Origin of the sequence: Enterococcus sp. UD-01 (assembly GCF_044909655.1) — a bacterium.
Taxonomy (GTDB): Bacteria; Bacillota; Bacilli; order Lactobacillales; family Enterococcaceae; genus Enterococcus_L.
In genome coordinates this window covers 1-49,309 of record NZ_JBIYEU010000021.1, presented here as the reverse complement: position 1 = coordinate 49,309, position 49,309 = coordinate 1, and the positions used below count along the sequence as shown (strand labels likewise).

The following is a 49,309-nucleotide window of genomic DNA, read 5'->3' as shown; positions in this document are numbered from 1 at the left end:
TGTAAATTGATCTTGACTGTATTTCGACCCGCGATTTGAGTGGCAAAAACCTTTTTTATCGCTAAATCTGACTTCGGCATATCGTCTGATTCCCGCAGCTGAATTGCCACTGAATAGGCGAAATTATTGACAATATTAAAGCCTTTCCCCGCATTCTCCGTCTGCTCGTCAGCGCTGTTAGCACTGGTCACTCGAATCGCCCCAAGAATGACGCCTTCAAACGGTTCACTAGGGATTGCCAACTTGATTTTGGTGATCGTGCTACCTTTTGCCGGAATACTGACCGTTTGTTCAGAAGATGCAATACTTGAAAGTGGATATTTCATAGACGGATCTTTGTTGCTTTCATTGTCCGTGTAGATGAAGGAACCGCCGTCTCCTGTATAGGCAGGATTGATTGCCACATTCACCGTTGTATCCTTATCCCCTTGATTATTTAGTTGAAATGATAATTCTTGCTTCTCATTCGGGCTCACTTTTAAATCATAGTAGCCGACATTTTTGTCTATTTGGTTCTCCGGTAAAATTGCTTTGACCGAAATGGGAATCTCCTCGCCATGAACTTCTGAAATCGGCATAAATGCAATAACGCAAATGAGAACGAACAGCGTCTGCCAGATAATGGATCGTTTTAATACACTCATAGATTATTCCTTCCTAACTAAGTGGCAAAAAGCTCCCCTTGCAGGAACTTTCTACCAACAAACCACTAAGTTTTACGGTTCTACCGTTAATGTCCAATTTAATTTAGTGCTATAGTTTTTCGCTTGCACACCATCGCTTTGAGGAACACTTAATTTCACATCTTCATTTTTAGAATTAACGTCTGGACCGTCAGCACCAAAATTCGCTGCATTGTAGTTTCCAGCAAAAACTACTGAACTAATTGTTCCATTGGTGGTTGTTTCGTCTGTTTTGCCAGCTTTAGAGGTTAAAACAGTAATAGCTCCTGTCGTATCTGCTCCTTTTACAGGAATCTGTACTGAAGAACTGCTTGGAATCGCCAGCCCAGACACAACATCTGCTACGTTAGCAGTATGAACATTGTTTGTCAGTGTTTGATTGTAAATATTAATACGTGTTGCTTTCAATGTATGCTCGCCAGATTTAAATAAAGAATCTTGTTCCACAGTTACATTCCATTTCGTTCCTTGAACACCGGAAACATCGCCGACTTGGACAAAGTGAGGAATGGCATATTTTTCAGCGCCGCCTTTATTTTTATATTTTTCATTGAGTGCAGCATAACTTTGCGTATTGACACTTGTTTCATTATTACCAAAATCAAAATCAGGAATACGAATTAATTGAACATTTCCTGCTATGACTGGGTCTGTGTTCCCGCCATCCACTTCAATCTTGTCGTTTGTTCCGGGCTTGATTGTATCAATAGCTCCTGTTTGTGGTACAAAAGATGCTTTACCTTCTGTTTGTTTATTCCCTTCCACTGCTGCTGCTGGCGAAGCAAAGCTGACCAATGCAATAGCTGCAAGACTTAAACCATACATACCTTTTATTGTTTTTTTCATTTTTTCTCTCCCTTTCTATCTGACACATCGTTCCTATGTTTAAGGTTCAACAGTTAGTGTCCACGTCAAGCTTGCTTTGTAAGCTTCTGCTTGTACTTGATCGCTTGCAGGTACATTTAATTTGACGCCGTCATAACGTGCTGCTGAAGCTGTTTTGGTCGCATCGTAATCTGCAGTATCATAGTTATTTTCAAAAACGGCTGATGTATAGGAGTTTAATGTAAAGCCAGCTGTTTTGTTTTCCAAAACGACTAAATCATTTTGATTTTCAGCTGCTACTGGAATTTCAGAGTATGCACCAAATGTATCCGATTGATCCAACGCAGCACCAACAACTTTGCTTGCTAAATCAGTTGAAGTATTTGATGTACTAGTCAATGTATTGCCATAAATACGAATCCGCGTATTCGCCAACTCATGTGGTGTAGTAGCCGCCGTTTTGAAAACTTTATCCTGCTTCACACTTAGTTTCCACTTGGTCGCGCTATTTCCTGATAAATCGGCAACCTGTACAGAATGAGGCATGTAAAAGGTTTCAGCGCCTTGATTTTTCGTTCTTCTTTCTGTTAAAGCTTTGTATTCCGTCGTTTTTAAACTTGTTTTATTACTGCCAAAGCTAATATTCGGCAAATGTGTTACATAAACATTGTTGGCATCCGGTAATGGAGCAGGATTGCCATTTTCATCAGTATCCGGGTCAAGTGAATTAGGCTCACCAGGTCCGTCTTCTGGTTTCGCCGGATCTGGACGATCTCCGGCTGTAAAGGTCGCATCTGCTTGAGTTGTACCAACAGCCGTTGTTGCTGTATCTTCATCAGAGGGGTCATCTGCAAAAGCGACGGGCACTGCGACATTACTCAAAGTTAATCCACTTAACAATAAAGTTGCTAATATTTTCTTTTTCATTTATTCGTTCCCACTTTCTATTTTTTCCTTTTTTAATCGAAAGACTAAGCACACGATGACTACAAGACAGATACCAATAATTATTAAATAAAGCCTTTGCTGTTCTCCTGTATTAGGTAGATTTTTATCAATGAAATCATTAATCTTATCCTTTATATCACTGAGATCACTACCGCTGTTGTTGCCTTCGCCCGGATAATCAATCTTGTCGTCGTCCTTTTCGGCATTGTTATTACCATCATCACCTCCGCCACTGTCTACCGGTCCTTGAGTAAATGTGACTTCTACCGTTGTTGTTCCAGAAGCACTTTCTGCAAAGGAAGTTAACGGAGCAAATTGCAACAAGAACAGGAAAAACACACAAACACCATACAAATAATTCTTTTTCATAGCTGCCTCCCCTCTTTTTTACTTTAGTAATCGCTTATAACTATCCTTTTTAGATTCTATAAACAATAACTTTACCGACAAATTGCCATTTTATTCGAAAGGTGATGTTTCATTTTTCAGGGGATACCCAGCTCGACTATCCACCTCCTCTCCACCCAGTAGCTTTCCATCAAACATTTAACATATACCCTCTTGAACGAATGGTTTTAATCAGCTCTTGCTTGCCTTGATTCGCTTTCGTTAATTTCGCGCGAATTTTACAAACAATATTCGTTACCCGATATTGTCCAGCATCATCACCCGGATCAAATGACTGGCCAAAAAGTGTCGAAGCAAGCTCTTCATAGGTACAAACCTCATTTTTTCGTTCATAAAGTACCTCTATTAAAAAATATTCCAACCTAGTTAATGAGATACTTTCGTCTTCAACAGTCAAACTTAATTTTGAAGGATCGAGTTGAAATGGCTGTTTTGGACGCTGTTTTTTCTGAATAGGCGACTTCATTATATTTAAACTGTTGCTAATTGAAAGACTTATTTCTTCGTTGGTATAACTACCATTAAAAACTCCGCAAACTCCCAGTTGCAGATAAACATTCTTCTCTTCAAGCAGTTCTTCAGAAGTAAACACCCAGATTGGAACCAGTTTATTCAGCTTAATCACCCATTCGCAAATCTCTTTAATTCCGAATGCCTGGCTCTTACAAATCAGTAATGCGTCTAAATCGTTCACATCTTTTTCCTCAAATACTTCTTTGCTTTCTATATAAGCAGCAGTTTGACAGGCAGAAAAATCTTCAATGAAGCTTTTTTCCTGATCGAGTATTCCCAACCTCACACTATCCTCTCCTATCACTTTCTTTTGTGAATTCATCTCAATGATAAAATAACTATCTATATTGCTGCTTCACATTCTTAATATTCATTCAAAATCGCTTGAAAAACAATTATATTTAGGCAAAATATTTATTTATTTTTTCAGAAATTCCGCAATTTTTAAGGAAATTTGAAAAAATAAAGAAAAAAGTGGCAATTTGCTATGGATGTTATTAGCCAAAAAGTGTAAGATATTAAATATCATATCCTATAGATTCATTCTTCCTGTATAACAAAATGATAATTATTTTAATATCGGTTTTTTATCTAAATATATTTCTTTATCGGGAATACAAACGAATCAAAATAGTGTAAATCCAATAATTTTTTGAAATTTAAAAATTAAAATAACTATACATTTATTTACATAGAGGTGCAGTTCAATGAACATAGTAAACAAATTACTCCTTTCTTCTGTATTAGTTTTAAGCGTTTATACGCCTGCTTATGCAATAACAACTGAGAATTCCACAAGTAACATGCAGGCCTCACCCTTAGCTGCTGGTCAAGCAACAATTATTCAAGACAAAAATTTAGAAAAAGCTATTGCAGAGTATTTACATAAACCAACCGGCAGCAATATAACAAAAGCAGACCTAAGCATTCTAAACAGCTTGATTTTAGATTCTGACCAAAGCAAGGATGTTACCAGCTTAAGCGGACTAGAATATGCGACAAATCTAACTTATTTTGCTATGTTTGATTCCAAAGTAACCGATTATAGCCCGCTGGAAACATTGACTAATTTAAGAGGTGTTGACCTTAGAGGTGATAATATTACGGTGCAGAATTTTCCGGATTTCACCAAACTGCCAAAACTGACCTCTCTGGCAGTTAGCTATGCACAGTTAGACAACACTATTCTGCCTAAAATTGCTCAGCTAACACAGCTTGAGCAAATAAACCTTGACGGTCATCCAAAAATTACGACTATTGAGCCATTAAAGGTTCTGCCAAATTTACAGGCTCTTTCTATTCAATTTTGTGGCGTTAGAAATTTTAGAGTTATTAAAGAGTTTCCTATGCTTAATGATTTATCAGCATATGGGCAAACAATTTCAAGTCCTACCACTACGGTTGAAACTACTCACTTTCCTTATGATGAAGCACAGCAAAGTTTATTCATTTACTTTACATTAATGCCTGACATATTAATAAACTTTACTGGAGCAGTAGTGCCGTTTAATACATCTGTTACTGCTACAAATTTGTCATTGAACTCTATATCCATTCCTGCAAATCGGTTGCAGATCACAGATCGGGGAATTACCGTTTCAGGCGTTTCTAAACAAGACTATGAAAATTTGACTACACTTTCTTACACGGGAGTTTTTGATAGTTCTCAAGTATTTCCTGACAAGCCTAATAATTATGTTAATTATGCTATTAACGCCAGTACTTATTATCATGAATTTACTATTGTAAAACCACCAGCATACAACTCAACTATAACGGTCAAGCACGTGAATGAAGTGGGACAGGAAATTGCGCCTGCTGAAATGTTAAAAGGAAAAACCGGCGAACCTTACAAGGCAGAACCTAAAAACTTAGCAGACTGGACTTTAAAAGAAACACCGGCAGATGCTGAAGGGTATTTCTCGGAAATTGATTGGGAAGTGATTTTCGTTTACGAAAAAGCACAGAGCGCTCCTGTCACGGTTCGTTACCTAGACGAAAATGGTACTGCACTGACGGAAGACATTGTTTTATCGGGGGAAATCGGCGATTCGTTTACCGCTGAACCAAAGCAGTTTCCTTCTTGGCGCTTAAAAGAAGTTCCTGTTAATTCGCAAGGGAACTTCACCAGCAGCCCACAGACCGTTACCTTTATTTATGAAAGAGCACAAGGCGCTCCTGTCACGGTTCATTATCTAGACGAAAATGGTACTGCGCTGACGGAAGACACTGTTTTATCAGGGAAAATCGGCGATTCGTTTACCGCTGAACCAAAGCAGTTTCCTTCTTGGCGCTTAAAAGAAGTTCCTGTTAATTCACAGGGGAACTTCACCAGCAGCCCACAGACTGTTACCTTTATTTACGAAAAAGCGCAAGGCGCTCCTGTTACTGTGCATTATTTAGATGAATTTGGTAACCAGCTGGCAGAACCGTTGATTTTAGAGGGAAAAATCGGTGAACCTTATCAAGCAGAAGCTAAATTATTAAACTCATGGCTTCTTAAAAAGATACCTAGCAATGCACAAGGAGTCTTTACAGAGGAACCACAGCAGATTGCCTTTACTTACGAGCTAAAAGAAGCTGCTAATGACTTACCGATAACACCGGAAAATATGCTAACGACAAAAAAAGAAGCTGACAGATTAACTGACTTAGCAGAACCTGCTTTACAAAGAGCCACAACCCATTCAACTACGGCACAAGAGGCAAACAGCCTACTGCCACAAACTAGTTTACAACGACATCTGATTCCTGAAGTCACTTCAACTCATGAACAAAAACAATCAAAAAAAGACGATACTGGTACGGTCACTGTTAAATTTTTAGACGAAAAAGGCCGTGAAATTGCAGCACCGGCTACCTTTAAAGGCAAAATCGGCGAACGTTACAAGCTCGCTATAAAAAACAATCAGGCAAAATTAGAACGCCAATAATCAACAGCAATCAAAAAGACTGAAAATGAAACCTGTCTAGTCGACAGTATCCTAGAGGTGAGAACAATGGAGTACTTAAATTTTTTAGAGGATGAGGACCGCGAAAAATTGCAGTTACTTATGACACTACAGCAATATAATGAACAATTTTTGACCCAAAAGAAATTAATCGAAGAAACGGGTTTGTCTAAGTTCTTACTGGACAAATACATTACTGAATTGAATCATTCGTGTCCCACCTTAAACATTTCTGAAGAGCTATATGATGAAATGAGCTATCAGCCGGTTTCTAACGACCTGGTACAAAAGATGCAGTATGTTTATGCACAGCGCTCTTTAAAGTTTCGCTTTTTAGTGGAAGTGTTAATAGAAGAAAAATCAGTTAAAAAATTTCAGGAAGATCACCATATTGCCAAAACAACCCTGTACCAAATTCGCAGCAGGGTACTGTCTTCTTTAAAAAACGAACAAATAACTGTAAAAAAAAATAAGCTGATTGGCTACGAAATGAAAATCAGATCCGTCATCTTTGATATCATTGCTTATTTTTATTTTGGAGAGGATTCCCCTTTTGGCAGTGAAAACAATAAGAATGCTTCACATCTTTTAAAGCAGCTGACAACTTATTTCCATTTAGATTTAACCTTTTTACAACAAAAAAAGCTGCTTTTATTTATTCAAGTGTTACAGATCCGTGTGAAAAACCGACATATGCTGAGTGAAAATTTTTGTACAGTCAGCGAAAACATGCAAAACACATACAAAACACAGCTACTTTCGATTGAGCAAGTCCTTCATGGTACGATAGAATATGATTTTGAAGAGCTTAGAGAATGTAATTATTTGATGCTTTTCCTTTATGTATCTGAAATGTTCGATGCACAGTTAACCTTCAATCAGGACCTGTTTATTCAAAATGAGAAAACAGCTCAGCAACTGGTTGCTTTATTACAGACAAATTTCCAACTATCTGAGCTTCAAAGAAAGCAGCTGCATGAAGCGTTCCTAAAAAAGTTACTGGCATTTTCAATTTTCAGACAAAGCTATACTACATTTATCGATACTGCAGCGTATCAGTATTTTGCGGAAGTTCATTTTCTTTTACATAAGATTATTTTAAGATTTGTACGTACGGATTCATTTATTCTATCTTTAGATTTATCTAAGAGTGATCAAGCGAAGCTTTATTATGATATGGTTTTTTCAGTTCTAGCTATTTTAGATCCTTGTCAATTAGGAAAACCAATTAATATTTATATCGACTTCTCCCACGGAACTGCCTATACAGAATTTATTGGTCAAAGTTTACGGCGTTTTCGTGACTTGAATATTTCGATACAAAAAAAATTCAATAACGAAACGAATATTTTTCTATCTGATTATCGGCTACAGGAGGCGAACTGTACGCAAATCATTTGGAAGCAGCCGCCTACACCTTCCGACTGGTCAAAATTTGCTGATTTAGTCATTCAATTAAGGGAGATTGAAAATGAAAAAAGTCAAAGCTTTTAATATTTACCTGATCATTATCTCTTTGAGCTTGCTGTTATTTACCCAACCTATCAGTATCGTGTACTGCGCTCAAGGGGACGGCCGACAATCCTGGGAACTTGTTAGCGATGTTGCTTTCCAAGAAGGTGAATTTACTAAAGAGCCTCAGGAACTAGTCCTTGTTTACCGGAAAAAGATTAGTATTTTACCTTCACAACGGGCATTACTTAAAGTTTTACCGCTGTATATTCCCCCCGGCACTAAACAAGTCACTCAATACGGAGAGCTGCTGCATCATCTTTCAGGTATCTTTTTATTTGGTTCACGTCATTTCTATTAAAAAAGAAGCATGGCCAAAAAGCCATACTTCTTTTTTGTTTTCTGATTAGTCTTCAATATAAGTCCATTTGAAGTCATATTTTGCACCAGTAGAATGATAAACAACATCTTTTACTTTATCAGAGCGTAAGTGTGCTTCTGCTTTTTGATACAACGGAATAACACCCATATCATCCATGATGACTTTTTCTGCATCCAGCATATCCTGCCAGCGTGCTTCTGCATTATTGGCATTGGTCGTCGCTGCGCTTTCAACTAATTTATCATATTCAGGATTTGAGTAACGTCCGCGATTGTAAGAATTATCGGTTGTGAACAGGTCTAAGAAGCTACTTGGATCTGCGTAATCTGCTCCCCATGCGCTAACAGCAATATCAAAATCGCCTTTATTGGAACGATCTAAACGAACAGAGAATGGTACCGGACTAACCGTTACTTTTAAGCCATCCAAAGTATCAGATAAGGAGCCTTGCAGGTATTCAGCCATTTTCTTCGCATTGTCTGTATCATCAATTAATAGATCTGCTGTTAAAGTAGTGATGCCTAGTTCTTGTTTCGCTTTTTTCCAAGCTTCTTTTGCCTTAGCTACATCGTAAACAACTTCATTGCCGGATTCTTTCGCAAAGTCTTCATCATTTTTAGGATCAGCTGCTAAGCCTTCTGGAACTAAGCCAGTCGGTACAGTAGAACCATTCGCAAGGATTTGTTCCACTAATGCTTTACGGTCAATCGCGTAAGACAAAGCTTTACGTAAATTAGCATTCCGATAAGGAGAATTTTCTTCTCTTTGATTTGGTTCAAAATAGAAGGTTGATGCTCCTTTTAAGATGATGTAATCAGGATCATTTTTCATTTGTTGTGCCAATTCACCAGATAATGGAACTTCATCCGCTTGACCATCCTGGAATAAATTCAAGGAAGTAGGTGCTTCTTTCACTACATCTATTGCAACCTTGTCTAATTTCACTGTATCTTTGTCCCAATATTTATCATTTTTTGTATATGACCAGCTTGTATCTGTTCCCGGTCCATCAAAATCAGTTAAAGTAAACGGACCATTATACACCGCTTTATCACTGGTTGTTGTGTAATCTTTTCCGTATTTCTCAACAATGTCCTGTCTTTGTGGTAAAAATGTTGGAAAGGCTAATAAGTAATCAAAGTAAGGTGTTGCTTTTTCTAAGGTAATTTCTAATTCGTAATCATTAATTGCTTTAATTCCCAGCTCTTCTTTTTTCATTTCGCCTTTAGAGATTTTTTCAGCATTCTTTACAGAATTAAACATATAAGCATATTCTGATCCAGTTGCCGGATCAACAGTTCTTTGCCAGCCATAAACATAGTCAGCAGCTGTTACAGGTTTGTCATCCGTCCATTTCGCGTCTTTTCTTAATTTAATTTTATAGGTTAGGCCATCTTCGCTAACTTCTGCTTTTTCAGCAGCTCCGGCTGGTTGAGGTTTACTGTCTTTATCTAGACGATAAATTCCTTCATAGACATTATTCAGTGCAACAAAACTTACTTCATCAGTTGCCACTGAAGGATCTGCACTTGGCATTTCTTGTCTTTCCACATATCTAAAAACCTTTTGATCATTGCTGCTTGAGCCATTGTCTGCAGTATTGGAACCGCCGCCACAAGCAACCAACGCGATACTGGTCAGAGAAATGAAACCAAGCAAGACATTTTTCTTCAAATTCATTTAAAAAACCCCCCAATTATATAAAAACTATATCGAATATAGCAGAATTAGGCGTATATCGCAATTAAAAGACTACATGTACTTTAGTAAAAATATTCTGAATTTTTTCTAATTTAAACGGATACATTTAGAGTAAAATGAATAAAAGGAACAAAACCATCACTAGTTTTGTTCCTTTTAGCTATTTTTTTAATTATTTTGCATAATCAACCGCACGTGTTTCTCGAATGACGGTGACTTTGATATGCCCAGGATAGTCCAAATCATTTTCGATTTTTTTACGGATATCTCGAACTAAACGAACCGCTTCCAAGTCTGTGATTTCATCTGGTTTAACCATCACTCGAACTTCACGTCCTGCTTGAACGGCGAAACTAGATTCAACGCCTTCAAAGCCATTGGAAATATTTTCCAAGTTTTCTAAACGACGAATGTAGTTCTCAAGTGATTCGCTACGCGCTCCCGGTCTTGCCGCTGATAAAGCATCAGCTGCTGCAACCAAGACGGAAATAACAGAAGTTGCTTCTACGTCTCCATGATGGGAAGCAATTGCATTGATTACTGTTGAATTTTCTTTGTATTTCGCAGCAAGCTCTGCTCCGATCTCTACGTGAGAACCTTCAATCTCGTGATCCAATGCTTTACCGATATCATGCAGTAGTCCGGCACGTTTGGCTAATTGGATGTCTTCACCAAGTTCTGCTGCTAAAACACCTGTTAACTTAGCAACTTCAATCGAATGATTCAACACATTTTGACCATAACTGGTTCTGAAGCGCAAACGTCCTAAGATCTTAATTAAATCAGGATGTAATGTATGAGCTCCAACCTCAAAGGCTGCTTGCTCTCCGTACTCGCGAATACGTTCGTCCATTTCTTTCCGTGATTTTTCGACCATTTCTTCAATACGTGCCGGATGAATCCGACCATCTTGAATTAATTTTTCCAGCGTCATACGCGCGATTTCTCTCCGAATTGGATCGAAACCTGAAAGAACAACTGCTTCCGGTGTATCATCAATGATTAAGTCAATTCCGGTTAAGGTTTCCAAAGTACGAATATTTCGTCCTTCACGACCGATGATTCTACCTTTCATCTCATCATTTGGTAAGCTGACAACTGAGACGGTTGTCTCCGAAACTGAATCGGCTGCACAACGCTGTAGCGCTAGAGAAAGTAAGTTTTTCGCTTTACGATCTGATTCTTCCTTCGCACGTTGTTCAGATTCTTTTACCATGATTGTTAACTCATGGTTCAGCTCCTCTTCAGTTGATTTCATGATGATGTCTTTTGCTTCATCTCTTGACAGTGAAGCAATGCGCTCTATCTCTTGGTGTTGCTTTTGAATTAGTTCTTCTACATCGTTTTCCCGCGCATCAATTAATTGCTGTCTAGCACCAAGTTTCTCTTCTTTTTCTTCCAGTGAGTTTTCACGTTTTTCTAGAGAGTCGCTTTTACGATCTAGCGTTTGCTCTCTTTGCAATAAACGATTTTCTTGTGCTTTAAGTTCTATTTTGCTCTCTTTCAACTCACTTTCAATTTCTGACCGATACTTCTGGTTTTCTTCCATTGCTTCCAACAAAGCTGCTTTTTTTAATGTTTCAGCTTCTTTATTAGCACTTTCTAGAATGCCTTGAGCAGATGATTTCGCACCATTTATTTCTTTTTCATGGCGTGATTTTGCTACGATTAACCCTAAGCCAAGACCGACAATTAAACCGATGATAGCGAGGAGAATTTCTAAACCCATTGTTTCCACCTCCATACTATCTTCAAATTTTCAATATTCATGTAGTTTTATGATAAACTTTAATCAATTATCAATATGCCTACTTGCATATGTGTATTTGCACACAACTTTATTCTAATGTTTGTATCCCGGTGTGTCAACTTAAAAAAGCCCTTTCCAATTGAAAGAGCTGTGTTTAACAGGAACGTTTTATTGAAAAAAAGCCGCCTGTAAAAAGCTGATTTTTGAGTATCCTACCTAGCAAACAAGATACTCTGTTTAAAAATCAGCAGTTTTTAATGATACAGACTGGCTTTTTTTATATTATTCTTCGTCTAACGGTAATTCCTCTTGACCTTCTTCAACTTCAATCATCGTTGTACCGTCACCGATACCATAAGCGTCACGCACGCGTTTTGATACTTCCTCGACCATTTCTGGGTGTTCCATCATATAGACTTTAACGTTTTCGCGTCCTTGGCCGATCCGTTCTTCTTTATAGCTGTACCAAGCACCGCTCTTATCCACGATGTCTTTTTCTACAGCCATATCAAGTAGCTCTCCTTCTTGAGAGATTCCTTGCCCGTACATAATGTCAACTTCAGCAACTTTAAACGGCGGCGCTACTTTATTTTTAACGACTTTGATTTTGGTCCGGTTACCAATGATATCCGTTCCTTGCTTTAACTGTTCAGCACGTCTTACTTCCAAACGAACGGTTGCGTAGAATTTCAAGGCACGTCCGCCCGGTGTGGTTTCAGGATTACCAAACATGATGCCAACTTTTTCACGAATTTGGTTGATGAAAATGGCAATTGTTTTTGTCTTGTTAATAGAGCCGGAAAGCTTGCGTAATGCCTGAGACATCAAACGAGCCTGCAGCCCAACGTGACTGGCACCCATCTCACCGTCAATTTCCGCACGAGGAACCAGCGCAGCAACTGAGTCAATAACAACAATATCAATCGCACCACTCGATACTAAAGCATCAGCGATTTCCAGTCCTTGTTCACCAGTATCCGGTTGTGAAAGAAGGAGCTCGTCGATGTTTACACCTAATTTTTGCGCATATTGAGGATCCAAGGCATGTTCCGCATCTATAAATGCGGCAGTTCCGCCTTGTTGCTGAACAGAAGCAATCGCATGCAAGGCTACGGTTGTTTTACCTGAGCTTTCAGGTCCATATACTTCAACGATTCGTCCACGTGGATAACCACCTACACCCAAAGCAACATCTAATGCTAATGAACCACTAGGAATAGTTGAGATTTGTTGGTCAACTTTTTCCCCTAATTTCATTACTGAGCCTTTACCAAAGTTCTTTTCAATTTTTTTCAATGCGGCATCTAAAGCCACTTTACGATCATCTGCCAATCGATAATCCTCCTTATATATAAACGATTTGAGTTCCTTTTCAATACATCTATCATAACTGTTCTGTTCGAAAAAAGCAAGCAAAAAACGAACAAACATTCGCCTTTTTAACTTTTCTTAGTAACTGCCTTTAAAACTAAGCTAAGCCCCGTCATAGCAGCACTATGACGAATATACGTGCGGTCACGGTTAAAGTGATAAAGCTGAGCGTAAGTAGGTTCGCCTCTTTCAGCCAAGCCGATCCAGACAGTGCCCGGAGCCTGTCCTTCCAATTCAGCTGGACCAGCAACACCAGTAAATGAAACAGCAAAATCCACATCGGCTAATTTCCGTGTTTGTTCCGCCATGGCAATCGCACACTCTTCGCTTACTACACCATGTTCTTCAATTAATTGTGGATCTATTTTCAAAAATTGTTCTTTGGTTTCTGAAGAATACGTGACAAAGCCGCCTTTGAAAACTTCGGCAACGCCAGAAACATCTGCCAGCATTCCTTGAAATAAGCCGCCGGTTAGACTCTCTGCAGCTGAAATAGTTTTATTATTTCTTTTTAAAGCAGCAACCGTGACTTCTGCCAAGCTGTTTTCATCCCCATAGCCATAAAAATAAGCACCAACCTTTGCCATAATCTGCTCTTCTACTTTGTCGAGCAGCTGTTCTCCTGTTTTTTCATCCGGCGCATTTGCAGTTAAGCGCAAGGTAACTTCGTTTGGTTTAGCATAAGGAGCAATCGTTGGATTCGTTTGACCGTCGATCAATTCTTTCAACTCAGTAACTAAAAGGGATTCACCGATGCCGAAAAAGCGCAGCACTCTGGATACCAGTTGCTCACTTTGCGGAAATAGCGAAATCAGCAAAGGACGAGCATTTTGTAGGAACATCGGTTTTAATTCGTTTGGTGGACCGGGTAGCAGCAAGTATGTCGTATTTTCTTGGGTGATGAGTGAACCTACAGCTAAGCCGGTCGGATTTTGAATACCATAGCCTCCTTCAATAATTAGTGTTTGTTTTAAATTGTTTTCTGTCATCTTACGCTTCGAAAATTCAAAGAATTCATGCAAGTGCTTTAGTCCCTGTTCGTCTTGTATCAATGATTTATTCAAATGCGCTGCAACAACGTCTTTTGTTAAATCATCGCCGGTTGGTCCCAAGCCTCCGCACATAACGATCAGCTCACTCCGTTGCTGCGCCGTCCTCAACAAAGCCTCTAAACGCTGTGGATTATCGCCAACTACTGTATGATAATAAACTTCAATCCCTAAAGAGGCCAACTCTTCGGAAAGAAAAGTCGCATTTGTATTTACAACTTGTCCTAATAATAGCTCTGTACCAACTGCTATAATCTCTGCTCTCATTTTTCTCCCCTTCTCTATTTAAGATACGTAGAATTTTTCTCATTTCATTTTATCACAGGAAATTTTTTATACCGAAAAAAAAGATTTATTAATTAAAACAATAATTAAATTAACACGTAATAAATATTATGGTACAATTTGATTAATAAAGATGAAAAGGAGTTATAAAATAATGTCGACAGTTCTTTTTTTATTGGGGTTTATTGGGTTTATTGCAGGAATTATTTTTGTTGTAAAAAACAGGAAAAAGCCGCTAGCTAAGAGAAAAGCCTGGCTGCTTACAGGTGCTGGCTTCCTGCTGTTCGTTCTTTCTGTTGCACTTAATGAGCCAACGCCTAAGCTGGTATTTACTGATGATTCTTTTGAAACAAATGAAAAAGGTCTAGCCATTATTAAGGGGAAGACGAATGAACAAAGCACAATCACTGTAAATGGGGAAAAAGTCAAAAATAACGGTGAAAGTTTTACCTACAAGGTCACATTAAAAGACGACCAGCCACAGAAACTAACCTTTGTCGCTTCTATGGGTTCAACGGATAAAGCAGAAACAATTGAAGTCAAACCGTCTAAAGAGTTTATCGCTGCGTTAAATAACAAAGTTGACAAAGAAAAAATAGTGGCTAAAGCCAAATCTGCTTTAGCAATAGCGGAAAATAATCCTACACAAAAAAATTACGATGAAGCAGCGACATTGATTGCTTCATTAGATAGAGAAGAATCGGATCTTACTGACCGTTTGGCCATTGTAAAAGAGAATATTCCCATCTATGCTGCAGTCGCACTTGCAGAAGAAAAACAGACCAAGGAACAAGTTGAAGCAGCTACTGCTTTAGTCAAGAAAGAGGTAACTTTAAACCGTATAGCCTTAAATAAACGCTTAACGCTTGTCCAACAGAAAATCTCGGAAAAAGAAACGCAAGAAAAACTGCTTAGCGACGCGCGACAAGCAGTAGAGAAAGCGGAACAAGAACCCACTGACGAGCACTACAACCAAGCACTTGCTAAAATAAAAGAGCTGCCCAATGGTAATTCTGAATTAGATAACCGTATCAAAAGCGTCAAACAGCTGCTGACTGCTCAAAAAGAAGCAGCGCAAAAAGCGGCAAAACAAGAAGCCGAGGCACAAAAAGCCGCCGAAGCTCAGGCTGCACAAGAGGCAGCGCAAGCACAAGCAGCAACCCCTGAATCCGGTGCAACCGTACTCGTTACACGAACAGGGGAAAAATATCATACCCGTAAATGCGGAAATGGCGACTACTACAGCGCAACTTTAGAAGAAGCACAAAATCGAGGCTTAACCCCGTGTGCTAAGTGTTATCCATAACAAACAAAGGTTGAGCCAAAAGTCGTTTAGGTTCGAGCAATTGGAGTAAAAGACGAAGAACCTGACTTTTGGCCACCGTTTATTCGTAAGAAGTGGGCGGGACAAAACTGTTTTTTAGTTTTGTCCCGCCCACTTCTCGTTAGTGCAGATAGATATACGCGGAAATTAGATACAAAATCCAAATGTGTAAAGGATAAAAGAAATAGAAAAAGCTCTTCATTCCCTTGCCTTTTTCCCCGTTAAACAGCCAGATTGGCAGGATGGCAAAAATCATCATCCATTGAGTCGAACCTTGGACGAAAAAGAGAATTGCAACCAAAGCAATCATCAGACACTGTAGCCAGCGCTGATTTCTAGCTAAATACAGCAATGGAATCAATAAGACCATGACACTATTTTCTGCAAACATTATTGCTGGAACAAAGTTTGCTGCCCAAACAGCAACCATAATAGTGGCTGTATTTGACATTAATCCTATTAGAATAACCGATGAAAGAATTGGAAACAAAATAAGCAACACGCCTAAAGCAACTTTGCCATAAGCTTTCGCTGACCAGCCTTGAGCTATCTTATCTATACCGTACATCATCAAGGCCCCTACTAAAAGGTCACGGAAAATATTATTCATCAATTGAACTTCTTCATAACCGACCAAATTTTGTATAACAAAGCTGCCCAGCGCCATAACCACCATTCCTACGTAAAGACGTAGCATGTACTTCTCTTTATTTCTTGTATGGCTAAAGCCGACCACACTCACAAAAAAGAACAGTGTTGCTACAGGACGACCAAACCAGTCGATCCAATTAGGCGCTCCCATCGGCACAAACATTTGATGGATATGATCAATGAACATTAAAATAATACCGATTATTTTTAAATCAAATGTAGATAAGCCCTTTGACTTTGTCATTGTTAAATTATGCATACTTTTCTACTCCTCACTTTAATCATTCATCTTATTATAGAAAAATGAAGGTGAGTTGGCCTTAGAAACAGCTTGCAGAAATCTATCAATTTTGTCATGTGCTTGTTGCTCCGTTACTTTTTGGTTATTGGCACGCACAGCTGACATTTATTTTGATTGATTAAGTCGACAGCATACCGTTCGATCAATGGACGTTCAGAATCAATAACATAACCGGCTCGAATCAACACATCGTTCATTTTGGCAAAGGTTTCCTTCATTGCTTCTGCTGTATGAACTATGGTAAATACCGCATATTTCCCAGCTGGCAGGATCGCTTGCTTGATTTCTGAGTAGTCGTCAAATGAATCTACAACTAACGCTACATCATACCGGCACTGCTCTGGCGCGGTTTGGCGCGGATCATCCTGCGGGATACCTAAAACAACGGCTTCTTTGTCAAGTAATTGTCGGTTCTTCAGCCATTGTTTAAATTCCTCCATCAGTTGCTTGTTCGCCTCACCATATGAACCTGTGCGGCGTTTGTAAATAATTTTTTGTTCTGGAAAATTTATACTATTCATCTTTTCTCCTTTGCTTTTTATTCGTCCACCGGTGGTTGTCTTTATGGTATAGCGATATAAAATGAATTGCAATCAAACATTTAAAATCGAACATTTTTTTTAAATAAAAAAGCACTTCCCATGACTTCACAGGAAATACTTTTTGATTTTTTCTTATTGATGGACGCTAAAGCGTTGGTTAGGATGGGCTTGATTTTGAATTTCATCCACCATGGCAATTGCATAGTCGCCATAGCTGATATAGCTCTTACCTTCTGCATCAAGTGCTAGTTCTTCCCCAGCGGCAACGTAGCTGCCTGTTACTGGACCTTCAGCATCGAAATCTGCTGCTGGGCTAAGGTAAGTCCAATGAATGTTTTTAGCATTTTCAAGTAAGGTCAACCCTTTACCCATCGCTGTTGCCAGTGGTTTAAAGCCGTCTGGAAAATCAGGCGTTTCACTTAAACGAACAGTATGTTCTGGGTTCACATACAAGCTGCCTGCTCCACCTACAACTAGTAAGCGTGTGTTTTGATTGGTCAAAATATCAATTAAATGCTGCGTTGAGCCAGTAAATTCACTGACATCGCCCCAAAAACCTAGCGCGCTGACTAATACGTCGAAATCTTTGATATCTTCTGTTGTTAATTGATACACATCTTTTTCAATTACAGGAGTGCCGTCCGTGATGTTTTCTTTGTTGCGGACAATTGCCGTAACCTCTAAGCCTCTTTTTTTGGCTTCCTTCAAAATGGCTGAACCTGCTTTACCGTTTGCTCCTAAGATTGCTACTTTCATGTTTATCTTCCTTTCTTTAATGAAACTTTTTTTGTTACATTTAAATATAAAAAGAGAAGAGACATTAGGTCTCCGGCTGCTTTATTTGCTGAATAACATCAGCTAAAGCGATCTCTTTTAATTCCGCTTCCATACTTTGCTGAACTTTTGCATATTGTTTTTCCAAGGCCGCCTGAATATTTGCACCTACAATACAATGCGGATTAGGATTTTGATGAATGTTAAAGATATCATGATCCAATTCGACTGCTGTATAAATTTCATAAAGAGAAATATCCTCTGGGCGTTTCAATAAATAAGTTTGTGTTGCCCCGCGACTTGTGTGGATGAAGCCAGCTTTTTTTAGCTTACTCATCAAGCGTCTAACAACGACTGGATTCGTATTTACACTGGCAGCAATTAATTCAGAATTTACACGTTCAGGCGGACCGATTTCGATCAGACTGAGAATGTGAATGGCAACACTTAGCTTCGTTGACATGGCCATGTCGATCACTCCAATTATTTAGTAACAATTTAAGTTACATTTATATCTTACTGCTCCTTTTAAAAAAAGTCAACCTTTAACTTTCGATTATTTTTCATTTCATGGTACACTTCAACTAACAATGACATACCTTAGGAGACTGCTATGAAAAGTAAATTAGATGTTTTATTAACTGATACCAAAACTACGATTACCTTCCATAACAATCAAGGAACTATCACCATTTTAAACAGTGATGATCCAGATCTGGAAAAAGCCCATGCTGCTGTCTATCTTTTCATAAAAGAACGTACGGTGGTTGGGATTGGCAAAACCTTTTTAAAGGATCGTATTCAAAAAGAGTCCTTTGATAAAGTCATGCTGATTACGCCGCCTTGGGAAGTGGAAGTAGATTATTTGGAACAGCTGCTGGCAGCTGAAGCAAATGAAAACATACAGGAAGCAGCAGATCAAGCCAAGATTCCTGCCAACTATGAAAAAGCTATTTCCGAGTACAAAGACCAGATAGTCTTTGTTTTAGCCGGCTTTGGTTATTCATTTAAACCAAAGGAAAAAAACATCAAAGAAAAAGCCAAGCCTGCAAAAGCCCGCCACAAATGGACCAAAGAAGTTAGCCAAATTGAATTTTTCATTGATACACGTGAAAGTAAAGCCACTGTTTTATGGATCAAACGGAATGAAATGCTGCTGAAAGCCGGCGCTACTATGATGGCACAGCCGCCGTTAAACAAAGATGGTTCACTTGGCTTCGCAGCAAAAATGGGGCAACGCATCAGAGAAGATCATCAAGCTCAAATAAAAGACTTTGTTACAACAGAAGATATTTTATTGAAAAGCGTGAATGAAGTGGGTCTATTTTTATATTTTGGCGGGACAAACACCTGGCTGGAATTAGTTGACGCCTCAGGTAAAACGCTTGATGAATGGACTATTGTTACCTAAATACTTAAAACAGGAGAAAATTTTTCTCTTGTTTTTTTGCGCTTGACTGTGTACCAGCTACACGGCTTATACTAAAACAAACGAACAGATGAGGTGCAAGTATGAACCATTTATCCACAGGAGAACTCGCTCAATTATTTAATCTTTCCAAATACACGATTCGTTATTACATCGATAAAGGATTGTTAACACCTAAACAAAATCCGGCAAACGGCTATTATTTTTTTAACGAAGCGGATGTCTACAAACTGTATCAGATCGTTGTTTTTCGGAATATTGGTTATTCTATTAAAGAAATCAAAGCCAGTCTGTCTGCGCCCAATAACATAGCTACTTTAAAAAATGCAGAAACAGCTCTGCAGGAACAAATCGATGAATTAACAGCTATTAAAGAGACCGTGGGCAACATTCTTTCTGCACAGAAAAAGTATCGGCTTGATGAATTTGTCTTTTTCGAAAGAGGAGAACGCTGCTTTCAACAGCTACCTGCTGCCTTTATAAAACAGGAGTCTCCGGATCTTTTGACAATGGTGAAAAACGATGTTGTACAACCTGACGAACTTTTTTATGTCCAGTCAGATCAAGTGCCTGTTCCTTGCTTTAGAAGCGATCCGTCAAACGCGGACTTTATTTTTCCAGCTGGTACTTATGCTTGTAAAAGTTTTGCAGTGAAGGATGAAGCAGATGTAACTACGGCAACTGAACAATTTTTAGCAGATCCGCTTTTTTTTCAACGCGACAGTTCAAAACTACAGCTCTTGCTTTATGAGAATATTTTATGTGCTTTAGCTTACAACGATATTACCGTTTATACCTTGGAGGTTCATCTATGAACATAACGATTAAAGCTGCTTCTGACTATACTGGTCATGATATCGAGGAGAAGGTGACCGCACTTATTTATGAAAGCTTTAAAAGCAAATTTACGACGTGCTTGTTTTCGGATCAGGAAGCACACCGCATCGCTTCCACGCTTAGCCAGTTTCTTTGTTTAACAAAAGCAGACCAGATTTTTCTTGCTGATACACCACGTGGGATTGGAGGCTGCTTCTATTTAGCCAAGAAGAACGACACCTATTACTATTTAAAGCATTTACTGAAACATAATTATTCAATAGTCGACAGAATCAAAGTGACTTTTTTGCTCTCACTCCTCTCACATCCTGTGAAGGAAACCGAACTGTATATTGATTTTATTTCTGTCTTGCCAAAATTCAGGAGCAAAGGCATAGGTCAGCAGTTAATCGCACATTGCAAAGCACTGGCACGTAAGCACCAACGACCTTTAACACTTTACGTCGCCCAGAATAATCAGCGGGCACTGGCTTTTTACCAAAGGGAACACTTTATAAAGAAAAAGCAACGAACTAGTTTGCTGACACAGCAACTTATTAAAAATAAACATTGGTACTATATGGAATGGAGCGATCGAGATGAAAATTGTAACGACTGAAACTTTTGCGCAAACCCAAATTACTGAAACGAAAGGTGCCCTTTTTAGCGAACAGGTAATTTCCATCAACATTGTAAAGGACGCGATTAGCGGCATTAAAGGGCTATTTGGCGGCAAATCAACTACTTATTCAAAAGAATACGAAGAAGCCCGTAAAAAAGCCCTCAATGACCTTATTGAACAAGCGGAACAGCGCCAAGCAAATGCTTTAGTCGCTTTAAATATAAATTACAATCAAATGATTAATTCTGATATTATGCTGATTATTGTAACAGCCAGTGCAACTGCCGTTACCATTGCTCAAAATAACTAAACAAGCCTGTTAAAAAGAAAGTTCAACATAAAATTGTTTTGTTGCAAAAGAAACAAAAAATAATTATACTAAATAAAAAGCGAAGGAGAACGTGAATGGACAAAAGACAGCAATTAATGAGTGAGTTAATGGATTTATCCAATGAAATTATTTGGCTTAACAAACCAGAACTGGAATCAGCTTTAGCAGGTTATACCTTGAATGAGGTTGAAGTGATTGAACATATCGCTCTGATTCCAGAAGTAAATGTCACTAAGCTTGCAGCAGCCAGTTATATGACACGTGGTGCTATCAGCAAATTAACGAAAAAGCTGGTAGCTAAGGAGCTGATTGAAAGCTATCAGCATGAACATAATAAAAAAGAAATCTATTTCCGCTTAACGCCTGCCGGTGAAAAAATCAATGCGATTCATCAGCAGCTACATCACTCTTTTTTAGAGCGCGACCAGGAGGTTTTTCAGCAAATGACAAAAGAAGAATTCGACACTATTTTTCGGTTTATCGGACGTTACCGTCAGCATTTAAAAAGGCTGCTTAAGGAAAAACGCTAAAAAATTGATCTGTGGAAAATCTTCTTTTTTTGTTGACAAAGAAACAATAAAGCTGTACACTCATTTTGTTTCCAAGGAAACTAAAATTCGAAAAAAGAGGTTTTTTATGTCATATTCATCAAATAAACATGCATTAATATTCGGCTTTATTTCTGTTTTTTTAACTGGTTTAGGTTTAACTATTGTTAGTCCAGTGTTGCCATTTTTAGTAGCTACTTATGTAAAACACCCTAATCAACAGGCAACAGCTGTTACGTTATTAATGTCCGTCTATGCATTTGCCGTTTTTTTAGCCGCTCCTGTTTTAGGTGCTTTGAGTGATCACTACGGACGACGTCCTGTATTAATCGGTAGCTTAGCTGGCTCTGCTTTAGGGTATTTTATTTTAGGACTGGGTGGTACGCTGTGGGTTTTGTTTTTAGGACGTATAATCGAAGGCGTAACCGGCGGCGAGATTTCAGCTCTTTTTGCTTATTTTTCTGATCGTACTCCTGTAAAAGAACGCACGAAATACTTTGGCTGGATCAGCGCTTTAGTAGGTGCAGGCACCGCGCTTGGCCCTTTGCTTGGCGGATTGCTGGCTACTTTCGGAGACAGTGTTCCGTTATACGTTGCCGCTGTTATTTCCCTTTTAAATGCGGTGTACGGCTATTTATTTATGCCGGAAAGCTTAAAAAAAAGGCAGCGGTCATCTGTACTTGCCCTAAAAAAACTTAACCCTTTCGTACAATTAACAAGTGTCTTCTCTTTTCATTCAGTTAAACGATTATTAGTTGCCGGCTTTTTACTTTGGTTGCCTAACGGTTCTCTCCAAGCCATTTTCTCCCAATTTTCAATAGATACCTTCGCATGGCAGCCGCTACTGATCGGTTTCACCTTTTCAATCATTGGCCTGCTAGATATTTTCTCACAAGTGTTGATTATGCCGCGGTTGCTTGTAAAGCTGTCTGATCAGCAGATTATGCTTCTAGGCATGAGTAGCGAGTTAATCGGCTATGCCTTGATTGCTTTATCTTCGGTTACTGTTGTTGCTCCAGTTTTTATTTTCGGGATTGTATTTTTCGGGATAGGAGATGCTGTTTTCGGTCCTGCCTTTAATGGTCTGCTTTCGAAATCTGTGAATGATAGTGAGCAAGGACTTATTCAAGGCAGCGCCCAGAGTATTCAAGCCTTATCCAGAGTAATTGGTCCGATCATTGGCGGGCAACTGTATATCCTTGTCAGTCATTCGTTTCCAGCCTTGATGGGTATTTTCTTCATTGGTACCGCCATTCTTCTATTAAAAAACAGACAAGATGAAAAGAGTTAAGCTCTTTTTCATCTTGTCTGTTTTACATCTTTAGCTTCTTAAGCCGCGACCTTTGTTGATTAAATACCAACAAATAGCATAAAGAACAACCATAAATAAAATTAAAATAGTCATAGAAACTGCGATAGGAACATCGGTAGTGCCTAAAAAGCCAAAACGAAAGCCGGAAATCATATAAACAATCGGATTGATTTTTGAAACAGCCTGCCAAAAGGGCGGTAGCATGGAAATCGCGTAAAAGACGCCGCCAAGATACGTCAACGGCTGTAGGACAAACGTTGGCACAATTGACACATCGTCATAGGATTGCGCGAAAATACCGTTTAATAAGCCGGCTAATGAAAATAAAATAGCGGTCATCAATAAGGTGACAACAACAATCAGCCAAGAGTAAACATGCAGCGGCACAAAAAACAACGAAATCATGGTAACTAATGCACCAACCAAGACGCTACGACCAACTCCACCGATCACAAAGCCCCAGATAATTACGTGGGTTGGAACCGGCGCAATTAATAATTCTTCAATATTTTTCTGAAACTTTTGTGAGAAAAAGGAAGAGGATACATTAGAATAAGAGCTGGTAATCGCAGACATCATGATCAAGCCGGGCACGATAAATTCCATATAAGAAAACCCACCCATGTCACCGATTCGCCCGCCGATCATTTTTCCGAAAATAACAAAATACAAAGAGGTTGTAATCACTGGCGGTACCAGTGTTTGAACCCAAATCCGCAAATAACGGTTTGTTTCTTTGACTGCTAAGCTTTTTAACGCTGTAAGATAAAGATTAGACATTTTTTTCCTCCACTTGATGATCTTCTTCTGTAATTTTTAAAAACAGCTCTTCTAAACGATTAGACTTATTGCGCATGGAAAGAACCTTAATCCCCTGTTCTGTAAGCTGCCTAAAAATTCCATTAATTCCTTGATTACGTTCAACTTCTACAGCCAGCGTCAACTCATCTTCCAGCAGATTTTTATACCCGATAATTTCAGGTGCTTTTTCGTAAGGCGCTAAATCAAAAAGAAAGGTTTCAAACTGCAGCTTTGCCAAAAGTGATTTCATACTGGTATTTTCAATCAGTTCACCCGATTGAATAATGCCAATATTACGGCACAGCATTTCTGCTTCTTCTAAATAATGTGTCGTCAAAATAATCGTTGTGCCGCTTTCATTCAATTCTCTTAGGAACTCCCACATTTCACGTCTTAATTCAATATCCACACCAGCAGTTGGTTCATCCAAAATAAGCAAACGCGGCTCATGCATTAGAGCTCGAGCAATCATCAAACGACGTTTCATACCGCCGGAAAGCATCCGGGCACGTTCGTTACGTTTCTCCCATAAATTAGATTGCTTTAGGTACTTTTCACTCCGTTTAAGCGCTTCTTTACGGGAAACACCATAATAACCAGCCTGATTCACCACGATTTGCTGGACAGTTTCAAACGGATTAAAATTAAATTCTTGCGGAACTAAGCCAATTTGCTGTTTCGCCCGAACTAAATCCGTATCTAAATCATAGCCAAAAACCTTTACTTTACCTGATGTCTTGTTAACCAGTGATGTAATAATTCCAATGGTCGTGGATTTACCGGCGCCGTTTGGTCCCAGCAATGCATAAAAGTCGCCTTCTTCTACGGTTAAATCAATCCCGCGCAGGGCTTGGACGCCAGTCGAATAGACTTTTTTCAATTCTTTTAGTTCTAATGCATAGGTCATTTAATCACTATCTCCTTATCAATGAGTTGATCATTTGGTTCTTGGAAGCTTTCTGTCATTGGACTTTTTGCAAGCAACAAGGTCATTGACGACATAAATTCTTCAACAAAGTCGGCTCTTAAGGTATAGTGATGCCATTGACTGCGCTTATTTACCGAAACGATGCCTGCTTTTTCCAACACTTTCATATGATGAGAAAGCGTCGGCTGTGTAAAATCAAAATGCTCTAATACCTCACAAGCACATAAGGTACCGCCTGACAAAAGATCAATAATCTGCAGTCTTTTAGAATCAGCCATGGCTTTGAGTATCAATGACGTTTTTTCATAGTTCATTTTAAACAGTCCGCCTCCTTACATAGATATTTATCTATATTATAATATAGATAAATATCTATGTAGTGTCAAGCAATCATTTGTATTAATTGATTTAACAAGCATAGTAAATTTCTTTTTTGATTCTTTCGGTAATTCTTAGTATAATGCTGGATAGCAATTAAGTAGAGAGTGGAGAGTATAAAAATGACAAATAATTTTTGGGCAGAGCTGCCGAAGCCCTTTTTCATATTAGCACCAATGGAAGATGTGACGGATGTTGTGTTTCGACATGTGGTGAAAAAAGCCGGCGCACCGGATGTTTTTTTTACTGAATTTACCAACTCCGACAGCTATTGTCATCCAGATGGTAAAGAAAGCGTGCGTGGACGTTTAGTTTTTACTGAAGATGAACAGCCAATGGTCGCTCATATTTGGGGTGACAAGCCAGAATTTTTCCGAGAAATGAGCTTAGGCTTAGCTGAAATGGGCTTTAAAGGTATTGATTTAAATATGGGCTGTCCGGTTCCAAACGTTGCTGGACGTGGAAAAGGCAGCGGTTTAATTTTAAGACCGGAAGTAGCTGCGGAACTAATCGCCGCAGCAAAAGCCGGTAACCTGCCGGTAAGTGTTAAAACGCGAATTGGCTATAATGAAATTAGTGAGCTGGAAAGCTGGATCACTCATATACTTAAACAGGATATCGCTAACCTATCCATTCATTTACGCACAAGAGCTGAAATGAGTAAGGTTCCTGCACATTGGGATCTGATTCCGCAAATTGTTGCACTGCGCGATCAAATTGCCCCGCAAACGCTAATTACTATTAACGGCGACATTCCTGATCGTCAGACAGGTTTAGAGCTGGCAGAAAAATATGGCGTAGACGGCATTATGATCGGACGAGGTATCTTCAAAAATCCTTATGCTTTCGAAAAAGAACCAAGAGAACACTCACCGCAGGAATTACTAGGTCTGCTGCAGCTGCAGCTTGATTTACAGGATCAGTATGCGCCGTTAATTCCGCGCTCTATTGTCGGTCTCCATCGCTTTTTCAAAATATACGTAAAAGGCTTCCCCGGAGCAAGTGATCTGCGGGTAACCTTGATGAATACAAAATCAACAGATGAAGTGCGGCAGATTTTAACAGAATTTCAACAAAATCACTCACAGCGCTCCACAGAAGAATAAAAATCGAAAAGAGCGTAAAACAAAAAATGAAACACACTTTTGTTTTACGCTCTAAACACGTATAGACATAAACGGCGACTTCAGCAACAAGCAAAATCAAATTTTTCAACAGGTAAAGGTCTTTTAACTCAAATACTCGAACCTCATCAACTATTTTAACCGTTGCTTCAGAGTCTGATGCGCCGCCAACAGCCAAGGGTGCAGGACTTTAATTTCATGATTCAGCAAATAATCAATATAATAAGCCGCTGCCTGCTCCAAAGAAAAAGCTGACGCCTGCAATAAACCATCTAAATAAGGCGGCTTCCCCGCTTGATCCCATTTGATTTTATCTGCCACAAACACAACTAGATCCACAGCCGAATAATCCCCTTTTAGCGTTGTATGGCATTCAATCGCAGAGAGAATTTCCGAATCAGTAACGCCAAATTGCCGCAGCGCCATTTCCTTAGAAATTTTTTGATGAATAATCAACGGAAAATCCAACTCTTCTTTATATAAATCAAGCCCCATTTTTCTGGCAACAGAAATACGTTCTTCGTTTGGATAGATAGCCGATATATCATGTAAATAGCCCGCAATCTGTGCTTTATAAGGATCTTTTAAAAACTTCTTACCTAGCTCAAATGCATAGTTGCCCACATCCAAACAATGATCATAGGTCTTTAAACATTGATGCTGCGTGAGGAATTGTTTCACTGCTGCTTGGAGCTCTTCTTGTGTTTGCATGTCGGTCTGCTCCTTCATTTTGGTTTCTTTGTACTTATTAGTGTAACGCATTGATGCTTGAAAATTCATTTTACTTGCATTTTTAGCAAAAAAGTATTAATACAGAAGTGTAAAAGCAATAAATACTTTTTAGAAAGGATGATTCATTATGGCAAATGTTCCAAGTATGCGTGATATGTTTCCTGATTTTCATGATGTGTTTAGTCCGGCGTTTAACGATTTCTTTGGTTTTTCCAATGTGCCTAAAGTAGACATTAAGGAAAATGACAATAATTACGAACTGACAGCAGATATGCCCGGATGCGATAAGGAAGATACGATTGTTGAGTATTCAGACAACACCTTAACCATCTCCGCAAAGCATGAATCCCATTCTGAAGAAAAAGATGACACACAAAATTATTTGCGCAAAGAAAGAAGCCTGGTTTCTTACAACCGTTCCTTCTACCTACCAAATGTGGATGAAGACAAGATTACCGGCGAATTTAAAAATGGTGTATTAAAGCTAAACTTACCGAAAACAGAAAATCATTCAAAAACTGCGAAAAGAATTGAATTAAGCTAATTATATGGAAGGAGGCTGGGACAGAAGTGTTAAACTCCGAGAAATAAGAAGGAATTCACGAAAATTGTTTTTCAAATTTTTGTGAATTTCGGCTTATTTCCGAAGGAGTTGCTTCTGCTCCCGCCGTTTATTCGTACTTAGAGCGTGAGACAAAAGTAAATAACACTTTTGCTTCACGCTCGTTTTTTTAAGAATTCTGCTATTTATTGTAAATTTTCGGACCTTTTCTCATATTTTTACGATCATTTTTAGGTGCCGCCATTTGGCTGACTCTGCCGCCGGATTGTTTCTTTTTAATCAGCTCTAACATTTTTTCTTTAGTATTCATTTTCCCACCACCTCTGTCGGTATTATTATAATGGAACGGAGGCTTTTTCACAAATTCTTATTAAAGTAGTAAATTTATTTTATCTTTCTTACCATGGTAATATCCGTTTCCAGATAGCCCATTTTTTTATACAATCCATAAGCGGTTTGATTATGCGCAAACACATGCAATCCTAGCTCTGCCAGACCTTGCTCCGCTGCCCATTTTTCTATTTCAAGCAGTGCTTGTTTGCCAAAACCTTGGCCACGATACTTTTCTGCGATCATAAAATCGTAAATGAAGCCCTTTTGCGCCGTCACTTTCACCCAGATCAGTCCGATTGGCTCGCCGATTTCTGATGTATATATAGAAAAGACATAATTATCTTTTGTTTGTGGTCCTTCCGGCAGTAATTCATCAAAGCTATTTTGCGCCAGCTGTAACGCTTCTGCTTCTTCCCAGGTTCCTGCTTTAATTTTGTCTTGTGCGTATTCTGAAACGGCTGTTTTTAAATATTCATTAAACTCTTCTTGCTTCATTTTTGCAAGTTTCATCCTATCTTCTCCTTTATTCTTCCTTAATTAATTTTAATTGACTTCTCGCAAGTGCATACATTGTTGAACCAAAAAGTGCGCCGGTAACTACATAAATCGCTACGCTTATCCACGTCACGTGAATCGGTTCTTTTCCCAGAGCTGGAAAGACAAAATTCATCATTACAAACATGATAATCCCCCAATTAGCACCGGCCCAAACCGCCTTTCTTTTGAGCCCTTTAGCAGCAGCTTGATAGGAAGCTTCATCATAGAATTCCGAGTGGGCCAGTTGGTATTTTCTCATCTTGAATAAAATATAGTACGAATTTATCTGCTGCGCGAGAAACAGTAGGATCGTTCCCAACGTAAACTGCTGATGCATCGCATCCCAACCCAAACTAATCAACATAAATAAGCTGATTAGATACATCGTCAATAGATTAGCATTAGCCAACGTTTGATAAATTTTAGACTTTTGATATTCATCACGCTCATTGACATAGCCTACATATCGTTTTAATAAATAATTGTCTAAACTTTTCACTATTCTTCCCCCTCATTTATCCAAAATAAAGTGTTTAAATCGGTGCCCAATACTTTAGCTAAGCGAATACATAATTCAAGTGACGGATTGTATTTGTCGTTTTCGATCAAATTAATGGTTTGGCGGGCAACCTTAATTCTTCTCGCTAATTCCGCCTGTGATATCCCAGCTAATTTTCTGTATTTTCTGATATTGTTCATAGCACACCTCTCAAAACTGTCTTGTATATATGACAAAAATAGTTTAGCTTACGTTATTGCTTTTGTCAATTATAAATGACAAAAAAATCACCGGATGTAAAATGGTAGTTTACCATCCAGTGATTTCGTTGCATTTTAATTATTTACTTTTTCAAGTATTTTTTCTTTTGAAAGAAACCATAAAAGCTGCCGGCTAATAGAAACACCCCAAGGAAAATTGTGTACATAGTCGAACGAGCTTCTCCTGTGTTAGGCAAGCTGGTATGATATTGATGATTTGTTGCCGAAACTGATCCATTAGAATGAGTGTCGGTTGACTTCACAGGCTCCTCTGTTTTTTGATTTGAAGAAGGATCATTTGTATTATTCTTCGGCTCATCATTTGAGCTATCCTTGGGCTGGTCTTTCGGTTCTTCCGAATCACCTGGCGGAACAGGCTTATCATCTTCAATATTTTGGTCACCATCCGGATCTTTTGTCGGTTCAGAAACAATTACCGTTACTTTTACCGGTGTTGCTTCATTTCCTGCTGCATCTTTCGCTGTTAATTTCACTTCATAGCTTCCCGGTGTAGTTAAGTCCACTACTTGGTCGAAGTCACTTTCGATTGGCGAACCATCGTCCGTGGCCGCATGAACCCCTTTTAAGAAATCATCTGCTGTCACTGTGCTGTTCACTTCATAGCTGATTTTGTCGTCCGCTGTGATGACTGGCGCAGTTGTGTCCGGCGCTTGTGTTACTGTTACCGTTACTTTTACCGGTGTTGCTTCATTTCCTGCTGCATCTTTCGCTGTTAATGTCACTTCATAGTTTCCCGGTGTAGTTAAATCCACTACTTGGTCGAAGTCACTTTCGATTGGTGAGCCATCGTCCGTGGCCGCATGAACTCCTTTTAAGAAATCATCTGCTGTCACTGTGCTGTTCACTTCATAGCTGATTTTGTCGTCCGCTGTGATGACTGGCGGAACATCATCTTCGCTTCCGTCTACATAGACCGTGCCGCTCAAACGTAGTTCTAGTCCATTGAAATCTCCAATTACTTGGTCAAATGTATAGGATACTTCAGTGCCTGCTGGAATATTTGTCCAAGTAATTTGGTTAGTTGCTTCATCGTAAGTCCCGTTATCTGAAATTGAAACAGGTTTTAAAATGGAGCCGTCTGTACTGCGGGCAGGGTTTGTTAATACAATTTGCTCACCTGTTCTTTTGCCGATTACATGTATTTCCTGATCTGCTCCTAAAACAACACTCGTACTACTTTGAAATACACTAAAATCTAAAATCTTATTTTGATCTAAATATGCTTGTTCAAGCGTATCGGCTGCGCCTTTTAATGGACGAATATCTGATACCTTATTTCCTGTTAAACCGATATTTACCAACTGTGTCATATTTTTCAGGGCTTTAATGTCTGAGATTTGATTGCTTTCAAAGGCTAAATCTTTTATATTTACCAAATTTTGCACAGGAGTAATATCGGAGATTTGATTATAGCCTAATGCCAAATACTCCAAGTTCACTAAATCTTTTACCGGATCAATATTAGTTATTTTATTCATTGCTAGTGCTAATACATTTAAAGAAGTTAAAGCTTCCACAGGAGTGATATCGGTGATGTTACAAAAACTAGCATTAAGCTCTTTCAATGTTTTAATAGTCGCCACTGCTGAAATATCACTTAAGGAAGTATTCATCGCAACATTCAATCGTTCAAGCGGCAAGGATTCGATCCCAACAAGATCAGCTACTCCAGTCTGCGAGCAATCCAACTCTTTTAATTTTGTCATTGCCCGTAACGGTTCCAAGGAAGTGACTGGGTTATGGCTGATATTAAGTTTTTCTATTTGAACATTAGGTTGATTCATCGGTGTTAAATCAGTAAGATTGGCAGTCAAGTTTAATTCCTTCAAGTTAGGCAATTGAGCAAGTACTGTTAAACTGTTATCTGTTAGCGAGTCAGCATCTAAATCAATTTTATTTAGCTGCGGCATCTGTTCTAAAATAGTAAGATCACCTGATGCAACGTTTCCCCCACTTAATGATAATCTCACCTCTTGAATATTTGTCAAATATTGTAAGCCTTCTAGCGATTGAATGTCTCCCCATATAGGAGTCAGTTCGAAATAATGATCCTTGTTTGTCCCAGTCATCGCCAACGAATTCCCAAGCCAATTAGTCAAAACATCTTGTGTAATTTCTTCATCAATCGGAATATCCAATCCATTTGAGCTTGCCATATAAAGGGCTAAATTTGGATCTGGAAAAATTTTGGCAATTGTAGTCGGAAAAGTGACTGCCCGCGAAGCAGATGCAACTCTTGCCTTTTTCGGCACTTCAATTTCACTATTATCAGTGGTACTTAAACTCTGAGCAGTTACTGGCACTTCTTGTTCAACGGACAATGAATCAGTTGTTTGTTCTTGCACTTCTGTAGAATCCACAGTACTTTCACTGGTCGCTTCTGATTGAATCACTGAATTTGCTGTTTCCGACTGTTCGCCTGCTTGTTGCTCTTCTGTGGCATAAGCCAAATTAGGTGCAAGACCACTTAAAACAACGGTTGATATTAAACTTAACGTCAAAAATTTCTTCACAATACACAACTCCGCTCTTTTTATTCATATTGATTTTATTAGGTAGAGGTTAAAGGAAAGAACTACAAGGAGAAAATACGAGGAATTTACAAAATCGTTGACTTGCGTTAGATGGGTCTATCATTGAAGATTTAATACGTATAATCCACAATTAAACCGATATAAATCTTCAAAAAGATATAATTATTATATAATAAAAACATAATTAAATTAAAATGAAACATTTCCAACAACCTTTTAAAAGCTACCTTGATAATTATAAAATAACGATAAAATAATGTCAACACGGAAATAAAACAGGATGAAACAATTCATTTCAACGAAAATAGCGCATAAACATATAAATATATTATATTTAATAAGCAAACATTTTCACTAAAAAGAATATTTCCAAAACCAAAACATTAGAAATAATCACAAATAATTTGTTTTAATAACTTAATTTTTAATATTTTTATTTGAATAAAATTAAAAAACATATTGTATATTCTGCTGAACGTTTTAGCTTACTACTTTCTACCAATTATTAGGTTATATTAAAGAGCGTAAAACAAATAATCATGAGAGCTGTAGCCCTCATGACTGATTGTTTCATACTCATTAATTACGCCCCTTTGAAGTGACACTCGTATTTTGTTTCAGTGACTACTTTATCATTTTCGTTCGCTCCGGACTTTTCCACGTACCTACACCAAAGCCAAGAATCGTTTTTACTGCGGGAATAAAGGTCGTAACAATCGTTAGTGCATTCATCTGCCAGTACCACAGCATGTAAAAAGGTGCAAAGAAAAGATATTTCAATTTTTGCCCGTTATCATCCAACAGCAAAGCAGCAACTAGCTGTAGAAACCCAGCAAGCATTTCAAAAGTAACAAAGATAAATACCAAATCCATAACGTAAAGCACATGTTCATAGCTGTGCGTAAGCACAAAATGTCCGACCGAAATCAGAAACAACAGCATAGTAACAACATAAAAGAAGCTCCAAATAATACTTAGTGTTTGATCGACAAACATGACGACCTTACTTAAATTCTGAATAGGGTGGCTAAAAACCTTTTTGAAGTTAGTCAGCCAAACCTCCGTTCCGCCTTTTGCCCAACGTTTACGTTGGAGATAAAGCATTTTAAGCGAGCTAGGCACATTCATATAAAACATGATCTCAGGGGCAAACACAGCTTTCCAACCGTTAAATTGCTGATCCCAGCAGATACTGATGTCCTCTGTCGCTCGGTCTTGACGAAATAAGCCGGCATCATATACAGCCTGCTTGCGGTACAAGGTATTCGCGCCACTATAAGCGTACATTGTACCTAAAGTGCCCATTTGGCCGCGTTTAATTGTACCGACAATGCTGGAGAACTCTACTGTTTGCGATTTTTCAATAATCCGCGTTCGGTTTTGAACATCCATATTCGCTGTGACAGCGGCGATATTTTGACCTTCTTCTGTCATAAAATAATTCATATATTTCTGCAGTGCATTCGGCTCAGGAATCGTGTCTGCATCATTACTTAAAATGTACTCTCCTTTAGCAAAAGAAATAGCAATATTAAACGCATGTGCTTTTCCTTTGTTATCCTCAATATGAATCACCCGCAGGCAATCATATTTTGCTTGCAATTTCTGCAAAATAACTGGTGTACTGTCGGTTGAACCATCATCAACCACTAGAATTTCATAATTGCTGTACTGCAGTTCTGTTGCCAGATACTCAATCGTTTGCTCAATCATTACTTCTTCGTTATGAGCCGGAACCATGATCGTGATAAATGGCTGTTCCTCTGTAGAAAGCTTGCGAAACTCAGTTACTTCATGACGATAAATAAACTTATAACAAAAGGCGCCGATAATCCAGCAAAAGGCACCCACAATCGGATAAAGAACCAGCAAGGATAATAAATAATTAAGAAAGCTCATTATTTTGATTCCTCCAATTGTCGAAAGGTTTCTTTAACCAAGTCGTCTGCCAGATTTTTCTCTGGCGCCACCGAATAATAAGTGACGTTTTCTCTGAATGTCTGATCGCCAAAACGCTCTGTATAGATAGCTTCTAAAGCTTTGGCTTTTTGTTCTAATTTCGCTTCATCATACATCTTCTTTTGCTTGTAATAATGTTCCATGCGATAGTTGTTACGATGCGCAAGTAGAAATGCGATAATAACAACAGCAATCAGAAAGAAAACCAATTCAGCTGTTAAATTTCGATATAGTACAAACCCACCGCGATAATCCCATCTATAAAATTGGTCCTTCACTTTTCTGAAAACTGTTGAATTGGCTGTGATTAAAATAGGCAGAAGTACGGGAATCCACATAATAATAGCAAATAAGGACTGTCGTATTTTTGTAAATATGTGTCCTTTACTAAAAAAATCATCCTTGATAAACTTTTTCAACATTCTTCACCTCAAACTCAAGTTATACTGCAACTATCGTCATTAGTAAAGTTACTTGCAAAGAATCATTATAAATCTTAAACTTTCTGAAAATTTTCATAAAATCCAGGCTAGTTTTACTACTCTGCAACAATGTCTGCGATTTCAGACAAATCAGTAATCACAACATCCGCCTGGCTTTGATCAACAGGAAAGTTCTGCTTCAAGGCAATTGTGTACAAATTTGCAGCTTTCGCTGCAGCAATCCCAATCGTAGAATCCTCGACAGCAAAGTTTTTTTCACAGTTCAACTGCTTTTGTGCCAATAAATAAATGGTTGGGTCAGGCTTGCTTTTTTCAAGCTCTTCACCGCTGATTACATAATCAAAAAAGTCCTCTAGACAGCAGGTCTGTAAAAACTGTTCAATTTCACTGCGCGGCGATGACGAAGCTAACCCCAGCTTGTATTTTTGCCGTTTTAAGGTCTTTAGCACGGTATATGCAGAAGCGCGCAAAGCTTTTTCAAACTGAATGGGATGCTGCTTCCGAAAGACCTGATATTCTTTTCGCAAGGTTTCTCTTAAGTGTTCATCTGTTGGAATCATGGTTTCCCAAATACCTGCTTCTGTTTTTCCGACAAAATCAGTTAATTGAGTGGAACCGGACGTGACGCCCTTTTCTTGTAGAAACTGCATTCTCCGTTTGAAATAATAAGTTTCACTGTCGATTAAGACCCCGTCCATATCAAAAATAACTGCTTTTTCCATTGCTACCACTCCTATCCATTGATAATATCATTAATTAAACGCAGCTCAAGATCAGGAATGTGAATAATATATTCATTTTCAATTTCCCAAAAAGCTTGGTGGATAGCTTTTAGCCTACCGCGTTCTCTTTGTAGATATTCTTCCAGATCTTCTTGCTCATCCACACTTTCTTTACGCAGGATACGTTCAATCATGCAGCAGCAATGCAGATAAAGTAAAAATAACTGATTGTTGGAAAACTCTATTCCTAAAAGACGTCCTGCTTCTGCAATTGCCCGCTGCACTAAGCGTAATAGCTTATCCGCATCAAGAATAGTTAAATTCTCAACTATTTTATTAATTGAAAAGTTGAAAATCAGTTCTTCTTTTAAATGCTCATCCTCCAACTCAAAATGCTGCTCTAAAATTGCTACAAAATCAGTAATCGCCGCGCCGTTAATTAATTGATCCAGACTAAGATAAGGGATTTGTTGGATTTTAGGATCCTCCGTGCCGATGATCATTAATACATCGTAGAGCTTAAAAGGTGTTTCGAAGGTTTTATTGTCCAGCAGCTTATGATAGTCATAAGGGATAATCGTCAGCTCGTGAGCGGATTCCCCCAAGCATTTTTGAATAATGTCACGAATTTGATTGGCGCTGCCAAGCCCTGTGTAACAGCAGGTAAGAATAGCTTTTTTCTTTTTAATTTTCGGTAAAGTCATTTGTTTATGAATCTGATGCTTTTCGCCAATTTCTTCATAGATTTCTACAATACTTTTGCCGTTGATAATCTGATTTCCTACTTCTAAAACAAGCGGTGTACTGACGTAATCAATGATTAAAAGCGGTCCGGTTAGCTTGCTTTCCAGCCTCTCACTTAATTGATTAAACGACCCCATATCCACCAGCAAAATCAGACCGGCATCCGTACGATAATCACTAAGATAACGATTCAGCTCTGCTTCGACTTTGTCTAACGTAATGTTGATTGGCATATCATACGCCTGAAAAATGTTTTTCCCCAGCATGCGGTTGACTACATTGGCCAGACTGCTGGCAGTCGAATAGCCATGCGCAAGTACAATACTTTTAACCTCGTTGGGAAAATCAGCAATGTGCAAACTATGGAAATAGAACGTGATAAACAACACATCTTCTTCAAAAACCGGCTGGTCCAGCTGCTGCGAAAGATGAGAAAGCAGCTTTTTAGCGTACCAATGCGGTGTGTTCATGAACGTATCCATAAAGATAGTCAGCTCCTGCCAATAGGCCTGATAGGCCCTCTGAGAAGATAGAATCTCATTTTTATCTTTGAGATACAGATAATTCGCTAGTGCAACCACACGATTACCGTCCTGTGCAAAGCCGTACGTTTCCTGCATAAAATCAAAGGTTTGGCGAATGCTGTAAATCAAAATTTCATAAAAGGATTGATCTTTTTCATAGGATCCTTGGAAAATAAATCCATCCATTAATTCAATCACGCGCTGAATCGTAGTATCAATAAACTGCTGTGTCGTCATTTTTTTCAATTGTAGTCGTTGAAATTCTTCAAGCATTGTTTTAAAAAATTCCCGTAGCTGTCTGGTTTCACGACTTTCTAATTGAATCTGTCTCTTGGTATGGGGAAGATATTTACGATTGACTCGTTCTTTTTTCGGCCGGCTTAATTGCTCTTTGAATTTTAGCATGTATTCGGTTGGTAAGTCCTGCAGGGTCACGATAATCTGCGGCTGGTTCTTTTGGTGGACATAGGCACTGCCGCATGCGTATTTAATGATATTCTTGATTTTACCAACATTGCCTTCCAGATCATAGTTTAGCAGAAAATCCAGCATTTGATAGCTTACTTGAATTTCCCGTGAAAGGATGTTGCTTTCTTCAATGAAAAAAAGATCGATTAGCTGTATACGCTCAGCCTGCGGACGATTTTGAAAATTAGGTAAATGAACAATCACCGGCAAACGACGCAAAAAGGTAGGCAGAAACTCCGTGTAGATATTTTCAGTCGTGGCAAAAAGCAGTCGTACACGAGCTCTTTTGCGTATGCTGTTGTCGCCCATCGGGGAAAATGCACCTGTATCCATAAAAGTAAACAGCTTCTCCTGCCCTTCTTCTGATAAACGATGCACCTCATCTAAAAATAGAATCCCGCCGTCCGCTTTTTCCAGCAACCCGCTGTGTCGTTCATCCGCGCCAGTAAAGGCTCCCTTGATGTGGCCAAACAACGCAGAAGAAAGCAGCTCAGGATTATTAAAATATTGAGCACAATTATACGAAATAAACGGTGCATCTGCGGCAATAACCTGTTCTTCGATCGCATATTCATAAATTTTATTGGCCAAATACGTTTTGCCTGAACCGCTTGCGCCACATAACAAGATTGGCAACCCGCTGTCAGGATACAACACAGCTGTTTTGATTTGATCAAGGGACGTTTTCAGACTGCCAGAAGCTCCGATGACCGTATCAAGAGCCCTATGAGTGAGCGGCTGCTCCAGTCGCAGCTCATCAATAGATTGAAAGATTTTTTTTTTAAGCGTAAGTCCTATATCCAGTAACGCCTGCTTATGCAAAAAAAGAGTCGGGTAGCTTTTAATTTTTACCAATTCGTTCTCGCGAAACGCTTGATTTAAATAACTGCTCATCGTACTGCGATTTAGCTGTAGCGAGCGGGCAATATGATGAGTAGAAAATACTTCTTCTGGTACCTCACGAAACTGTAGTGTCAAGTCATATAAGTAATCGTTCATTTCTTTTCTCATCTTCATCACCTATCCCTGTTATTTCATACATTCATTATAACTTTTTAACTAACTGCACGTTCTTTTATCTAAAAGTCGGTTAGATTCAAGCAATCAGATTTTATGAAATTGCGAAGAAATTGACTTTTGATTACCGTTTCTATGTATTTAGAGTGTGAGTCTAAAGTAAAAGCACCTTAGGCTCACACTCTTTTTCACTTTTAGTAGGTAAGTTTCCACATATAACGACGCTTGGTTAAGGGATGTTCTCTAGCCGCGGCCAATGCCTCTGCGTACACACGGAAGACAGCAGTAACGATGAATGGATTGAAGTAATCAAGCACCTCAGCGGCAATGTGACTGGACAAGCCAAAGTCCAATGCATCAACCACCTGTACCTTTGCATTAAAGCGTTCCAGGAACGTCAATGCTCTGGCATCAATCGAGCGCGTTTTACCTTCATTCATAAATAAAATAAACGGTACGTCTTTATCAACGATTTCAAAGGGTCCATGGAAAAATTCACCTGAATGGAATGTGCCTGAATGAAGCCACTGCATCTCCATCATTAAGCAAATAGAGGTTGAGTAGGCTACTTCAAGTGTAGCGCCGCTGCTCATTACATAAATCTGTTGGTCATCTTTAAAACGTTCAGCAAAGCTTTTTGCATCCTTTCGTGCTGCTTCCGCACTACTTTGAGCCAGCTCGTAAATCGCAGCAAAACCGTCCAGCATTTTGTTGTAATTAGTATAGCCTTCCACTTGGTTTAGCAGCTCAACCGCCAGCTCCAGACAATAGCCGGTTTTTTCCAGTTTTGCGGCATAGCTTTCTGCAAAGCCGTGATAAATGACGTAATCAGCATCTTTTGTCAGCGGAGAATCCACGCTTCTGGTTAAACTAATAACGGTCGCGCCCTTGTCTTTAGCGACGGCATTCGCTTCAACTGTTTCCGGTGTCGTACCGCCTAAAGAAGCAGAAATAACGACCGTATTTTCATCTACAGAAGCAGGTGTAGCGAAATTAAATTCATTTGCTGTATAATGACTTACTCGCAAGACTTGCGCATTTTGTTCCAAAAAATATTTGGCAGGATATAAGTCAGCTTTAGACGCCCCACAGCCGACAAAGATTACGTTTTTAACCTCTTGCTTTGCAACAATTTTTTTGACAATTTCTTTTGGATTCATTTTCTGAATTCCTCCTTGGTTTCTATTTATTTAATCCCCTAATAGGTGATTGCGCCTTAATTTAAAATGCCTAAAACACTCATAAGTATGCCGCCGACAATACAGATCAAAAGCATTAAGCCGGTGCGCACTTTTCTTTGCAGCAGATAATACATGAAAAAGGTCAGTCCTAACGGCAAAATCTGCGGCATAATATTATCCAGCACATCCTGCAAAACAAAGCTCTTGCCCAGCTTCAACGGCGTTGTGATGCCAATCATACTGGCAATCATCGAACCGATAACCATTAAACCGACAATTGAGCAAACATACATCACTTTATCCATCAAGCCTTCCTGATAAAGCTTGGATAAGTATTTATTGCCCATGTTGTAGCCGATTTTACCGCCGTAATAAGTCACTAAATACGATGGCACAAAGGAAATGAGCAACGCTAGAATAGGACCTAACACACTGCCCTGCTGTGCTAGATTAATGCCCAACCCGAAGGCCAGCACTCGAATAGTTCCTTGGAAAAAGGAATCACCGACTCCTGACAGTGGTCCCATCAAAGAGGTTTTTACCGCACTGATAGTTTCAGGATTAAAATTTTCAGGATCTTCGTAATATTGTTCCTCCATGGAAGCCGCCAGTCCCAGTACGAAAGCGCTGGTTTGCGGAGTACAGTTGTAGTACATCATATGCCGTTCATACGCTTCTTTTTTTCGTTCCTCTTCTTCCGGATTTTTATAAAGGTTATCTAAAATCGGTGCAATACCGTACATAAATCCCATATTCATTTGTCGCTCATAATTCCATGAAGCCTGAATTGCCCAAGAGCGCCAGAAAAACTGCATATACTTCCAACGGTTCGGATCTTTCGTTTTTTCCATTTGTTTGCCCTCCTTATAAGTCATCTTCCAGTGGATCCGGCTCAGCAGCAGCCTGGTTGCCTTGCTGTGATGAATAATTGTTCCCGATTTGTGCCATGACAAAAGCTACAATGCAGGCAAAAGCCGCTACTCCAGTAATATTTAAGCCGGAATAAGCCGTGACTAAAAAGCCCAGTAAGAGAAACGGCACCATCTTCCTGGTCAGCATCGTCTGTAGCAGCAACGCAAATCCATATGCCGGCAGCACCTTACTAGCTACGGTTAAGCCATTGGTCAACCATTCAGGAATCATATCCACGATCTGCTTGACTAAATCCGTGCCAAAATAAATCGCTAGAAAAATCGGAATAAAATACATAAGTGCATAGAGCAGCGTGCCATAAAGAATATGAACCTTGCGAGCGTTGGCAAATTTACCTTGAATAATCAACTTGTCAGCGGTGTGGGTTAAGTTGGATAAAATCGTCCGCATTAAAATACCCAGCATTTGACCCAGCACAGAAATCGGGATAGCAATCGTTAATGCCGTTTCTGCATTTGACTTGGACAAAATCGCGAACGCAGTAGCAATGATGGACGCCATATTCATATCCGGTGGCGCAGCCGCACCAATATTCACTAACCCTAACGAAATCAGCTCCAACGAAGCTCCCACCAATAACCCCTTTTCCAAATCTCCCAAAACCAGACCGACTAAAGTACTGACAATCAGCGGTCGTTCAAAGTTCATCCGTCCTAACAAACGTGAATCCATAATACAAAATACTCCAATCAGACCTAAAGCAATGGACTGAAACAACATAGCGACTCCTCCTTTTTTAAATCATTTTGTTTAAATCCTCTTTTCTTGACGTTGGCACCTGCTGAATAAATTGTGTGATCCCCATCTCCTTTAAGGCCTTCGCATCCGCAATCTCCTGCTCGTTTAGAAAAATCGCATTGCTAAATTGCTGAGAGCCTTCTTTTTTTATAATGCCGCCATAATTAATCGCGTCAATGTTTGGATAAGCGGTACAAAATGCACGTACTTCACTCGTATTACCGAAAATCAGCATGATATTTTCATTCAATTGCTCAACCTTCGGCATTTTTTTAAGGGCTTCATCAACAGAAAAGATGTTTAATTTAATGCCGGTTGGTTTTGACAAATTCAAAGACATTTTCTTAAATTCGTCTTGTGCCGCCACGTTGTCCACTACAATAATGCGATGAATATTCAGCGACTTACTCCAAGAAAAAACCACTTGTCCGTGTAGCAAGCGGTGATCAATTCTGACTAGTTTAATCATAGATCATCAGCTCCTAACTCTATCTGTTTGTGTAATAACTGCTCGCAGTCAACCAAGGCTTCACGGCTTTCTTCAATTAACTGAGTGAGCGTATGCTGCTCGATGTTGCCTACTTGTGTAGCCAAGGAAATCACTAAAGGTAAATTCATGCCGGTAATCACATGTAGCTGGGGATATTGCTGTAATAAATAAAGCATTTCATTATTAATGCTGCCGCCTAAAATATCAGTCAAAATATAAACATTCTCTGTACCGATTTCTTCCAGTAATCTTTGAATCTGATCATCAATTTTTTCATCCTCATCACGAAAAGCAGATAACGCATAAATTTGATTTTCTGTGCCAATCAGCATGGATACTGTCTGCTTCATTCCTTGCGCTAATTCGCCATGACTTGCCAAAATAATTTTATTCATCCGTCTGACCTCCTCCTTACCAGTACAGCTTTCTATTAAGCAAAACCTGTGCCAAAAAAGTGTTGAGCTGGTTTTCATGTCTTTGCTTTACTCTTTGTCCGCCTGTTCAACACAATGTGAGAAAAGGGCTGGAACTGTTGGGAAAAGTGTTGAAAAAAAACGTCCCGCAATTATTTGCGAAACGTTTTTTCTGTATTTATTTTCTTTCTTAAAGATTACCAGTCGTTTGTGTTTTATCCGCAACAACGGCTTCTACACTATAACGCCCCCATTTTGACACCTCTTCAATGAAAGCTGTCAGCTGGGCTTGAGAAAAATGCGCGATAATAACATAGCAGGCTTGACCGGAAACCTTATAGATCGCGGAAACTGCTGTATAAGTATTTACCGCCTGTTCAAATGCAGTATACCGATTCGAATCCATAAACACTCGGATAAACTGCATCTGCGCATGCTTTAGCTTAACGCTAAAATGCTCAATGATTCCTTTTTCCTGCAATTTTAAAATTCTCGCACCTACTGCTTGTCCGGTTAAATGAATCCTAGCGCCAATCTCTTTGTTTGTTAAACGGCTATTTTCCGTCAAGATTGCCAGAATTTGTTCATCAATCGAATCCATTTCTCGCTCACTTCTTTCATCATGAAATTAATTAGACGTTTACTCTTTCACCAGAGCCTGTTGCACCTGTCAAAAATTCTCTATACTAAGTATAACAAATAGCAGAAAGGTATGTGAGCAGATGAAACAAGCCTTAGTCATTATCGATGTACAAAACGATTATTTCCCAAAGGGTAAAATGGCTTTACACGAACCTGAAAAAGCCTTAGCCGCAATTCAAAAGCTGGAAGCCTATTTCAACAAAAATAAGCTGCCAATTATTTATATTCAACATGTTAAGGAAAGTCCGCAGGCTGATTTTTTCGGGCGTAATACTACGGGAGCTGCGCTTCATTCCGGCTTAGCTGCTGATAAGCATTCCATCATCATTGAAAAGCATTACCCAAATTCGTTTCTTGATACCAGCTTACAATCTGCCCTGACGAAGTTAGCGGTTGAGCAAGTCGTCATTACTGGAATGATGACCCACATGTGCGTAGATTCTACCACTCGCGCCAGTGCAGAGCTGGGCTTTCAGCCAATATTAATTGCAGATGCTACCGCAACAAAAACATTGACCTTTGCTGAAACCAGCGTTTCCGCTCAAGCCGTTGAAACTGCCTTTTTAAGTGCTTTAACGAATTTTGCCGACATACTTACTACAGACGAATTTTTAGCTTCCCATAGCACTCAATGATTCTTAGCTTCTAAGAATTCCTAGCGCAGAACCAATCGCTTGACCGGTCAACAAATGAGCCTTAGCCGCTCTTTGTAGACTGGTCTGTTCCGGATAGCTGCTGACCTGCTCATCCACACGACTAAAAATCCAAGGAATCCCGCTATTATCCTGAAGATCAACGGCAAGAATTTCATAAGCCTGTGCGAATTGATACAGCTTTGCTGTCGGCTGCAGCCACTTGCTCAAATTCGGCGACAACAGCCAAGTCTCTGTATACATTACTTCATACGGATAAGCTGGAAAATGTGTATGGAAAAACTCCTCCGCTTTTTGATAACTGACGGTAATTTTTTCAGGTGTCAAATCAGCATCCGATGGAATATGGATAGAAAGACTGACCTTCCCATTTAAAGCTGGATACTTGCTCGAATACGGCAGCTGAAACTGCTCAAATTCCAGTTCGTCCAAGCGGAAAATCAACCCGCTGGTATAGCGCCACATCCAAAAGCCACGATCAAACACATACTTTCCAGTGACACGAAAATGCTCCAAAACAAAACGGGTAAAAGCTTTCATTGTAGCGATATAAATATCTTTAGAAATATGCAATGGTTGATAGATAGTTTCCCAGCTAAGAGCAGCAGCATATAAATAAAGCGCTAATTCAGTGAACGATTCCTTTTGATAGGCTTCTGTCAGCTGATTAGCGGTACTTTTGGCAGCAGTCGGATCTACTAATCTGCGGCCATAATCAGAAAAAATTTCGGCAGGAATAACGGCAGCTTTTTGCTGCACCTGTTCTCTAGCTGTTACGGGAAGCTCGATTGCTTCAGCTAAAGCAGTGATTTGAGCAAGAATGGTTTGTTTATCTATCATTTTTTCAACTCCATATATTCGACTTTTCATTATTATACTATCCTCTTCCGCCTGCAGCAATTTGAAGCACGATTATCGCTAATCCTACAAGCAAATGATGGTTCGATTAAAATGAGCTTAACTGCCATTGAAAATAATGAATCTTTTTCAGAAAATCTTGACTTTTTCAGAATATGAGCTACATTTATTACTGGATATGGAGTGATTTTCTTTGGAGAAGCAAAAATACGAAATAAAACGTTTGGATGGCACGAGAATTCAATTTATTCTAAAAGGGGTCGTTGTAGGAGTTTTCGTAGGTTTTATCGTGAGCCTCTTTCGTCTTTTAATTGAAGTCCTTGGCGAGCAGGTGGTGAAGCTTTACCATTTCTTTCATGAACAGCCGCTTTGGCTGGTCGGCTGGGTCATTCTTGCTGTTATTATGGCGCTGTTTGTCGGTCGTTTGGTAAAAAGCGAGCCGGATATTAAAGGCAGTGGTATTCCTCAGGTTGAAGGTCAGCTACAGGGAGTCATTCACTTGAATTGGTTTTCCGTACTGTGGAAGAAATTTCTAGGCGGAGTGATCGGTATCAGCGCAGGTCTCTTTTTAGGTCGTGAAGGCCCTTCGATTCAATTAGGAGCAGTGATTGCCCAAGGCTACAGCAACTTTTTAAAAAGTACCAAATCAGAAGAAAAAATATTAATTTCCAGCGGTGCCAGCGCCGGACTAGCGGCAGCTTTTAATGCGCCAATTGCCGGTTTGCTTTTTGTATTGGAGGAAATTCATCATTCCTTTTCACCTTTGGTTTGGCTGACTTCTTTTTCTGCAGCGCTAACTGCCAATTTTATTTCATTGAATTTCTTTGGCTTAAAACCCGTTTTAGCTATTGGTGAAATTAAATCATTGCCGCTGCATTATTATTGGATGCTGATTTTATTGGGCATTATTCTAGGTATTTTAGGCTTTGTTTATCAAAAGGTGCTGTTATGGCTGCCAAAAGCTTACGGAACCCTTCGTTGGCTGCCGTCACATTATTATGGTTTAGTGCCTTTTCTATTAGTTATTCCTATCGGTTTTTATCTGCCTAATATTTTAGGCGGCGGTAATCAAATCGTCTTATCTTTTGCCGATCAATCTCCAGCTTTGTGGAGCTTGTTGGCGCTGTTTGTGATACGGTTTGTCTTTTCAATGATCTCTTACGGCTCTAATCTACCCGGCGGCATCTTTCTGCCGATTTTGACTTTGGGTGCGATTATTGGTGTGTTTTACGGCGTGTCCTTCGTTGAGCTGATGGGTATGGATCCGGTTTTTATTAAAAACTTCCTGATTTTTGCTATGGCGGGATACTTTACAGCCATCGGGAAAGCACCGTTGACAGCGATTATTTTAGTCACTGAAATGGTCGGCAATTTTTCTCATCTGATGCCTTTGGGAATCGTTGCTTTGATTAGCTATGTAGTGGTTGATGCTTTAGGTGGTAAACCGATTTATGAAACCTTATTGGAAAGATTGGTGGAACCTACAATCGACAATATCAGCGGTCGGAAAACAATCATTGAATTTCCGGTCACTGCCGAAAGCTCGTTAGATGAAAAAATGATCCGCGATTTTAAATGGCCGGAAAATATGCTGCTGACTTCAATTAGACGCGGTGAAACAGAAATTCTTACTCACGGTGATACCGTCATTCATGTAGGCGATGTTTTGATTATATTGACAGATGAAGGAATTACCCAGAAAATAAAACAAGAGCTGCGTAGACGTACGTTAAATAATTAACCGTTAAAACAAGCTGCGTACTACCACTTATTCAGAAAAGAGAGAGGTCGGGACAGAAGTGCTAAGCCCTGAGAAATAAGAAGGAATTCACGAAAATTGTTTTTCAAATTTTTGTGAATTTCGGCTTATTTCCGAAGGGGCTGCTTCTGTTCCCGCCGTTTATTAGTATTTTGAGTGTGTGGCAAAAGTGTTCTTTACTTTTGTCTCACACTCCTTTACTTATGAATCAACGGTGCACATTTGTCAGGGCTTCGGTAATTTCATAAAATTCGCAAATACGAAAACCGCATTTGTCGTCTTTTACTCCAATTACTCGACCCTAAACGACTAATGGACAACCTCGATTGAACGGTGCACATTTGTCAGGATCTTCGGTAATTTCATAAAATTCGCAAATACGAAAACCGCATTTGTCGTCTTTTATTCCAATTGCTCGACCCTAAACGACTAATGGACAACCTCGATTGAACGGTGCACATTTGTCAGGATCTTCGGCAATTTCATAAAATTCGCAAATACGAAAACCGCATTTGTCGTCTTTTATTCCAATTGCTCGACCCTAAACGACTAATGGACAACCTCTTAGCTAGGTGCATCTACAAAAGTCCACTTTAAGGTGCCTTTGTATTTACCGATTTTATCTGTGGGTTTTAGCTTCAATTTCAGTGCCTCTTTCAATGACAGCTGTGCGCTGCCGCTGCCTTGCCAAATCAACTGATCTTCATCATTTATATTCGTTTGCTCATTTTTATTCATAAACACGAACCGCTTTGAAAGCTGGTTTCCCTGCACATCCGTTAACGGCTCTGTTTCCCGAATTTGAACTTTCCAATTGCTTTGGTCCAAACGACTATTGTCCTCTACTTTCAGCACTTCTTTAGTGTCAGCAGCGACAGTTACTTCCATCGCGGGGATACTTCTTTCAGCGAAGGTAATAGTATTTGGTACTGTAAATTGTGGTCCGGTTTCTGGAACGATCATTCTAATTTCTTCGTTAGAGTTTTGACCCTTGTCATCTTTGATATAAAAGGAAACTTTCTTATTCAGCCACTCTTTCGGCGCTTGAAAATGCAATTCACCCTCTACCTTATCAGCTGGGTTCTGATAGCTTTTCAATTGTCTTTCATCCTGTCCGCATTTTGCCAGCACAGAAATAGTAGCACTCGCTTCCTGAGAAAAAGCAAATGGGATAATTCGCTGACCGGTAAAGCGGGAGACATAGAGAGGCTCTTCATTATTTTTCAATTCAAACTGCAGCGGTTTCCCTTTGCGGTAGCGGTGATAAATTGTTTGGTCTTCCGGCAAGAAAATTCCATGATCTTCCTGCTCATTCTTGAGTGGAAAATAACCTTCCACCTTCGGATATTCAGCACAACTATCAAAAGGAGTCGTCAAAATCCCTTGCTTTATTACATTGGGGATATTCAACAGATTATCTTGCTCGTCAAGAAAAGCTACCGTTACTTTTCCTAAATAATTAACCTGAGTTGTACCTGCTTTTTCTATCGGCTGTTCGTCATTAATTTTAGTTTGAACAGAAAATGGCAAAGCTAATCGATCCTCGGAAATTAAGTTTACATCAACAGGCTGTTGCCTTCCTTGCCATTTCAAACCGACCTCGTACTCTAAAACCGTATCATACAAGCGACTGTCTTTCGGGTCTTTAGCCGTTAACAATAAATTTCCCGCTTCATCGAGTTTATGCTCAAACAGCTCCGTTACATCCTGTCCGCCATAATTTTTTATTTTTACTTCTCCCAGTTCATATTGTTTTGTCTGGCGGACTTTTTCTAAATTGAACAAAAGCTGAATCGAATTTGCCTCTTTCCATTGTTCCACATTAGGCATGGTTTGCTGCGCTTTTAAAGAAACGTCCTGATCGGCTCTTTCACAAGCCTGCTCCAACGCATAGGCAGCCGGAAATTCTGGTTCAGCCAAAAAATCCGTACGATAAACAATGGAAGAGGGCGTACTGTCATTATTGTGAACTACATAAGTCAACTTTTGTACCGGTTTAGTTACCACCTCAAAACTTTGTCTAGGATCACGCCAAGGAATGCCTGGCGTGATATTTTTTAAATAAAGCCATTGATCATCGCCGTTGCCGTTCCATGTATCATAAAGAATATGCGTAGGATTATTTGCATACAAATCATCCAGTATCTGCCCCGGATTTCGATACCCAATATATTTATTCGTGTTTAATCCGTAATAATTGAACGCTGTTTTAACAGTCAACGGCTGATTTTCTTTATCAAAAAACTCATAAGTAACAACCATCTCGCCTGAAATATCAATCCCTAAAAAGTAGGATTTGGTAAATGAAATTTCCCCTCCATTGAGGTTACTTTTATTGCGCTCAATTGTGACTTTTAAATTGACCTCTTTTCCTTCATAAACGCCAACATTTTTAAGCAGCACACTACTGACATTCGTCTGGCGATTGACGGAGATATACCCGCCGTGAAATTCCCCTTCGAGCGGTTCTACCGCTGTTTTTTCTCCATAATGCATGACAAACGTACTATCTGCAGCGTTTTTTGACTGATTTGCCCAATGAAAATAACCAAGCTGTGTCAGTGGTCTCGGTGCAGCTTCACCAAAAGTAGGCATCAAAAATAATGCTCCGATAAAAATAAGCATACCAAGCAGTTTATCTATTCGCTTCATTCCGTCTAGCTCCTAACTTTTCCCAACAATAAAGACAACTAAAGCCGATCAGCAACACAGCTCCAAGAAACGTTAAAAACCAGCTTGTTTGCTGATTCGTTTTTGGAAAAGTGGCAAAAAGTGAACGTGAGGATGCTGTTTTGGCTAGCGGTTCTGTATTTACTGTCACTTTTTCCATAGGAATAACCTGATTTTTACTGCTTTTTTGATAGAACGTAATCCCAACATCACTTGTTACCTGTCCTTGTGCTGAGGCTGGCAACGCTAACCCAAACAACAGACATAAAGCAATTACGCAGATCCCTTTTTTCATCCGCTCCCCTCCATTCTAATGCTACCTCTTATCGCGCCGTAATTTCGCAATATACCAAACCAGCCCTAAAATTATTATGAGAAAGCTCACTAAAACAATATATAGAACTAAATAATGATTCTCTTCTTTTTTCACTTCCACCGCTTCTTGATTTAGTTTCTCATCCTCACCTTTGATTGCAAAACTCTTTTCCAGATGCCAAGCTTTTCCCGAAGGCGCCTTTAATAAAATGCTTAACTGATACTGTCCTTTTTTTAATGGTTCATTTTCCCAGCTAATCGGCAGTTTAAAGGGTGAACGCGGTGCAAATGAAACTTTTTTCTTCACTTCCCGCAAGACTTGCTTCTCGCCTTTTTTTGTCACAGTTGCCGTCATATCTAGTTGACTCATAACAACAGGAACTGGATTTTCTAAAGTAGCGAATACAGTCAGATAGCCATTTTGCAACCCAGGCTTAACTTTAGTTAAACGTATATCAGGTGCAACTGTTTCATCCGAACATTCAAGACGAACCCCAATTGTATAAGCAAATTGATTTTCCAAACTAAAGCCATCACCTTTGTTTTCCTGATCTTTTGTATCTTCATAGCAATAAAATCCGCCTAAAATCGTTCCGGTAAAGCCTGCTTTAGGAATCGTTAGTTGAAATGACACCTCACGTTCTTGGCCCGATTCCAACGTAATTGTCTGTGGCTTGCTAATCAATTCTTCAAAAGTCGGCCCACCTAAAAGCTTTTGCTGATGCTTAGAATAATCCAAAGCGCCATTTTGATTCGTATGAGCATTGTTGGCTTCAACCTTTACACGAATCGGCTTTTCACTGGTATTTCTCAATTTCAAAGTGAGCTGCTGTGTTGCCCCGGGCTGTACCTTTAGATCATAGTAGCTGACATCTGAACGTTGATTGTCAGGCAAAACGGCCTGAGCATCAAAGGAAACCTTATTTGACTCCGCAGAAGCACGGATAGAAAATCCGAGCATCGCTAGACTGAAAAGACTAATGAAAAAAAGAGGAAAGAAGATGTACCGACCCCCAAAAGTTAGACCTAAAAATCTAACTTTTGGAGGTTTTTTTGTATGGCAAAGTACAGTTTTGAATTAAAATTACAGATTGTTCAAGAAT

General features: G+C 39.2%; 50 protein-coding genes. 14 read left to right on the top strand and 36 right to left on the bottom strand.

Going from position 1 to position 49,309, the window contains the following annotated elements; all coding sequences use genetic code 11:
- The 5 genes from ABH902_RS14300 to ABH902_RS14280 form a co-directional block, all read right to left on the bottom strand.
- The coding region (locus ABH902_RS14300) for a WxL protein peptidoglycan domain-containing protein (protein WP_404591836.1) at nucleotides 1–644 on the bottom strand (644 nt) is incomplete at its 3' end.
- Between the two features lie 72 nt (nucleotides 645–716).
- The gene (locus ABH902_RS14295; protein ID WP_404591834.1) at nucleotides 717–1,529 is read right to left on the bottom strand and encodes a WxL domain-containing protein; all 813 of its coding nucleotides are present in this window, start codon (nucleotides 1,527–1,529) and stop codon (nucleotides 717–719) included.
- 39 nt (nucleotides 1,530–1,568) lie between these two features.
- Nucleotides 1,569–2,435: a WxL domain-containing protein gene (locus ABH902_RS14290; RefSeq protein ID WP_404591832.1), complete on the bottom strand. Its 867-nt coding sequence runs from the start codon at nucleotides 2,433–2,435 to the stop codon at nucleotides 1,569–1,571.
- Nucleotides 2,436–2,825 (bottom strand): LPXTG cell wall anchor domain-containing protein, encoded by a 390-nt coding sequence (locus ABH902_RS14285; protein ID WP_404591830.1) that lies wholly within the window; start codon nucleotides 2,823–2,825, stop codon nucleotides 2,436–2,438.
- 169 nt (nucleotides 2,826–2,994) lie between these two features.
- Nucleotides 2,995–3,663, bottom strand: a complete 669-nt coding sequence (locus tag ABH902_RS14280) for a DNA-binding response regulator (RefSeq protein ID WP_404591828.1) — start codon at nucleotides 3,661–3,663, stop codon at nucleotides 2,995–2,997.
- Nucleotides 3,664–4,084: 421 nt separating this feature from the next.
- On the opposite strand from ABH902_RS14280, the gene ABH902_RS14275 reads away from it, so the two are divergent.
- The 3 genes from ABH902_RS14275 (at nucleotide 4,085) to ABH902_RS14265 (ending at nucleotide 8,141) form a co-directional block, all read left to right on the top strand.
- Nucleotides 4,085–6,310, top strand: coding sequence for a MucBP domain-containing protein (locus ABH902_RS14275; RefSeq protein ID WP_404591826.1), 2,226 nt, complete (start codon nucleotides 4,085–4,087; stop codon nucleotides 6,308–6,310).
- Between the two features lie 66 nt (nucleotides 6,311–6,376).
- Complete coding sequence (locus ABH902_RS14270; RefSeq protein ID WP_404591824.1) at nucleotides 6,377–7,822, top strand: helix-turn-helix domain-containing protein; 1,446 nt, start codon at nucleotides 6,377–6,379, stop codon at nucleotides 7,820–7,822.
- Nucleotides 7,800–8,141, top strand: coding sequence for a hypothetical protein (locus ABH902_RS14265; protein ID WP_404591823.1), 342 nt, complete (start codon nucleotides 7,800–7,802; stop codon nucleotides 8,139–8,141). Before ABH902_RS14270 ends, ABH902_RS14265 begins: the two co-directional genes overlap by 23 nt.
- Nucleotides 8,142–8,186: 45 nt before the next feature.
- Here the strand turns inward: ABH902_RS14265 and ABH902_RS14260 are convergent, their stop codons facing one another.
- The 4 genes from ABH902_RS14260 to ABH902_RS14245 form a co-directional block, all read right to left on the bottom strand.
- Nucleotides 8,187–9,842, bottom strand: coding sequence for a peptide ABC transporter substrate-binding protein (locus ABH902_RS14260; RefSeq protein ID WP_404591821.1), 1,656 nt, complete (start codon nucleotides 9,840–9,842; stop codon nucleotides 8,187–8,189).
- A gap of 193 nt (nucleotides 9,843–10,035) precedes the next feature.
- Nucleotides 10,036–11,592 carry a ribonuclease Y gene (rny, locus tag ABH902_RS14255; RefSeq protein WP_404591819.1) on the bottom strand — a complete coding sequence of 519 codons (1,557 nt, stop codon included), beginning with the start codon at nucleotides 11,590–11,592 and terminating at the stop codon, nucleotides 10,036–10,038.
- A gap of 303 nt (nucleotides 11,593–11,895) precedes the next feature.
- On the bottom strand, nucleotides 11,896–12,945 hold the full coding sequence (recA, locus tag ABH902_RS14250; RefSeq protein WP_404591817.1) for a recombinase RecA: 1,050 nt from the start codon (nucleotides 12,943–12,945) through the stop codon (nucleotides 11,896–11,898).
- Nucleotides 12,946–13,052: 107 nt separating this feature from the next.
- Nucleotides 13,053–14,300 (bottom strand): competence/damage-inducible protein A, encoded by a 1,248-nt coding sequence (locus ABH902_RS14245; protein WP_404591815.1) that lies wholly within the window; start codon nucleotides 14,298–14,300, stop codon nucleotides 13,053–13,055.
- Nucleotides 14,301–14,472: 172 nt separating this feature from the next.
- Here ABH902_RS14245 and ABH902_RS14240 point away from each other — a divergent pair, with 172 nt between their 5' ends.
- Complete coding sequence (locus ABH902_RS14240; protein ID WP_404591813.1) at nucleotides 14,473–15,624, top strand: hypothetical protein; 1,152 nt, start codon at nucleotides 14,473–14,475, stop codon at nucleotides 15,622–15,624.
- 139 nt (nucleotides 15,625–15,763) lie between these two features.
- On the opposite strand, the gene ABH902_RS14235 is transcribed toward ABH902_RS14240, so the two are convergent.
- The 4 genes from ABH902_RS14235 to ABH902_RS14220 all read right to left on the bottom strand — a co-directional run bounded on the left by ABH902_RS14235 (nucleotide 15,764) and on the right by ABH902_RS14220 (nucleotide 18,379).
- Nucleotides 15,764–16,552: a TraX family protein gene (locus ABH902_RS14235; protein WP_404591811.1), complete on the bottom strand. Its 789-nt coding sequence runs from the start codon at nucleotides 16,550–16,552 to the stop codon at nucleotides 15,764–15,766.
- Between the two features lie 113 nt (nucleotides 16,553–16,665).
- Nucleotides 16,666–17,115, bottom strand: a complete 450-nt coding sequence (locus tag ABH902_RS14230) for a GyrI-like domain-containing protein (RefSeq protein ID WP_404591810.1) — start codon at nucleotides 17,113–17,115, stop codon at nucleotides 16,666–16,668.
- A gap of 153 nt (nucleotides 17,116–17,268) precedes the next feature.
- Nucleotides 17,269–17,892, bottom strand: a complete 624-nt coding sequence (locus ABH902_RS14225; RefSeq protein WP_404591808.1) for an NAD(P)-dependent oxidoreductase — start codon at nucleotides 17,890–17,892, stop codon at nucleotides 17,269–17,271.
- Nucleotides 17,893–17,956: 64 nt separating this feature from the next.
- Nucleotides 17,957–18,379 (bottom strand): Rrf2 family transcriptional regulator, encoded by a 423-nt coding sequence (locus tag ABH902_RS14220; protein WP_404591806.1) that lies wholly within the window; start codon nucleotides 18,377–18,379, stop codon nucleotides 17,957–17,959.
- A 144-nt stretch (nucleotides 18,380–18,523) separates the two neighbouring features.
- Here ABH902_RS14220 and ABH902_RS14215 point away from each other — a divergent pair, with 144 nt between their 5' ends.
- The 6 genes from ABH902_RS14215 to ABH902_RS14190 all read left to right on the top strand — a co-directional run bounded on the left by ABH902_RS14215 (nucleotide 18,524) and on the right by ABH902_RS14190 (nucleotide 22,947).
- A complete protein-coding gene (locus ABH902_RS14215; protein ID WP_404591804.1) occupies nucleotides 18,524–19,321 on the top strand; it encodes a hypothetical protein in 798 nt (265 codons plus the stop codon).
- 101 nt (nucleotides 19,322–19,422) lie between these two features.
- Nucleotides 19,423–20,154 carry a MerR family transcriptional regulator gene (locus ABH902_RS14210; protein ID WP_404591802.1) on the top strand — a complete coding sequence of 244 codons (732 nt, stop codon included), beginning with the start codon at nucleotides 19,423–19,425 and terminating at the stop codon, nucleotides 20,152–20,154.
- Nucleotides 20,151–20,774 carry a GNAT family N-acetyltransferase gene (locus ABH902_RS14205; protein ID WP_404591800.1) on the top strand — a complete coding sequence of 208 codons (624 nt, stop codon included), beginning with the start codon at nucleotides 20,151–20,153 and terminating at the stop codon, nucleotides 20,772–20,774. Before ABH902_RS14210 ends, ABH902_RS14205 begins: the two co-directional genes overlap by 4 nt.
- Nucleotides 20,755–21,087 carry a YbjQ family protein gene (locus ABH902_RS14200; RefSeq protein WP_404591798.1) on the top strand — a complete coding sequence of 111 codons (333 nt, stop codon included), beginning with the start codon at nucleotides 20,755–20,757 and terminating at the stop codon, nucleotides 21,085–21,087. Before ABH902_RS14205 ends, ABH902_RS14200 begins: the two co-directional genes overlap by 20 nt.
- Nucleotides 21,088–21,182: 95 nt before the next feature.
- Nucleotides 21,183–21,638 carry a MarR family winged helix-turn-helix transcriptional regulator gene (locus ABH902_RS14195; protein WP_404591796.1) on the top strand — a complete coding sequence of 152 codons (456 nt, stop codon included), beginning with the start codon at nucleotides 21,183–21,185 and terminating at the stop codon, nucleotides 21,636–21,638.
- Nucleotides 21,639–21,744: 106 nt separating this feature from the next.
- Complete coding sequence (locus ABH902_RS14190) at nucleotides 21,745–22,947, top strand: MFS transporter (RefSeq protein ID WP_404591794.1); 1,203 nt, start codon at nucleotides 21,745–21,747, stop codon at nucleotides 22,945–22,947.
- A gap of 30 nt (nucleotides 22,948–22,977) precedes the next feature.
- Here ABH902_RS14190 and ABH902_RS14185 read toward each other — a convergent pair whose 3' ends face one another.
- From ABH902_RS14185 to ABH902_RS14175, 3 genes are read right to left on the bottom strand one after another with little or no spacing between them, the layout of a single operon-like run.
- Nucleotides 22,978–23,748, bottom strand: a complete 771-nt coding sequence (locus tag ABH902_RS14185; RefSeq protein WP_404591792.1) for an ABC transporter permease — start codon at nucleotides 23,746–23,748, stop codon at nucleotides 22,978–22,980.
- Nucleotides 23,741–24,676 (bottom strand): ABC transporter ATP-binding protein, encoded by a 936-nt coding sequence (locus tag ABH902_RS14180; protein WP_404591790.1) that lies wholly within the window; start codon nucleotides 24,674–24,676, stop codon nucleotides 23,741–23,743. The genes ABH902_RS14185 and ABH902_RS14180 overlap by 8 nt, the downstream gene beginning before the upstream one ends.
- The gene (locus ABH902_RS14175; RefSeq protein ID WP_404591788.1) at nucleotides 24,673–25,011 is read right to left on the bottom strand and encodes an ArsR/SmtB family transcription factor; all 339 of its coding nucleotides are present in this window, start codon (nucleotides 25,009–25,011) and stop codon (nucleotides 24,673–24,675) included. Before ABH902_RS14175 ends, ABH902_RS14180 begins: the two co-directional genes overlap by 4 nt.
- Nucleotides 25,012–25,197: 186 nt before the next feature.
- Here ABH902_RS14175 and ABH902_RS14170 point away from each other — a divergent pair, with 186 nt between their 5' ends.
- Entirely contained in the window at nucleotides 25,198–26,181 is a 984-nt protein-coding gene (locus tag ABH902_RS14170) for a tRNA dihydrouridine synthase (RefSeq protein ID WP_404591786.1), read from the top strand.
- A 150-nt stretch (nucleotides 26,182–26,331) separates the two neighbouring features.
- On the opposite strand, the gene yqeK is transcribed toward ABH902_RS14170, so the two are convergent.
- Entirely contained in the window at nucleotides 26,332–26,910 is a 579-nt protein-coding gene (gene yqeK / locus ABH902_RS14165; RefSeq protein WP_404591785.1) for a bis(5'-nucleosyl)-tetraphosphatase (symmetrical) YqeK, read from the bottom strand.
- A 148-nt stretch (nucleotides 26,911–27,058) separates the two neighbouring features.
- Here yqeK and ABH902_RS14160 point away from each other — a divergent pair, with 148 nt between their 5' ends.
- Nucleotides 27,059–27,475, top strand: coding sequence for an Hsp20/alpha crystallin family protein (locus tag ABH902_RS14160; RefSeq protein ID WP_404591784.1), 417 nt, complete (start codon nucleotides 27,059–27,061; stop codon nucleotides 27,473–27,475).
- 199 nt (nucleotides 27,476–27,674) lie between these two features.
- Here ABH902_RS14160 and ABH902_RS14155 read toward each other — a convergent pair whose 3' ends face one another.
- The 15 genes from ABH902_RS14155 to ABH902_RS14085 form a co-directional block, all read right to left on the bottom strand.
- A complete protein-coding gene (locus tag ABH902_RS14155) occupies nucleotides 27,675–27,803 on the bottom strand; it encodes a hypothetical protein (RefSeq protein WP_404591783.1) in 129 nt (42 codons plus the stop codon).
- A gap of 74 nt (nucleotides 27,804–27,877) precedes the next feature.
- The gene (locus tag ABH902_RS14150) at nucleotides 27,878–28,336 is read right to left on the bottom strand and encodes a GNAT family N-acetyltransferase (protein ID WP_404591782.1); all 459 of its coding nucleotides are present in this window, start codon (nucleotides 28,334–28,336) and stop codon (nucleotides 27,878–27,880) included.
- 13 nt (nucleotides 28,337–28,349) lie between these two features.
- Nucleotides 28,350–28,862, bottom strand: a complete 513-nt coding sequence (locus tag ABH902_RS14145; RefSeq protein WP_404591781.1) for a DUF3278 domain-containing protein — start codon at nucleotides 28,860–28,862, stop codon at nucleotides 28,350–28,352.
- Nucleotides 28,862–29,062 carry a helix-turn-helix transcriptional regulator gene (locus ABH902_RS14140; RefSeq protein WP_404591780.1) on the bottom strand — a complete coding sequence of 67 codons (201 nt, stop codon included), beginning with the start codon at nucleotides 29,060–29,062 and terminating at the stop codon, nucleotides 28,862–28,864. The genes ABH902_RS14145 and ABH902_RS14140 overlap by 1 nt, the downstream gene beginning before the upstream one ends.
- 143 nt (nucleotides 29,063–29,205) lie before the next feature.
- Nucleotides 29,206–31,656, bottom strand: a complete 2,451-nt coding sequence (locus ABH902_RS14135) for a LapB repeat-containing protein (protein WP_404591779.1) — start codon at nucleotides 31,654–31,656, stop codon at nucleotides 29,206–29,208.
- A gap of 645 nt (nucleotides 31,657–32,301) precedes the next feature.
- On the bottom strand, nucleotides 32,302–33,576 hold the full coding sequence (locus ABH902_RS14130; protein ID WP_404591778.1) for a glycosyltransferase: 1,275 nt from the start codon (nucleotides 33,574–33,576) through the stop codon (nucleotides 32,302–32,304).
- Entirely contained in the window at nucleotides 33,576–34,058 is a 483-nt protein-coding gene (locus tag ABH902_RS14125) for a hypothetical protein (protein ID WP_404591777.1), read from the bottom strand. The genes ABH902_RS14130 and ABH902_RS14125 overlap by 1 nt, the downstream gene beginning before the upstream one ends.
- A 116-nt stretch (nucleotides 34,059–34,174) precedes the next feature.
- Nucleotides 34,175–34,801: an HAD family hydrolase gene (locus ABH902_RS14120; RefSeq protein ID WP_404591776.1), complete on the bottom strand. Its 627-nt coding sequence runs from the start codon at nucleotides 34,799–34,801 to the stop codon at nucleotides 34,175–34,177.
- Between the two features lie 11 nt (nucleotides 34,802–34,812).
- Nucleotides 34,813–37,548 (bottom strand): sigma 54-interacting transcriptional regulator, encoded by a 2,736-nt coding sequence (locus ABH902_RS14115; protein ID WP_404591838.1) that lies wholly within the window; start codon nucleotides 37,546–37,548, stop codon nucleotides 34,813–34,815.
- Nucleotides 37,549–37,748: 200 nt separating this feature from the next.
- Nucleotides 37,749–38,714 (bottom strand): SIS domain-containing protein, encoded by a 966-nt coding sequence (locus ABH902_RS14110; RefSeq protein ID WP_404591774.1) that lies wholly within the window; start codon nucleotides 38,712–38,714, stop codon nucleotides 37,749–37,751.
- Nucleotides 38,715–38,770: 56 nt separating this feature from the next.
- Nucleotides 38,771–39,586, bottom strand: a complete 816-nt coding sequence (locus ABH902_RS14105; RefSeq protein WP_404591772.1) for a PTS system mannose/fructose/sorbose family transporter subunit IID — start codon at nucleotides 39,584–39,586, stop codon at nucleotides 38,771–38,773.
- A 13-nt stretch (nucleotides 39,587–39,599) separates the two neighbouring features.
- On the bottom strand, nucleotides 39,600–40,388 hold the full coding sequence (locus tag ABH902_RS14100) for a PTS mannose/fructose/sorbose/N-acetylgalactosamine transporter subunit IIC (protein WP_404591771.1): 789 nt from the start codon (nucleotides 40,386–40,388) through the stop codon (nucleotides 39,600–39,602).
- A 16-nt stretch (nucleotides 40,389–40,404) separates the two neighbouring features.
- A complete protein-coding gene (locus tag ABH902_RS14095) occupies nucleotides 40,405–40,875 on the bottom strand; it encodes a PTS sugar transporter subunit IIB (RefSeq protein ID WP_404591769.1) in 471 nt (156 codons plus the stop codon).
- Nucleotides 40,872–41,291 (bottom strand): PTS sugar transporter subunit IIA, encoded by a 420-nt coding sequence (locus ABH902_RS14090; RefSeq protein WP_404591767.1) that lies wholly within the window; start codon nucleotides 41,289–41,291, stop codon nucleotides 40,872–40,874. Before ABH902_RS14090 ends, ABH902_RS14095 begins: the two co-directional genes overlap by 4 nt.
- A gap of 208 nt (nucleotides 41,292–41,499) precedes the next feature.
- Nucleotides 41,500–41,910: an Lrp/AsnC family transcriptional regulator gene (locus ABH902_RS14085; RefSeq protein ID WP_404591765.1), complete on the bottom strand. Its 411-nt coding sequence runs from the start codon at nucleotides 41,908–41,910 to the stop codon at nucleotides 41,500–41,502.
- A gap of 121 nt (nucleotides 41,911–42,031) precedes the next feature.
- On the opposite strand from ABH902_RS14085, the gene ABH902_RS14080 reads away from it, so the two are divergent.
- Entirely contained in the window at nucleotides 42,032–42,586 is a 555-nt protein-coding gene (locus ABH902_RS14080; RefSeq protein ID WP_404591763.1) for a cysteine hydrolase family protein, read from the top strand.
- Nucleotides 42,587–42,589: 3 nt separating this feature from the next.
- Here the strand turns inward: ABH902_RS14080 and ABH902_RS14075 are convergent, their stop codons facing one another.
- Nucleotides 42,590–43,444: an acyltransferase domain-containing protein gene (locus ABH902_RS14075; protein ID WP_404591761.1), complete on the bottom strand. Its 855-nt coding sequence runs from the start codon at nucleotides 43,442–43,444 to the stop codon at nucleotides 42,590–42,592.
- Between the two features lie 211 nt (nucleotides 43,445–43,655).
- Here ABH902_RS14075 and ABH902_RS14070 point away from each other — a divergent pair, with 211 nt between their 5' ends.
- Nucleotides 43,656–45,203, top strand: a complete 1,548-nt coding sequence (locus ABH902_RS14070) for a chloride channel protein (RefSeq protein WP_404591759.1) — start codon at nucleotides 43,656–43,658, stop codon at nucleotides 45,201–45,203.
- Between the two features lie 582 nt (nucleotides 45,204–45,785).
- On the opposite strand, the gene ABH902_RS14065 is transcribed toward ABH902_RS14070, so the two are convergent.
- The 3 genes from ABH902_RS14065 to ABH902_RS14055 are packed head-to-tail and all read right to left on the bottom strand — an operon-like array spanning nucleotide 45,786 to nucleotide 49,167.
- Complete coding sequence (locus tag ABH902_RS14065) at nucleotides 45,786–47,873, bottom strand: hypothetical protein (protein ID WP_404591757.1); 2,088 nt, start codon at nucleotides 47,871–47,873, stop codon at nucleotides 45,786–45,788.
- On the bottom strand, nucleotides 47,857–48,186 hold the full coding sequence (locus ABH902_RS14060) for an LPXTG cell wall anchor domain-containing protein (protein ID WP_404591755.1): 330 nt from the start codon (nucleotides 48,184–48,186) through the stop codon (nucleotides 47,857–47,859). The genes ABH902_RS14065 and ABH902_RS14060 overlap by 17 nt, the downstream gene beginning before the upstream one ends.
- A 21-nt stretch (nucleotides 48,187–48,207) precedes the next feature.
- Entirely contained in the window at nucleotides 48,208–49,167 is a 960-nt protein-coding gene (locus ABH902_RS14055) for a DUF916 and DUF3324 domain-containing protein (protein WP_404591753.1), read from the bottom strand.
- Nucleotides 49,168–49,309 lie beyond the last annotated feature (142 nt).

Bases quoted from the DNA above. Each gene is read 5' to 3' on its own strand.
- ABH902_RS14175 (WP_404591788.1), bottom strand. From the start codon at position 25,011: ATGAACTATGAAAAAACGTCATTGATACTCAAAGCCATGGCTGATTCT.
- ABH902_RS14195 (WP_404591796.1), top strand. From the start codon at position 21,183: ATGGACAAAAGACAGCAATTAATGAGTGAGTTAATGGATTTATCCAAT.
- ABH902_RS14125 (WP_404591777.1), bottom strand. From the start codon at position 34,058: ATGTTGAAAAAGTTTATCAAGGATGATTTTTTTAGTAAAGGACACATA.
- ABH902_RS14230 (WP_404591810.1), bottom strand. From the start codon at position 17,115: ATGAATAGTATAAATTTTCCAGAACAAAAAATTATTTACAAACGCCGC.
- ABH902_RS14185 (WP_404591792.1), bottom strand. From the start codon at position 23,748: ATGTCTAATCTTTATCTTACAGCGTTAAAAAGCTTAGCAGTCAAAGAA.
- ABH902_RS14150 (WP_404591782.1), bottom strand. From the start codon at position 28,336: ATGAAACTTGCAAAAATGAAGCAAGAAGAGTTTAATGAATATTTAAAA.
- ABH902_RS14110 (WP_404591774.1), bottom strand. From the start codon at position 38,714: ATGAATCCAAAAGAAATTGTCAAAAAAATTGTTGCAAAGCAAGAGGTT.
- ABH902_RS14130 (WP_404591778.1), bottom strand. From the start codon at position 33,576: ATGAGCTTTCTTAATTATTTATTATCCTTGCTGGTTCTTTATCCGATT.
- ABH902_RS14205 (WP_404591800.1), top strand. From the start codon at position 20,151: ATGAACATAACGATTAAAGCTGCTTCTGACTATACTGGTCATGATATC.
- ABH902_RS14260 (WP_404591821.1), bottom strand. From the start codon at position 9,842: ATGAATTTGAAGAAAAATGTCTTGCTTGGTTTCATTTCTCTGACCAGT.
- ABH902_RS14275 (WP_404591826.1), top strand. From the start codon at position 4,085: ATGAACATAGTAAACAAATTACTCCTTTCTTCTGTATTAGTTTTAAGC.
- ABH902_RS14200 (WP_404591798.1), top strand. From the start codon at position 20,755: ATGAAAATTGTAACGACTGAAACTTTTGCGCAAACCCAAATTACTGAA.
- ABH902_RS14210 (WP_404591802.1), top strand. From the start codon at position 19,423: ATGAACCATTTATCCACAGGAGAACTCGCTCAATTATTTAATCTTTCC.
- ABH902_RS14105 (WP_404591772.1), bottom strand. From the start codon at position 39,586: ATGGAAAAAACGAAAGATCCGAACCGTTGGAAGTATATGCAGTTTTTC.
- ABH902_RS14160 (WP_404591784.1), top strand. From the start codon at position 27,059: ATGGCAAATGTTCCAAGTATGCGTGATATGTTTCCTGATTTTCATGAT.
- ABH902_RS14090 (WP_404591767.1), bottom strand. From the start codon at position 41,291: ATGAATAAAATTATTTTGGCAAGTCATGGCGAATTAGCGCAAGGAATG.
- ABH902_RS14170 (WP_404591786.1), top strand. From the start codon at position 25,198: ATGACAAATAATTTTTGGGCAGAGCTGCCGAAGCCCTTTTTCATATTA.
- ABH902_RS14080 (WP_404591763.1), top strand. From the start codon at position 42,032: ATGAAACAAGCCTTAGTCATTATCGATGTACAAAACGATTATTTCCCA.
- ABH902_RS14245 (WP_404591815.1), bottom strand. From the start codon at position 14,300: ATGAGAGCAGAGATTATAGCAGTTGGTACAGAGCTATTATTAGGACAA.
- ABH902_RS14220 (WP_404591806.1), bottom strand. From the start codon at position 18,379: ATGGCCATGTCAACGAAGCTAAGTGTTGCCATTCACATTCTCAGTCTG.
- ABH902_RS14225 (WP_404591808.1), bottom strand. From the start codon at position 17,892: ATGAAAGTAGCAATCTTAGGAGCAAACGGTAAAGCAGGTTCAGCCATT.
- ABH902_RS14215 (WP_404591804.1), top strand. From the start codon at position 18,524: ATGAAAAGTAAATTAGATGTTTTATTAACTGATACCAAAACTACGATT.
- ABH902_RS14265 (WP_404591823.1), top strand. From the start codon at position 7,800: ATGAAAAAAGTCAAAGCTTTTAATATTTACCTGATCATTATCTCTTTG.
- ABH902_RS14155 (WP_404591783.1), bottom strand. From the start codon at position 27,803: ATGAATACTAAAGAAAAAATGTTAGAGCTGATTAAAAAGAAACAATCC.
- ABH902_RS14270 (WP_404591824.1), top strand. From the start codon at position 6,377: ATGGAGTACTTAAATTTTTTAGAGGATGAGGACCGCGAAAAATTGCAG.
- ABH902_RS14120 (WP_404591776.1), bottom strand. From the start codon at position 34,801: ATGGAAAAAGCAGTTATTTTTGATATGGACGGGGTCTTAATCGACAGT.
- ABH902_RS14235 (WP_404591811.1), bottom strand. From the start codon at position 16,552: ATGCATAATTTAACAATGACAAAGTCAAAGGGCTTATCTACATTTGAT.
- ABH902_RS14180 (WP_404591790.1), bottom strand. From the start codon at position 24,676: ATGACCTATGCATTAGAACTAAAAGAATTGAAAAAAGTCTATTCGACT.
- ABH902_RS14055 (WP_404591753.1), bottom strand. From the start codon at position 49,167: ATGCTCGGATTTTCTATCCGTGCTTCTGCGGAGTCAAATAAGGTTTCC.
- ABH902_RS14060 (WP_404591755.1), bottom strand. From the start codon at position 48,186: ATGAAAAAAGGGATCTGCGTAATTGCTTTATGTCTGTTGTTTGGGTTA.
- ABH902_RS14100 (WP_404591771.1), bottom strand. From the start codon at position 40,388: ATGTTGTTTCAGTCCATTGCTTTAGGTCTGATTGGAGTATTTTGTATT.
- ABH902_RS14065 (WP_404591757.1), bottom strand. From the start codon at position 47,873: ATGAAGCGAATAGATAAACTGCTTGGTATGCTTATTTTTATCGGAGCA.
- ABH902_RS14075 (WP_404591761.1), bottom strand. From the start codon at position 43,444: ATGATAGATAAACAAACCATTCTTGCTCAAATCACTGCTTTAGCTGAA.
- yqeK (WP_404591785.1), bottom strand. From the start codon at position 26,910: ATGCAAACACAAGAAGAGCTCCAAGCAGCAGTGAAACAATTCCTCACG.
- ABH902_RS14095 (WP_404591769.1), bottom strand. From the start codon at position 40,875: ATGATTAAACTAGTCAGAATTGATCACCGCTTGCTACACGGACAAGTG.
- ABH902_RS14290 (WP_404591832.1), bottom strand. From the start codon at position 2,435: ATGAAAAAGAAAATATTAGCAACTTTATTGTTAAGTGGATTAACTTTG.
- rny (WP_404591819.1), bottom strand. From the start codon at position 11,592: ATGGGTTTAGAAATTCTCCTCGCTATCATCGGTTTAATTGTCGGTCTT.
- ABH902_RS14140 (WP_404591780.1), bottom strand. From the start codon at position 29,062: ATGAACAATATCAGAAAATACAGAAAATTAGCTGGGATATCACAGGCG.
- ABH902_RS14085 (WP_404591765.1), bottom strand. From the start codon at position 41,910: ATGGATTCGATTGATGAACAAATTCTGGCAATCTTGACGGAAAATAGC.
- ABH902_RS14190 (WP_404591794.1), top strand. From the start codon at position 21,745: ATGTCATATTCATCAAATAAACATGCATTAATATTCGGCTTTATTTCT.
- ABH902_RS14295 (WP_404591834.1), bottom strand. From the start codon at position 1,529: ATGAAAAAAACAATAAAAGGTATGTATGGTTTAAGTCTTGCAGCTATT.
- ABH902_RS14285 (WP_404591830.1), bottom strand. From the start codon at position 2,825: ATGAAAAAGAATTATTTGTATGGTGTTTGTGTGTTTTTCCTGTTCTTG.
- ABH902_RS14240 (WP_404591813.1), top strand. From the start codon at position 14,473: ATGTCGACAGTTCTTTTTTTATTGGGGTTTATTGGGTTTATTGCAGGA.
- ABH902_RS14115 (WP_404591838.1), bottom strand. From the start codon at position 37,548: ATGAGAAAAGAAATGAACGATTACTTATATGACTTGACACTACAGTTT.